General features: G+C 40.0%; 42 protein-coding genes, 2 tRNA genes, 3 rRNA genes and 1 pseudogene (1 of these 48 running past the window's edge). 33 read left to right on the top strand and 15 right to left on the bottom strand.

Annotation, left to right across the window (positions count from 1 at the left end; all coding sequences use genetic code 11):
• The 7 genes from dnaA to erpA all read left to right on the top strand — a co-directional run bounded on the left by dnaA (nt 1) and on the right by erpA (nt 9,363).
• Nucleotides 1-1,386, top strand: a complete 1,386-nt coding sequence (gene dnaA, locus AC1M9E_RS00005) for a chromosomal replication initiator protein DnaA (protein ID WP_035268607.1) — start codon at nt 1-3, stop codon at nt 1,384-1,386.
• Nucleotides 1,387-1,492: 106 nt separating this feature from the next.
• Complete coding sequence (gene dnaN / locus AC1M9E_RS00010; RefSeq protein ID WP_180028822.1) at nt 1,493-2,641, top strand: DNA polymerase III subunit beta; 1,149 nt, start codon at nt 1,493-1,495, stop codon at nt 2,639-2,641.
• Between the two features lie 29 nt (nt 2,642-2,670).
• Nucleotides 2,671-3,753 carry a DNA replication/repair protein RecF gene (gene recF / locus AC1M9E_RS00015; RefSeq protein WP_035268612.1) on the top strand — a complete coding sequence of 361 codons (1,083 nt, stop codon included), beginning with the start codon at nt 2,671-2,673 and terminating at the stop codon, nt 3,751-3,753.
• 55 nt (nt 3,754-3,808) lie between these two features.
• On the top strand, nt 3,809-6,277 hold the full coding sequence (gene gyrB, locus AC1M9E_RS00020; RefSeq protein ID WP_035268615.1) for a DNA topoisomerase (ATP-hydrolyzing) subunit B: 2,469 nt from the start codon (nt 3,809-3,811) through the stop codon (nt 6,275-6,277).
• Between the two features lie 307 nt (nt 6,278-6,584).
• Nucleotides 6,585-7,592, top strand: coding sequence for a putative solute-binding protein (locus AC1M9E_RS00025; protein WP_481589590.1), 1,008 nt, complete (start codon nt 6,585-6,587; stop codon nt 7,590-7,592).
• A gap of 287 nt (nt 7,593-7,879) precedes the next feature.
• Nucleotides 7,880-8,884: a putative solute-binding protein gene (locus tag AC1M9E_RS00030; protein ID WP_035268621.1), complete on the top strand. Its 1,005-nt coding sequence runs from the start codon at nt 7,880-7,882 to the stop codon at nt 8,882-8,884.
• A 143-nt stretch (nt 8,885-9,027) separates the two neighbouring features.
• Nucleotides 9,028-9,363 carry an iron-sulfur cluster insertion protein ErpA gene (erpA, locus tag AC1M9E_RS00035; RefSeq protein WP_035268624.1) on the top strand — a complete coding sequence of 112 codons (336 nt, stop codon included), beginning with the start codon at nt 9,028-9,030 and terminating at the stop codon, nt 9,361-9,363.
• A 35-nt stretch (nt 9,364-9,398) separates the two neighbouring features.
• Here the strand turns inward: erpA and AC1M9E_RS00040 are convergent, their stop codons facing one another.
• Nucleotides 9,399-10,244 carry an alpha/beta fold hydrolase gene (locus AC1M9E_RS00040; protein WP_488224874.1) on the bottom strand — a complete coding sequence of 282 codons (846 nt, stop codon included), beginning with the start codon at nt 10,242-10,244 and terminating at the stop codon, nt 9,399-9,401.
• Nucleotides 10,245-10,351: 107 nt separating this feature from the next.
• A complete protein-coding gene (locus AC1M9E_RS00045; protein ID WP_488224875.1) occupies nt 10,352-11,266 on the bottom strand; it encodes a LysR family transcriptional regulator in 915 nt (304 codons plus the stop codon).
• Between the two features lie 117 nt (nt 11,267-11,383).
• On the opposite strand from AC1M9E_RS00045, the gene AC1M9E_RS00050 reads away from it, so the two are divergent.
• Both AC1M9E_RS00050 and AC1M9E_RS00055 read left to right on the top strand, forming a co-directional pair.
• Nucleotides 11,384-12,118, top strand: a complete 735-nt coding sequence (locus tag AC1M9E_RS00050; RefSeq protein WP_488224876.1) for a DsbA family protein — start codon at nt 11,384-11,386, stop codon at nt 12,116-12,118.
• 11 nt (nt 12,119-12,129) lie between these two features.
• Entirely contained in the window at nt 12,130-12,432 is a 303-nt protein-coding gene (locus AC1M9E_RS00055) for a monooxygenase (protein ID WP_481612125.1), read from the top strand.
• Between the two features lie 47 nt (nt 12,433-12,479).
• Here AC1M9E_RS00055 and AC1M9E_RS00060 read toward each other — a convergent pair whose 3' ends face one another.
• Entirely contained in the window at nt 12,480-13,607 is a 1,128-nt protein-coding gene (locus AC1M9E_RS00060) for an anhydro-N-acetylmuramic acid kinase (protein WP_035269457.1), read from the bottom strand.
• Nucleotides 13,608-13,670: 63 nt separating this feature from the next.
• On the opposite strand from AC1M9E_RS00060, the gene tyrS reads away from it, so the two are divergent.
• The 3 genes from tyrS (at nt 13,671) to AC1M9E_RS00075 (ending at nt 17,899) form a co-directional block, all read left to right on the top strand.
• Complete coding sequence (tyrS, locus tag AC1M9E_RS00065) at nt 13,671-14,903, top strand: tyrosine--tRNA ligase (RefSeq protein ID WP_171076798.1); 1,233 nt, start codon at nt 13,671-13,673, stop codon at nt 14,901-14,903.
• Between the two features lie 151 nt (nt 14,904-15,054).
• Nucleotides 15,055-16,992, top strand: coding sequence for an ATP-binding cassette domain-containing protein (locus AC1M9E_RS00070; protein WP_488224877.1), 1,938 nt, complete (start codon nt 15,055-15,057; stop codon nt 16,990-16,992).
• 184 nt (nt 16,993-17,176) lie between these two features.
• Nucleotides 17,177-17,899, top strand: a complete 723-nt coding sequence (locus AC1M9E_RS00075) for an SDR family oxidoreductase (protein ID WP_488224878.1) — start codon at nt 17,177-17,179, stop codon at nt 17,897-17,899.
• Nucleotides 17,900-17,972: 73 nt separating this feature from the next.
• On the opposite strand, the gene dnaK is transcribed toward AC1M9E_RS00075, so the two are convergent.
• Nucleotides 17,973-19,919: a molecular chaperone DnaK gene (dnaK, locus tag AC1M9E_RS00080; protein WP_488224879.1), complete on the bottom strand. Its 1,947-nt coding sequence runs from the start codon at nt 19,917-19,919 to the stop codon at nt 17,973-17,975.
• 118 nt (nt 19,920-20,037) lie between these two features.
• On the bottom strand, nt 20,038-20,577 hold the full coding sequence (gene grpE / locus AC1M9E_RS00085; protein ID WP_488224880.1) for a nucleotide exchange factor GrpE: 540 nt from the start codon (nt 20,575-20,577) through the stop codon (nt 20,038-20,040).
• A gap of 740 nt (nt 20,578-21,317) precedes the next feature.
• Here grpE and AC1M9E_RS00090 point away from each other — a divergent pair.
• On the top strand, nt 21,318-21,569 hold the full coding sequence (locus tag AC1M9E_RS00090; protein WP_035269475.1) for a hypothetical protein: 252 nt from the start codon (nt 21,318-21,320) through the stop codon (nt 21,567-21,569).
• 194 nt (nt 21,570-21,763) lie between these two features.
• On the opposite strand, the gene AC1M9E_RS00095 is transcribed toward AC1M9E_RS00090, so the two are convergent.
• A complete protein-coding gene (locus AC1M9E_RS00095; protein WP_488224881.1) occupies nt 21,764-22,216 on the bottom strand; it encodes a hypothetical protein in 453 nt (150 codons plus the stop codon).
• Between the two features lie 199 nt (nt 22,217-22,415).
• Here AC1M9E_RS00095 and AC1M9E_RS00100 point away from each other — a divergent pair, with 199 nt between their 5' ends.
• The 10 genes from AC1M9E_RS00100 to AC1M9E_RS00145 all read left to right on the top strand — a co-directional run bounded on the left by AC1M9E_RS00100 (nt 22,416) and on the right by AC1M9E_RS00145 (nt 33,836).
• Nucleotides 22,416-23,486, top strand: a complete 1,071-nt coding sequence (locus AC1M9E_RS00100; protein ID WP_488225219.1) for an alpha/beta hydrolase — start codon at nt 22,416-22,418, stop codon at nt 23,484-23,486.
• A gap of 165 nt (nt 23,487-23,651) precedes the next feature.
• A complete protein-coding gene (locus AC1M9E_RS00105; protein ID WP_481589581.1) occupies nt 23,652-24,218 on the top strand; it encodes a peptidylprolyl isomerase in 567 nt (188 codons plus the stop codon).
• A 431-nt stretch (nt 24,219-24,649) separates the two neighbouring features.
• Nucleotides 24,650-26,187: ribosomal RNA gene (locus AC1M9E_RS00110) — 16S ribosomal RNA — on the top strand.
• Nucleotides 26,188-26,248: 61 nt separating this feature from the next.
• Nucleotides 26,249-26,325: transfer RNA gene (locus AC1M9E_RS00115), tRNA-Ile, on the top strand.
• 55 nt (nt 26,326-26,380) lie between these two features.
• A tRNA-Ala gene (locus AC1M9E_RS00120) sits at nt 26,381-26,456 on the top strand.
• 379 nt (nt 26,457-26,835) lie between these two features.
• Nucleotides 26,836-29,727 (top strand): 23S ribosomal RNA (locus AC1M9E_RS00125).
• A 180-nt stretch (nt 29,728-29,907) separates the two neighbouring features.
• Nucleotides 29,908-30,022: ribosomal RNA gene (gene rrf / locus AC1M9E_RS00130) — 5S ribosomal RNA — on the top strand.
• The 16S, 23S and 5S rRNA genes sit together here with 2 tRNA genes alongside, the layout of an rRNA operon.
• Nucleotides 30,023-30,416: 394 nt before the next feature.
• Entirely contained in the window at nt 30,417-31,868 is a 1,452-nt protein-coding gene (locus AC1M9E_RS00135) for an aldehyde dehydrogenase family protein (protein ID WP_481587761.1), read from the top strand.
• A 371-nt stretch (nt 31,869-32,239) separates the two neighbouring features.
• Complete coding sequence (locus tag AC1M9E_RS00140) at nt 32,240-33,724, top strand: sodium-dependent transporter (protein ID WP_481587760.1); 1,485 nt, start codon at nt 32,240-32,242, stop codon at nt 33,722-33,724.
• A gap of 1 nt (nt 33,725) precedes the next feature.
• Complete coding sequence (locus AC1M9E_RS00145) at nt 33,726-33,836, top strand: methionine/alanine import family NSS transporter small subunit (RefSeq protein ID WP_081403317.1); 111 nt, start codon at nt 33,726-33,728, stop codon at nt 33,834-33,836.
• A 93-nt stretch (nt 33,837-33,929) separates the two neighbouring features.
• Here AC1M9E_RS00145 and rsmB read toward each other — a convergent pair whose 3' ends face one another.
• The gene (gene rsmB, locus AC1M9E_RS00150) at nt 33,930-35,225 is read right to left on the bottom strand and encodes a 16S rRNA (cytosine(967)-C(5))-methyltransferase RsmB (protein ID WP_481587759.1); all 1,296 of its coding nucleotides are present in this window, start codon (nt 35,223-35,225) and stop codon (nt 33,930-33,932) included.
• On the bottom strand, nt 35,222-36,184 hold the full coding sequence (fmt, locus tag AC1M9E_RS00155; protein WP_488224882.1) for a methionyl-tRNA formyltransferase: 963 nt from the start codon (nt 36,182-36,184) through the stop codon (nt 35,222-35,224). The genes rsmB and fmt overlap by 4 nt, the downstream gene beginning before the upstream one ends.
• A gap of 381 nt (nt 36,185-36,565) precedes the next feature.
• Between fmt and ilvD the strand changes: the two genes are divergently transcribed.
• The 4 genes from ilvD (at nt 36,566) to AC1M9E_RS00175 (ending at nt 42,119) form a co-directional block, all read left to right on the top strand.
• Entirely contained in the window at nt 36,566-38,395 is a 1,830-nt protein-coding gene (gene ilvD / locus AC1M9E_RS00160) for a dihydroxy-acid dehydratase (protein WP_488224883.1), read from the top strand.
• Between the two features lie 258 nt (nt 38,396-38,653).
• Nucleotides 38,654-39,976, top strand: coding sequence for a hypothetical protein (locus AC1M9E_RS00165; protein ID WP_481587757.1), 1,323 nt, complete (start codon nt 38,654-38,656; stop codon nt 39,974-39,976).
• On the top strand, nt 39,969-40,256 hold the full coding sequence (locus tag AC1M9E_RS00170; RefSeq protein ID WP_035270424.1) for a chorismate mutase: 288 nt from the start codon (nt 39,969-39,971) through the stop codon (nt 40,254-40,256). Before AC1M9E_RS00165 ends, AC1M9E_RS00170 begins: the two co-directional genes overlap by 8 nt.
• 171 nt (nt 40,257-40,427) lie before the next feature.
• A complete protein-coding gene (locus AC1M9E_RS00175; protein ID WP_488224884.1) occupies nt 40,428-42,119 on the top strand; it encodes a putative bifunctional diguanylate cyclase/phosphodiesterase in 1,692 nt (563 codons plus the stop codon).
• A gap of 69 nt (nt 42,120-42,188) precedes the next feature.
• On the opposite strand, the gene AC1M9E_RS00180 is transcribed toward AC1M9E_RS00175, so the two are convergent.
• From AC1M9E_RS00180 to AC1M9E_RS00190, 3 genes are all read right to left on the bottom strand, one after another.
• Entirely contained in the window at nt 42,189-43,484 is a 1,296-nt protein-coding gene (locus tag AC1M9E_RS00180; RefSeq protein WP_488224885.1) for a solute carrier family 23 protein, read from the bottom strand.
• Nucleotides 43,485-43,787: 303 nt separating this feature from the next.
• Nucleotides 43,788-46,478, bottom strand: a complete 2,691-nt coding sequence (ppc, locus tag AC1M9E_RS00185; RefSeq protein WP_481587754.1) for a phosphoenolpyruvate carboxylase — start codon at nt 46,476-46,478, stop codon at nt 43,788-43,790.
• A gap of 116 nt (nt 46,479-46,594) precedes the next feature.
• Nucleotides 46,595-47,212: a TetR/AcrR family transcriptional regulator gene (locus tag AC1M9E_RS00190; protein WP_035268797.1), complete on the bottom strand. Its 618-nt coding sequence runs from the start codon at nt 47,210-47,212 to the stop codon at nt 46,595-46,597.
• A 142-nt stretch (nt 47,213-47,354) separates the two neighbouring features.
• On the opposite strand from AC1M9E_RS00190, the gene AC1M9E_RS00195 reads away from it, so the two are divergent.
• The 4 genes and pseudogenes from AC1M9E_RS00195 (at nt 47,355) to dnaJ (ending at nt 53,323) form a co-directional block, all read left to right on the top strand.
• On the top strand, nt 47,355-48,470 hold the full coding sequence (locus AC1M9E_RS00195) for an efflux RND transporter periplasmic adaptor subunit (protein WP_481587753.1): 1,116 nt from the start codon (nt 47,355-47,357) through the stop codon (nt 48,468-48,470).
• Nucleotides 48,467-51,600: pseudogene (locus tag AC1M9E_RS00200) on the top strand (efflux RND transporter permease subunit). Before AC1M9E_RS00195 ends, AC1M9E_RS00200 begins: the two are co-directional and overlap by 4 nt.
• Before the next feature lie 135 nt (nt 51,601-51,735).
• Nucleotides 51,736-52,113, top strand: a complete 378-nt coding sequence (locus tag AC1M9E_RS00205; RefSeq protein WP_481596485.1) for a hypothetical protein — start codon at nt 51,736-51,738, stop codon at nt 52,111-52,113.
• A 94-nt stretch (nt 52,114-52,207) separates the two neighbouring features.
• Nucleotides 52,208-53,323, top strand: a complete 1,116-nt coding sequence (gene dnaJ, locus AC1M9E_RS00210; RefSeq protein ID WP_035268804.1) for a molecular chaperone DnaJ — start codon at nt 52,208-52,210, stop codon at nt 53,321-53,323.
• A 247-nt stretch (nt 53,324-53,570) separates the two neighbouring features.
• On the opposite strand, the gene AC1M9E_RS00215 is transcribed toward dnaJ, so the two are convergent.
• Genes AC1M9E_RS00215 through ubiG form a run of 3 tightly spaced genes read right to left on the bottom strand, consistent with a single transcriptional unit; the run spans nt 53,571 to nt 55,741 of the window.
• Nucleotides 53,571-54,317 carry a YciK family oxidoreductase gene (locus tag AC1M9E_RS00215; RefSeq protein ID WP_035268812.1) on the bottom strand — a complete coding sequence of 249 codons (747 nt, stop codon included), beginning with the start codon at nt 54,315-54,317 and terminating at the stop codon, nt 53,571-53,573.
• Nucleotides 54,318-54,341: 24 nt separating this feature from the next.
• The gene (locus tag AC1M9E_RS00220; RefSeq protein WP_035268813.1) at nt 54,342-55,028 is read right to left on the bottom strand and encodes an HAD family hydrolase; all 687 of its coding nucleotides are present in this window, start codon (nt 55,026-55,028) and stop codon (nt 54,342-54,344) included.
• On the bottom strand, nt 55,025-55,741 hold the full coding sequence (gene ubiG / locus AC1M9E_RS00225) for a bifunctional 2-polyprenyl-6-hydroxyphenol methylase/3-demethylubiquinol 3-O-methyltransferase UbiG (protein ID WP_035268814.1): 717 nt from the start codon (nt 55,739-55,741) through the stop codon (nt 55,025-55,027). The genes AC1M9E_RS00220 and ubiG overlap by 4 nt, the downstream gene beginning before the upstream one ends.
• A gap of 182 nt (nt 55,742-55,923) precedes the next feature.
• Between ubiG and AC1M9E_RS00230 the strand changes: the two genes are divergently transcribed.
• Nucleotides 55,924-56,541 carry a thiol:disulfide interchange protein DsbA/DsbL gene (locus tag AC1M9E_RS00230; protein WP_488224886.1) on the top strand — a complete coding sequence of 206 codons (618 nt, stop codon included), beginning with the start codon at nt 55,924-55,926 and terminating at the stop codon, nt 56,539-56,541.
• Between the two features lie 27 nt (nt 56,542-56,568).
• On the opposite strand, the gene AC1M9E_RS00235 is transcribed toward AC1M9E_RS00230, so the two are convergent.
• On the bottom strand, nt 56,569-57,213 hold the full coding sequence (locus tag AC1M9E_RS00235) for a TetR family transcriptional regulator (protein WP_180000353.1): 645 nt from the start codon (nt 57,211-57,213) through the stop codon (nt 56,569-56,571).
• A 176-nt stretch (nt 57,214-57,389) separates the two neighbouring features.
• Here AC1M9E_RS00235 and AC1M9E_RS00240 point away from each other — a divergent pair, with 176 nt between their 5' ends.
• Nucleotides 57,390-57,671, top strand: partial view of a flavin reductase family protein gene (locus tag AC1M9E_RS00240; RefSeq protein WP_481587750.1) — the 5' portion only. Its footprint extends 741 nt past the window's final position; the window shows 282 of its 1,023 coding nt (coding positions 1-282); its start codon is at nt 57,390-57,392; its stop codon lies off the right edge, out of view.

The raw sequence follows: 57,671 nt of genomic DNA on the forward strand, positions 1-57,671 counted from the left end.
ATGCTGTGGACAGACTGCTTAAATCGCTTGCGACAAGAGCTCTCAGATAATGTCTTTGCAATGTGGATACGTCCATTGGTTGCCGAAGAGGTAGATGGTGTTTTAAAGCTTTATGCACCTAATCCTTACTGGACACGCTATATTCAAGAACATCATTTAGAATTAATTAGCATTCTTGCAGAACAAATGTCTGAAGGACGTGTTTGTAAAGTTGAAATTTTAGTCGACTCACGACCAGGCGCGATTTTATCTGCTTCAGAGCAACCTGCGACAACAACTGCAGCGCTTGAGTCTTCAGCAGCAGCACCTGTAGTCAGAGCAAAAAAAGAAAGCAATGAGCAGCAAAATACAAAAACATCAAAAAAACGATTATTAAATCCGCTGTTTAATTTTGCATTGTTCGTCGAAGGGCGTTCAAATCAGATGGCGGCAGAAACCTGCCGTAAAGTGTTAACTCAGTTAGGCGAACCTCAACATAACCCGTTATTTTTATACGGTCCGACTGGTTTAGGTAAGACACACTTGATGCAAGCAGTGGGTAATGCTTTATTACAAGCTAAACCAAATGCTCGTGTGATGTACATGACTGCTGAAAGTTTTGTTCAGGATTTTGTGAGTTCACTTCAACAAGGTAAAGTCGAAGAATTTAAAAAAAATTGCCGTTCACTGGACTTACTTTTAGTGGATGATATCCATTTACTTGCAGGTAAAGAAGCCAGCTTAGTTGAGTTTTTTTACACGTTTAATGCCTTATTAGATGAATCTAAACAAATTATTTTGACCTCAGATCGCTATCCTAAAGAGTTGACCGAGTTAGATCCTCGTTTGGTATCTCGCTTTTCATGGGGATTATCGGTAGGGGTAGAACCGCCTGATATTGAAACTCGAATTGAGATTTTACTTAAAAAAGCTGAAAGTAATGGTATCGATTTGCCTCGTAACTGTGCGCTCTTTATTGCACAGCAAGTTGTGGCAAACGTACGTGAACTTGAGGGTGCATTAAATAAAGTCGTCGCGATTTCTCGTTTTAAAGGGACACCAATCGACTTAGATGTGGTGCGAGAATCACTGAAAGATGTTCTTGCGATTCGTGCTCGTACTATTAGCACCGAAAATATTCAGCGTGTAGTCAGTGAATATTTTCGTATCCCATTGAAAGAGTTGGTTGGACCTAAACGAACTCGTATCTATGCTCGACCACGTCAATTAGCAATGGGGCTTGCGAGAGAATTAACGGGCGACAGTTTTCCTGAAATTGGCATGGCATTTGGTGGTCGTGATCACAGTACAGTCATGCATGCCTGTGAAAAAGTGCAGAGTTTGTGTGCTGAAGATCCCATCTTTAATGAAGATTACAAAAATTTAATGCGCTTATTACAAAGCTAAATCTGTTTAAATTCTATTCTTGCAATGCGGCATATTCTGCCGCATAGTACATGATTAAAAGTGTTTTAGTCTGTCGTCGATATACTGTTTTTAGAGGAAATCCATCGTGCGTTTGAAGATCGCGAAAGAAAGCTTACTCAATGTTTTGTCTCATGTTGTAGGTGCTGTAGAACGTCGCCATACGTTAAATATTCTTTCAAACGTCAAAGTTCAGGTTACTCAAGATGCACTGACGATTACAGGTTCCGATCTTGAAGTTGAACTTGTTGCGAGTACAACGCTTTTAGAGGGAGCATGTTTACAAGCAGGTCAAACTACAGTACCCGCACGTAAATTGATGGATATCTGTAAATCTTTACCGACAGCAGCACTGATTGATTTACAAATCACAGAAGACCAGCGTTGTATTTTGAAATCTGGTAATAGCCGCTTTGTATTAGGAACATTATCTGCTGAGGATTACCCTTTATTAACGACTGAAAATAGTCAAGGGACTCAAGTTCAGGTCACTGAACGTGAACTAAAACGTTTATTTGAAAAAACCTCTTTTGCGATGGCTGTTCAGGATGTCCGTTTTTATCTTACAGGTACTTTACTTGAAATTGATGAAAATCAGCTTCGTGCAGTGACGACAGATGGACATCGTCTTGCTCTTTGTGAAACATTGGCCAGTTCAAATGCTTCGCAGTTAGTGCAAGCAATTGTGCCTCGTAAAGCGGTCGGTGAATTACAGCGTCTATTGAGTATCGAAGATAATCAACTCTCGCTGTTAATTGGTCGTGAGCTCCTGAATGTTACTTTGACAATTCCAAGCCGTGATAAAGAGCAGGGTGATATTACTGTTCGTATTACTACAAAATTAATTGATGGTAAATTCCCTGATTATCGACGTGTTATTCCTCGTGGCGGTGATAAAACAGTTACGATTGCACATGATATTTTCAAACAATCATTACAGCGAGTTGCTATCCTGAGTAATGAAAAATTACGTGGAGTATTTTTAAACTTCAATCCAGATTCACTGCAACTTCGTGCCAATAATCCAGAGCAAGATGAGGCAGTTGAAGATCTTGCGATTCAATACAATAATGCACCTATGGAAATGTCATTCAACGCACAATACATTTTGGATGTATTGAATGTGCTGGATGGTGATGATGTATTAATGACAATGACTGAGGCAAACCAATCTGTATTGGTTCAAGATCCTGCTCATCAAGATCAAACTTATGTCGTCATGCCGATGCGTGTTTAATGTTGTTTTTGATTTAGTTTAATCTGGTCATGTTCATTACGCGTTTAAATATCCAGCGTGTGAGAAATTTAAAAGCGGTTGCACTCCAAGAGTTGCAACCGTTTAATGTTTTTTATGGACAAAATGGTTCAGGAAAAACGTCTATATTAGAAGCAATTCACTTATTGGCCACTGGTCGATCTTTTCGTACACATATTCCTAAACATTACATTCAAAATCAAATGCAGGATGCGATTGTATTTGCACAGTCTGCTACTGAAAAGATTGGTATGCAAAAGCTAATTACAGGTGAGCAAAATATTAAAGTGAATGGGGATAGTATTGCCACGCAAGGACAGCTAGCCAAAATTTTACCATTACAGCTTATTGACCCTCTGAGTACAGATATTATTGATCACGGAGCTAAACCAAGACGACAATTGCTTGATTGGTTAATGTTTCACGTGGAACCAGATTTTTACTATGCATGGCAATTTTATTCTAGAGCATTAAAACAACGAAATAGCTTATTAAAATCAAAACGTAATCTGACGGTGCAAGATTTAGAAGCATGGAACAAAATGCTTAGTGAGTACGGTGAAATATTACATTTACAACGTCAGGCTATTGTTGAACAGTGGCAGATATTTTTTCAGCAAGATCTTAAAACACTATTACCAGATATCGAGATCCATATGGAGTATGCAGCAGGCTTTCATGTGGAACATGGCTTGGCTGAAGACTTGATTTTGTATCATCAAAAAGACTGCGAAAGACGCTATACAGAATATGGTCCACACCGTGCAGATTTAAAGTTAAAAACCCCAACAGGAGATGCAGATGCCGTACTGTCACGGGGGCAAAAAAAATTATTAATCATGGCTTTAAAATTGTCACAGATCGCAATGTTGCATGCGTCTAATAAGGAAACTGTGGTATTATTAGATGATGTGACAGCAGAATTAGATATAACCGCACAACAACGTTTAATTGAGCGATTGAGCCAACTTGGTAGTCAAGTTTTCATTACCACTTTAGACCATGAATCTGTACAAAAGCATTTACATGATTTGTCTATTTCCTATCAATTATTCAATGTTGAAAACGGTTCTGTTCAAGTTGTTGTGCAATAATTTTTTGAAGTTTTCTCCATCTTTGGATAGACCTTTTTTTCACTAGGGAGTAACCATGAGTTCAGAAGATCAAGCTGCTTCTCAAACAGAACAAACCATTGAAAAGGCTTATGATTCCTCTAGCATCAAGGTATTACGTGGTTTAGATGCAGTACGTAAGCGTCCAGGCATGTATATTGGTGATACGGATGATGGTACTGGTTTACACCATATGGTGTTTGAAGTGGTGGACAACTCGATTGATGAAGCCCTTGCTGGTCACTGTGATGAAATTCTAGTTACCATTCACGAAGACGAATCTGTTTCTGTCGCAGATAATGGTCGTGGAATTCCCACAGATATTCACCCTGAAGAAGGTGTATCTGCTGCTGAAGTCATCTTAACGATTCTTCATGCGGGTGGTAAGTTTGATGACAACAGCTATAAAGTTTCTGGTGGCTTACATGGTGTGGGTGTTTCAGTTGTAAATGCTTTGTCTAGTAAACTGGAACTCACAATTCATCGTGCTGGTAAAATTCATGAACAAGAATACCGCCATGGTGACCCTCAATACCCTTTAAAGGTGGTGGGCGATACAGATCGCTCAGGTACTCGTGTACGTTTTTATCCAAGTGCTGAAACATTCAGTCAGACCATTTTCAATGTCGATATTTTAGCTCGTCGTTTACGTGAACTGTCATTTTTAAATGCGGGCGTCCGAATTGTTCTACGTGACGAACGTGTTGGTTTAGAACATGTATTTGATTATGAGGGTGGTTTATCAGAATTCGTTAAATACATTAACGAAGGAAAAACGCATCTTAACGATATTTTTCACTTTACCACGCAAGCTGATAATGGCATTGGTGTTGAAGTTGCATTGCAATGGAATGATACGTACCAAGAAAACGTACGTTGCTTTACCAATAACATTCCTCAAAAAGATGGTGGTACTCACTTAGCTGGTTTCCGAGCTGCTTTAACTCGTGGCCTTAATAACTACATGGAAAACGAAAACTTACTCAAAAAAGAGAAGGTTGCAGTTTCTGGTGATGATGCACGTGAAGGTTTAACAGCAATTGTTTCAGTGAAAGTTCCTGATCCAAAATTCTCTTCTCAAACCAAAGAAAAACTGGTATCGAGCGAGGTAAAACCTGCTGTTGAACAAGCAATGAATAAAGCTTTTTCAGAGTATCTTCTTGAAAATCCAGCTGCAGCTAAATCAATTGCGGGTAAAATTATTGATGCCGCACGTGCACGCGATGCGGCGCGTAAAGCACGTGAAATGACTCGCCGTAAGAGTGCGCTTGATATAGCAGGTCTTCCTGGTAAATTGGCGGACTGTCAAGAAAAAGATCCAGCTTTATCTGAACTATATCTTGTCGAGGGTGATTCAGCAGGTGGTTCAGCGAAACAAGGTCGTAACCGTAAAATGCAAGCGATTTTACCGCTCAAAGGTAAAATCTTAAACGTGGAACGTGCTCGTTTTGACAAGATGATTTCTTCTGCTGAGGTCGGAACACTGATTACAGCATTAGGTTGTGGTATCGGTCGTGAAGAATATAATCCAGACAAATTACGTTACCACAAAATTATTATTATGACCGATGCGGACGTGGATGGTTCACATATTCGTACGCTGTTATTAACGTTCTTCTTCCGTCAAATGCCGGAATTAGTGGAACGTGGTCATATTTATATTGCTCAGCCACCACTTTATAAATTAAAGAAAGGTAAGCAAGAGCAGTATATTAAAGATAATGATGCGCTTGAAACATATTTAATTTCTAATGCAATTGATGAGTTGGCATTACATATCAGTGCTGACGCACCTGCGATTCGTGGTGAAGCGCTTGCAAAAGTCATTGCTGATTATCAGACATCACAAAAAAGCTTACAGCGATTAACGATTCGTTATCCTGCAACTTTGTTAGATGCTTTACTTGGTTTAGATGCATTTAAATTAGATCAAAATCAAGATGAAGCTTATGTGACGTCTTGGGCTGAGCAATTGCGTCAAGCAATTGAAACACAACAGCCAAGCTTAAGACCTGAATTCACGCTCGAAGCATTCGAAAAAGAACTCGCAGATGGTTCACGTGAAACACATTATTGGCCACGTTTAACAGTGTATGTACACAACCTTCCTCATCACTATTTATTAGATGCTGGTTTATTGGGTTCAGGTGAATATAAACGTTTACTTCAAAACTCAAAGAGTTGGTTTACGTTACTTGAAGACGGGGCTTATTTGCAAAAAGGTGAGCGTAAAGTCAATGTTGCTAACTTCCATCAAGTATGGCAACAAGTATTGGCAGATTCACGCCGTGGCATGATGATCCAACGCTATAAAGGCTTGGGCGAGATGAATGCAGAGCAGCTTTGGGAAACCACGATGGATCCTGAAAATCGTAATATGCTTCAAGTGACGATTGATGATGCAATTGAAGCAGATCGCATGTTCTCTTGTCTCATGGGTGATGATGTTGAACCACGTCGTGCATTTATTGAAGAGAATGCATTGAATGCAGATATTGATGCTTAATGCTATAAGTTAAAAAAAGCACTCTTAGGAGTGCTTTTTTTGTATCAATCTAAAATCTTAAGTCATTTTTTGGGAATTAATTTCAATAAAATGATGTGCTTGAAGTCACATATTTTATTTATTATATGAAATATAAAGATAATTAAATAAGCATTTACGAAATTAATAAATAATTAAAAATATAAAATTCAATAACTTATAATTAGATAATAAAAAATAGAGCAATAGCTCTATTTTTTTAAATAGAGAGTGATTAAAATTTTTGTCATGGAAAAGAATCCATTTAAATGCTTAAAAGGAACTAAGAATGAAAAAAACAACTCTGGCTTTATTGGCGGCTTCAACCATGGGTATGGTTTCAACTGCTCAAGCAAAGGTTGATGTGTGTGTATTTGATTTACTCGGTAAGTCTGGTGAATCGTTTCAAATGGCTCAAGAATGGGCATTGGCAGCAAAGGGCTGGGGTGCAGATATCAATCTGATTCCACGTCAAGATGAGGCTGTAGCCGATAATGATTTTAAAGCAGGTAAGTGTGATGCTGTTTTCTTAACAGCGATGCGTGCTCGTCAATATAACAAGTTTGTGGGTTCGATTGACTCTTTAGGTGGCGCACCATCAAATGCAATTGCACAACGTGCGATTACTTTTGCTTTAGACAAACGTAATGCTGCAAAGATGGTCACAAATCTCGGTGGGAAAAAATATGAAGTGGCTGGTATTGCACCACTAGGGGCAGCATATATTTTCGTGCGTGATAAAAAAATTGATTCAATCGAAAAAGCTGCAGGTAAGAAATTCGCAGTATTAAGCTATGACCCCGCACAAAAAATTATGGTGCAACGTGTCGGTGCTCAAGCAGTCGGATCTGATGTTTCAAACTTTGTTGCGAAGTTCAATAATGGTCAGGTAGATATGGTGGGTGCACCAGCATATGCCTATAAGCCTCTTGAAATTTATAAAGGTTTAGGTAGTACAGGGGCAATGTTTGATTTCCCTGTGGTACACATTACAGCAAACTTTGTGATGAAGCCTGAAAAATTCCCTGAAGGGTTTGGTCAAAAATCACGTGATTGGTTTGTTAAAAACTTGCCGAAAAGCTACGCAATGATCAAGCGTTTAGAGGGTGAAATTCCTGCTAAGTACAAAATGCAATTCTCAGCTGAAGAAAAGCTGAAATATCAAAAACTACTTCGTGATGGTCGTATGGATCTCACTAAACAAGGTATTTATGACAAAGAGATGATGTCTGTTCTTAAGAAAGCACGTTGCTCTGTCGATAAATCCAACTTCGAATGTTCACTTGGTGGTGAATAGTTCTGATTTTTAAAGAAAAAATCCTAGACCTGGTCTAGGATTTTTTTTATTCATTTTATGTCATTTTCGCCAATGCACATTTATAAGAAAAAAGTATGCTTTAATCACAATAAGTAGTATTTAAATGATCTGTATCTAAAAACCATATACATACAGCATCTCAGGATCAGTATCTACACAATTGGATCGTGTAATCTCATTTTAGTTCAACACACTGACACTGAAGTTTAAGGTGTTCGATATGGGATATTCGAGACTATAAGAAAGAAGGAATAGGAAACAATAAAATGAATTTAACCAAAACATTATTATTATCAGCAGGTTTAATGACTGCTGCAACGGCTTCACAAGCAAAGCAAGTCGTCTGCGTGTTTGATCTCGTCGGGAAAAACGGCGATGTCTATGCGTTAATGAAAGATTATCAACTTGCTGCTAAGCAGTGGGGAGCTGATATTGAGCTTAAAGTCGGACAAAATGAAGGCGTAATTGCTGAAGATTTCAAAGCAGGTAAATGTGACGGTGTCAGTATCACAGGGATGCGCGGTCGTCAGTTTAATAATTTCACTGGCTCTTTAGATGCCATTGGTGCGATTACTAATCTCAATTTAGCTGTCAAAGTTATGCAAGGTTTAGCAAGTCCAACCTTTGCAAAGCATATGAAAAATGGCAACTATGAAGTTGCAGGAGTGATTCCTGTTGGCGATGCTTATTTAATGGTGCGTGATCGTAGTATTAATACGGTTGCTAAAGCTGCGGGTAAAAAGATCGCCGTACTTGATTATGATCAGGCACAAAAAATTATGGTACAGCAAATTGGTGCGCAAGCAGTGAGTTCTGATGTCACTAATTTTGGGAGTAAATTCAATAATGGCCAAGTTGATATTATTGGTGCACCAGCAGCGGTATTCCGTCCTTTAGAACTTCATAAAGGGCTAGGAACGAAAGGTGCAATTGTGAATTATCCAATTCTTCAAGTGACCGGTAATATCATCATTCGTCATGATAAATTCCCTGAAGGTTTCGGACAGAAATCGCGTGATTGGGTGAAAACACAATTACCACGTGCGAATCAAATTTTAGGCAAAATGAAAGCGGATATTCCGGCTAAATATTGGATGAATGTTCCAGCTGGAGATAAACCTGGTTATCAAAAATTAATGCGTGAATCTCGTATTGCACTTACTAAACAAGGTGTTTACAACAAACAAATGATGAAACTACTTTGGCAGTTCCGTTGTAAGAATGAACCGACAAACTTCGAATGTAGCTTGCAGGATGAGAACTACAAATAAGTTCATAGGACGTTACATTTAAATCCGATAAATTTACTCTGAATAAACTTTAAAGTTCGAGTTATGACCATATATTGAGTATGTTATACTTGATATATGGTCTTTTAATTTCAAAGCCTATTTAATTTTTTGAGGAATCCATCATGACTGCCCAAGCACTTGAGCTGACTGACAATGCTGCGAATAAAGTTCGTCAACTTCGTGAGAGCGAAGGAAATCAAGATTTGATGTTACGTGTATATGTGACAGGTGGTGGTTGCTCTGGTTTTTCTTACGGATTCAATTTCGCTGAATCTCAAAATGAAGACGATGCTGAATTTGTGAATGGTGATGTGAAGATGCTTGTTGACTCACTGAGTTATCAATATCTCGTTGGTTCAGTTGTTGATTATGTCGAAGGTTTGGAAGGATCTCGCTTTATCGTGCAAAATCCTAATGCGACAACGACATGTGGTTGTGGATCTTCATTCTCAATTTAATATGCAGCAAAAAAAGCCCGCTAAGCGGGCTTTTTTTATGATAATTTTTGCTGTTCTTTCAGAATTAAATCAGTCAGCTCATGATAATTTTGAACTGGAATCCAATGATTCGCCTCTAAATGAATTTCCGTATATGGACCTTCAACATAATTTTGATTGAACTGAACCCCTTTAGCATCAATTGCAACGTCATCTTTGCCCCAAATAAATAAAGTGGGAACTTTGACTTTATTGAATAGCGTTTTATTAGAGCTAAAAGGTAAACCTCGATACCAATTGAGTGATGGGCTGAGCCGTTTTTCTATAATCATTTCTTGTTTAAAGTCATTTAATTGTTCAACTGTCATTCCAGAATTTTTTAATAAAGCCTCGCCAATTTGAGGTGTTTTATTAAAGAGCAACTCAGGTATCCATGGAAGCTGAAATAGTCCCATATAATAGGATTTAAAAAGTTGTGTACTGCTGTAAAAAGCCCGCATAAATGCTGCTTTGTGAGGGACGGAGATCGCGGTCAAATGTTTAATTTTATTAGGATAACGTAGAGCAACTTCCCAAGCAACGACTGCGCCCCAGTCGTGTCCTACGATATATGAAGGCTCTCCAATTAAGTCGAGTAAAACATTTACATCATCTGCTAAATGTTGAATGGCATAATCTGCACGTTTCTTTGGTTGAGCCCTTAAGCTATATCCACGTTGGTTTAACGCATAGGTGCGAAAACCATGTTGGTTTAGTATTTCGGCACTATGCTGCCAAATTTTTGATGTTTCAGGAAAACCATGTAATAGCACAATTGGAGTGCCATCGATTGGACCGCTATCTATTACATCAAAAATAAGATTACCTTTTGGAAACTCAGTGATTCGTTGTTGTTTTTCCATAATCAATATCCTCTTTCCTTTACATATCTTTATCAAATTTGGATGATAGAACTAGGGCTGAACGGGTCAGTTCTAGGTGAAAGAAGGTCGTTCATTGTCTGACAATATTATGGGTTGATTAAACGGTGTATTTGTATTGGGATTTGTTTTTGTAAGAACGTTAAGCAAAGTCTCAAAGCTAAGGTCCGATAGCTTAAGCTCGGAGTAACCAAGTGGACATCTTCAGGGATTAGAGACCATTCAGGTAAAATATGAATTAACGTTGAGTTGACTAATTGATGGGCCACTTGGATTTCTGCAACGGCGGCAATACCTAAATGTGCTTCTACAGCAGCAAGTGCATGTTCGGATGGTGTCACCATCAAATGGGTATAAATTTTAAATTTTTTTATCGTACCGTTTTTGAAAAGTGTGATTTTGGACAGCTCGCGGTTATGCGAGATAAAATGATGATCACACAGTTGCTCTGGGTGTTCAGGAATGCCACAATGCATTTGATAGGTCGGACTGGCACATAAAATTCTTCGAACTTGTCCAACCTTTTGAGCATGGAGTGTAGAGTCTGCTAAATCACCAAGTCTGATGGCTAAGTCATATCCTTCAGAAATTAAATCAACTTTGCTGTCATTCAAATCAATTTCAATATCAATGTGTGGGTATTCAATTAAAAATTGAGAGATTAAAGGCAATACCACCATTTTTCCAAAAGTTCCCGAAGCAGCTATTCGAATTCGACCTTTGGGTTGTATTTCTAATTGTGTGAGATCGTTCGTCAGTGATTCAATTTGATGAAATAGGGGGGAGATTTCTTTTAAGAAAATCTTACCAGCATCAGTTAGTGAGCTTGAATTGGTATTTCGATTTAATAATCTAATATTTAAGGATTCTTCAAGTCTTGAAAGTCGATTAGATAACGTGGATTTAGCAATATCATAACGTCTTGCTGCCGCGGATAAACTTCCAGCATCTGCAATCAGTACGAACCAATATAGGTCATCGATTGAGTAGGGTAAGCTGTTCATAAAATCGAACACCACCTTTCATTTTTATTGTCTATTCACATCATTATAGAACCGCTAAGTTAAGTCAATCGATCAGATGTAGCAAATGATCTGATTTAGCAAATTGAGGACATAGCAATGACAATGAATTGTGATTTAGAAACCGGTACTTGTTCAGTAGCTGAATTGGAAAAAGGCCAAAATGCAGTGGTCAATGTAGCATCTGACCTCAGCCTGATTTATGTAGGTGACCCAATGTGCTCATGGTGTTGGGGAAGTTCAAATGTCATTAAACAAGCGCGTGAATATGCAATTCAGCATGGTATTGGCTTTCAAGTGATTAGCGGTGGTTTAAGACCTGGTGGAGGTGATGCTTGGACCGATACTTTCAAGAATTTTTTACGCAACGAATGGAAAAATATTCAGAGACTGACTCAACAACCTTTCACTGAAAAATTGTTAGAAAGAGAACATTTTAATTATGATACCGAGCCTTCAGCACGCGCTGTCTACGTTGCTCGACAACTTTGGCAAGGTCATGATCATCATGATGAAAAACTTTTTGCATTTTTTTCAGCAATCCAATATAAATTTTATGTGGATGGTGAAGATCCGAACGAGCTTGAATATTATCGAAGTATATGTGAAACGTTTGAGCTGGATTTCGACGTATTCTCAACGTTGTTTGAATTACCTGAGACCCAAACAGCGACCTATGAAGAGTTCAAGCTTAACCGAAGTTGGGGCATAAAAGGGTTCCCAAGTTTTGTGATACGTCATGGGGACAATGTCAAAATCATAGGCTCTGGTCATGTGGCATTGGAAAAATTAACACAAGCTATTGATGACTTAATCAAAGATGCGCGTATATAAGGAAAAGTTGAGTGGCAATTATTCTACAAATTGATTTTCCCTATGATGGACCTTGGGGTCATGAAATGTTTGAAAGTTTCAAAACACTCGCGGATTCAATAGCAAATGAGAAAGGCTTGATTTGGAAAATTTGGACTGAAAATGAAGTATCCAAAGAAGCAGGTGGAATTTACTTATTTAAAAGCCAAGCAGATGCAGAGGACTATCTAAATATGCATCTTCAGCGTTTAAGGGAAAATGGCTTTACTGAATGTAGACATCGGATCTTTGCTGTTAACTCGGCACTTTCAAAATTGAATTTTGCACCTATTTAAGTTAATCGATGTATCAACTCAGGATAGTGGATACATCGATTCTTCATTTAAACCGCAGTGATCGTTCCTAAAACTCGATCTCCTTGAGCTCCTGTCACTTCAGGTAAATTACCAGCAAGTTGGTTTACAAATCGCATAGCCAACCACGCAAAAGCGGTCGCCTCCACCCAAGTCGGTGCTAATCCCAAATCTGCTGTGGTTTGAACACTCCACTCATGTTTACGTAAACGCCAACGTAATTGTTCTAATAATTGTGAGTTGTATGCACCACCTCCACAGACATAAACTTCACCTGTGTCCATAGGGGAACGATAAATGGCTTTTTTAATGGCACGTGTCGTGAGTTTCATCAGCGTTGCTTGAACATTTTCAGGCGTATCTTCAAGTTCATCGTATTCAACATCGCTACGCCAATCGGCAATTTGTTCATCTAACCATTCCAAGTTAAAGTCTTCACGACCGGTACTTTTTGGCGGCTCTTTCGAGAAAAAGTCATGTGATTGCAAACGATCAAGCAAAGCACGAATAGGCGTACCATAAGCAGCCCAATTGCCATTTTCATCATAAGGCTGCCCTGTGTAACGTTCACACCAAGCATCCATCAAAATATTGGCTGGTCCAGTATCAAAACCATATACGCCTTTAGGATCACCCGCAGGTAACATACTGACATTGGCAATTCCACCGAGATTTAAGATCACACGGTGTATCGTCGGATGCTGAAATAAGGCTTGATGGAATGCTGGCACTAGAGGTGCACCTTGACCACCAGCAGCCATATCACGGCGTCTAAAATCTGATACCACAGGAATTTGAGTGATTTCAGTAATAATGTTGGGATCACCAATTTGAAGGGTAAATCCATGTTCGGGACGATGACGAATCGTTTGACCATGAGATCCAATGGCTTTTATTTGAGTTCTATCGAGATTATTTTCTTGTATAAGTTGATTGATTCCATGACCGATCATCTGTGCTAAAGCGACATCAGCTTTACCCATGCGGTCAATTTCATTATCGTCTGGCAAAGTAAGTGCCATCAGTTCATCACGTAAATCTGGATCAAAGGCTAATGTCAGCGTTGCATGGATCTGTAATGGATCAAAAGAAGCGGCTACAAAATCGACGCCGTCCATACTCGTGCCAGTCATTACACCAATGTAGATTGTGGTCATGATTATTCTTAAGCCTGCATTGTGCTGAAAAAGTGTTAGTATATCGCACAAATTGAACAACAGATGTATTTGGGTTTTGTGATGTCAAATTTCCTGCCTGCTGAAGAACAACTTGCCCTCATTCAACGAGGCACACATGAAATTATTTCAGAAGAAGATCTTCTGAAGAAATTAAAATTGAATCGTCCTTTGAAAATTAAGGCGGGTTTTGATCCTACAGCACCAGACTTACACTTAGGTCATACGGTATTAATTAACAAGCTTAAAGTGTTTCAAGACTTAGGTCATGAAGTATTCTTCTTGATTGGTGATTACACTGCGATGATTGGTGACCCAACAGGTAAAAGTGCAACTCGTCCACCATTGTCACGTGAGCAAGTCTTAGAAAACGCGAAAACCTATCAGGAACAAGTGTTCAAAATTCTTGATCCAAATAAAACTAAGGTGGTGTTTAACTCAGAATGGTTTGCTCAAAAAACTGCTGCTGACCTGATTCAATTGGCTTCACAGCAAACGGTTGCACGTATGCTTGAACGTGATGACTTTACTAAACGCTATAACAACCAACAGCCGATTGCGATTCACGAGTTTTTATATCCATTGGTGCAAGGCTATGACTCTATCGCGCTCGAGGCAGATGTTGAGTTAGGTGGTACGGATCAGACCTTTAACTTGTTGATGGGGCGTACTTTACAAGGTCGTTATAATCAAGAGCCACAAGTGTGTATCACTGTACCAATTCTTGAAGGTTTAGATGGCGTCAACAAAATGTCTAAATCTTTAGGTAACTACATTGGTGTATTTGATGCACCTGGTGCGATGTACCAAAAAGTACTTTCAATGCCAGACAGCTTAATTGAGCGATATTTCGAACTGCTGAGCTTCAAGTCAATGGAAGAGATCGAAGGCTTATTGAAAGAAATGGCTGAAGGTCGTAACCCTCAAGAAATTAAACGTATCTTAGCGCTCGAGTTAGTGGAGCGTTTCCATGGAAGCGAAGCTGCTGCGAATGCACATAAAGGTGCAGGGAATATCATCACAGAAGGTGAGCTTCCTGAAGGAACGCCAGAAGTGACGATTTCACGTGGTGAATTCGGTGGTGAAATGTTTATTGCTTCTATTGTTCGTGCAGCGGGCTTAACCAAAAATGCAGCGCAAGCCAAAGATGCTGTTTCACGTGGAGCCGTTAAAGTCGATTGGGAGGTGGTGGATGCATCATTCTCAATTAACGAAAATAAAACAGTGATTGTTCAAGCAGGTAAAAAGGCCATTGCTAAAGTAACTTTTACTGACTAAATCATAAAGTTTTGAATGATTCAAAAGCCATCCTAAGTGATGGCTTTTTTATGTCAAGAATGAAATGAAGATGAAAGATGGATTAATTTTTGGTTGTTCTGGTTGAAATCCATTAAAATGCGCCATCCAATACTTATTTGTTTGAATATCTATGATTCAGTTAGACCAACTTACCATTCGCCGCGGCGGTCGCATTTTATTTGAAAAAGCGTCTATGCAACTTCACCCTGGTTGGAAGATTGGTTTAACAGGTGTCAATGGTGCAGGAAAATCGACGTTGTTTTCAGCATTACTTGGAGGCATGGAATCAGATGGTGGCTCATTAACACGACCATCGGTTTGGACAGTGGCGCATATGGCGCAAGAGATTAAAGCGCTGGATATGAAAGCGATTGATTTCGTTCTATCCGGTGATGAAGAGTATTGGGATATCCAACACAAACTTGAGCATCCTGAGGGATTATCTGATCAAGATTTGGCAAATCTATATGGTCGTTTTGATGAAATTAGTGGCTACTCAGCGCCGTCTAAAGCATCACAACTGATGGCTGGGCTAGGCTTCTTTGAACATCAGTCAGAACTTAGTGTAAAAAGTTTCTCTGGTGGATGGCGTATGCGTTTAAATCTTGCACGTACTTTGATGAGTCGTTCAGATTTACTCTTACTTGATGAACCGACGAACCATTTAGATTTAGACGCTATTTTATGGTTAGAAGATTGGTTAAAAGCATATGAAGGCACATTGGTACTGATTTCGCATGACCGTGATTTCTTGGATGCCATTACCGACCATATTTTGCATATCGAAAACCAAGAATTAACGCTTTATACCGGCAACTATTCAACATTTGAACGTACCCGAAGTGAACGTTTAGCTCAGCAACAACAAGCCTATGAGAAACAGCTCGAGCTACGTGCACATCTGCAAAAATATATTGATCGTTTTAAAGCTAAGGCAACCAAAGCGAAACAGGCACAAAGTCGTATTAAACAGCTCGAACGAATGCAAGAGCTTTCTGCTGCGCATGTCGATACGCCTTTTACCTTTAGCTTCCGTGAACCCACCAAAATGAGTTCTCCGTTGTTACAACTGGATAGTGCTGATATTGGTTATGGTGACAAACTGATTGTGACCAATGTGAAACTACAAATCACGCCAACCAGCCGTATCGGTTTACTGGGAATGAATGGTGCAGGTAAGTCCACATTAATTAAATCATTGGTGGGTGATTTACCTTTAATTCAAGGTCAACGCAAAGCATCCGAATTACTTAATATTGGTTATTTCGCCCAACATCAAATGGATGCATTAGATGGTAATGCGAGTCCAATGTTGCAGTTGTCTCGTATTGCAGATAAAAAGATTAGTGAAGCGACTTTACGCGCATTCCTAGGAAGTTTTGGCTTTTCTGGTGAGCGTATGGATACGCCGTGTGAAAGCTTCTCTGGGGGTGAGCGTGCACGTTTAGCATTGGCTTTGATTGTCTGGCAGCGTCCAAATGTTTTAATTTTAGATGAACCGACCAACCATTTAGACTTGGATATGCGTCATGCATTAACTATGGCACTACAAGACTTTGAAGGGGCAGTGGTGTTGGTCTCACATGAACGCCAATTAATTGCAAGTGTCTGTGATGAATTACTCCTAGTGCATAACGGTAAATGTCGTGAGTTTGAAGGTGATCTGGTCGCTTATGCAGACTGGTTACGTCAAGCACGTGCAGAGTTGATGAAGCAAGGGCAGCAAGCACCTGAGCCAGTAAAATCTCAAGTGATCGATAAGCCTGTAGTTTCTAAAGTAGATAAAGAAGCACAGCGTAAAGAAGCTGCGCGTCGCCGTGAAATGAGCCGCCCAATTCGTAAAAATATCGAAAAATTGGAAGCTGAGATTGCAAAGATTCAACCACGTTTAGTTCAAATTGAGGATGTTTTAGGGGAGGCATCACTTTATGATGCGTCTCGGAAAGATGATCTTTTAAAATTGATGAATGAACAAACTGAGCTTAAAGGAAAATTAGCACAAGCAGAAGAAAAAATGCTTGAACTGATGATGGAACTTGAAGAGTTAGAAAGTTCGTTTGATGAGTAATTCGTGATAAAGAGCCCAATGTAGATTGGGCTTTTTTATTAAAATAGGCAGGTTATTTTGGTCATCGTCATAAAAACTGTCATTTTAATTTTTCTATTTTATTTGTGTTTTTAATTCAACTTGACCTCAAGCTAACTTGAGATTTGATCATAAGAAATCTAATAACAAAATTGGAAAAACGACAGTGCCATCATCAATCAATAAAACTTTTTTAATTCATGGCATCAGTTATGGTCTAGGAAAAGCGTTAGCTACTTTAGTTCCAAATGATGATGATTTAATCTATGGAATATCACGCTCAACCCCACAACTACCACGCCAGATTGAGTGGATTCAAACTGATTTAGCTTATCCTGTCCAAGCATGCAAGAAAATTAAAGACGTAATTGGAGATAAAGCATTAGATGTATTTATTTATAATGTAGGTGTTTGGGAGCAAGATGCTTTTACGCATGACTATGATTTTTCATCAATCTCAGCATTAGAAATTCAAACGATCATCAATACAAATATCACCAGTTGTATTTTATCTATACAATCCATTTTGGAAAATTTAAAGAAATCAGATTATGCCAAAGTGATCCTCATTGGTTCAACATGGGGTTTAGACAATCACAATGGAAAAGAAATAGTGTTTTCAGCTACCAAATTTGCATTACATGGAATTTCCCATGCCTTAAGAGAGTTGATACGAAAGGATCGAATAGGCGTTACGGTGTTAAATCTTGGATATTTAGCACCTGATTTTGATCTAGATACAACAATAGAATCTGTCCTAGAAGAAACAGACGAATCTTTAATTCCTGTGTCTGATGTAGTTGCTGCCGTTCATTTTGTGCTTAATACGTCTAGAGCATCTTGTGTGAAAGAAATTATGATGCCTGCAATGCAAGATACAAATATCTGATAATCATTTAAAAATTCAAAGATGTAAATAAAAAAACCGCGCTTTCGCGCGGTCTTTTATTTAAAGTGACAAATTATTTTTTGTCATCTTTAACTTCAGTGAACTCAGCATCTACAACACCGTCGTCCGCTTTTTGTTGTTGACCAGCAGCATCACCTTGGAATGCATTTGGATCAAAACCTTGCGCACCACCTTGAGCACCCTGCGCAGCTTCATAAGCACGTTGAGTGATCGGCATGATGATGTTTTGAAGTGCTTCAGTTTTCGATTTGATCGCGTCAACATCATTTTCTTTTGTTGCAGCTTCAAGTTCTGAAACAGCAGTTTCAACCGCAGTTTTTTCATCAGCAGTTACTTGTTCGCCAAGGTCTTTTACTGCTTTTTGAGCAGAAGAAACTAATGCATCAGCTTCGTTACGCGCTTTTGCTAATTCTTCAAACTTACGGTCTTCTTCCGCATTCGCTTCAGCATCTTTGATCATCGCTTCAATTTCAGCATCGCTCAAACCTGAGTTTGCTTTAATTTGAATTGATTGCTCTTTACCAGTGCTCTTGTCTTTCGCAGATACTTTCAAGATACCATCAGCGTTGATGTCGAACGATACTTCAATTTGCGGCACACCACGTGGAGCAGGTGGGATATCGCCCAATTGGAAGTTACCCAACAATTTGTTTTGTTGAGCCATTTTACGTTCACCTTGATAAACCGAAATGTCTACTGCAGGCTGGTTATCAGCAGCTGTAGAGAACACTTGTGATTTTTTCGCAGGGATTGTTGTGTTTTTCTCGATGATTGGAGTTAACACGCCACCCATTGTTTCAATACCAAGTGTCAACGGTGTTACGTCAAGTAATAGAACGTCGTTCTTATCACCTGAAAGTACAGCACCTTGGATCGCAGCACCCATTGCCACAGCTTCGTCAGGGTTCACGTCTTTACGTGGCTCTTTACCGAAGAACTCTTGTACTTTTTGTTGTACAAGTGGCATACGAGACTGACCACCAACCAAGATCACGTCAGAGATATCAGAAGTTGATAAACCAGCATCTTTAAGTGCAATCTTACATGGCTCGATTGTACGAGCAACTAAGTCAGCAACAAGACCTTCTAATTTCGCACGTGTTACGTTGATCACTAAGTGTTTAGGACCAGTCGCATCAGCAGTGATATATGGAAGGTTGATTTCAGTTGCATTCGAAGAAGAAAGTTCAATCTTCGCTTTCTCAGCAGCTTCTTTCAAACGTTGAAGTGCAAGAGGATCGTTCTTCAAGTTTACGTTTTGTTCTTTCTTGAACTCTTCAACCAAGAAGTCGATTAACGCGTTATCAAAGTCTTCACCACCAAGGAATGTGTCACCATTAGTAGACAACACTTCGATTTGTTGGTCGCCATCAAGGTCAGCGATTTCAATGATTGATACGTCGAAAGTACCACCACCTAAGTCGTAAACCGCGATTTTACGGTCGCCTTCTTTCTTGTCCATACCGAACGCAAGCGCTGCAGCTGTTGGTTCGTTGATGATACGTTTAACATCTAAACCAGCAATTTTACCAGCATCTTTCGTTGCTTGACGTTGAGCATCGTTGAAGTATGCAGGAACAGTAACTACCGCTTCAGTAACTGTTTCACCTAAGTAATCTTCCGCAGTTTTCTTCATTTTCTTAAGAACTTCTGCAGAGATTTGTTGTGGTGCTAGTTTCTTGTCGTTTACATCAACCCAAGCATCGCCATTGTCAGCTTTGATGATTTTGTAAGGTACAAGACCAATATCTTTTTGAACTGCTTGATCTTCGTAACGACGACCGATCAAACGTTTGATCGCAAATAATGTATTTTTCGGGTTTGTTACCGCTTGACGTTTAGCTGATTGACCAACAAGGATCTCGCCATCTTTATACGCAATAATAGACGGAGTTGTACGAGCGCCTTCAGCGTTGTCGATTACTTTAACTTTATCGCCTTCAAGTACTGCAACACATGAGTTTGTAGTACCTAAGTCAATACCAATAATTTTAGCCATTGATGTGTTCCTCGAAAATTTTGTTGTGATCTTTCACTTGTTATCCGATATGAGAGCCATTCATTATTTTTCAAGTTAAAAACTTAAAAAATTTTTACAAACTCCCGTATTTCTTGACTTATTGGCCTACCATGACCATTGCAGGACGAAGTAAACGGCCAGAAAGGGTGTAACCTTTTTGAAGTACCGTACCAATCTCACCCGCTTTTGCATCTGGGGCAATACCAACTGCTTGATGCAAATCAGCATTAAAACCATTTTCAGTGTCAACTGCCACAACACCAAATTTTTCTAATGTTGCTAATAATGACTTCAGTGTGAGTTCTACACCTTCTGATAAAGGAGTTTTTTTATCACCTGCAGCAGCAATTGCACGTTCAAGGTTGTCAACTGAATCCAATAATTCTTTTGCAAATTTCTCTAAAGCAAATTTTTTCGCAGTATCCGCCTCACGCTCTAAACGTTCTTTAGTTTTTTCTGCTTCATACTTCGCATTTGCAGCAACTGCTTTTTCATATTTTAAGTTTTCAGTCAGCGTTGCGATTTGCGCTTGAAGGTCTTCTACAGAAACTTCGACTTCAGCTTGTTGATTTTCAACTTGCTGTTCAGTTTGTTCCGTTTGAACGTCCTGAGTTTGTTCGTTTTGCTCATTTGCCATGGAAGATCTCCGCTTAAATGGGTTTTTAAACATGTACAGTCCTTTGGCATCAGTGTTAACTGCGTTAATCTGAACTGCCATGCGTGTGTAATTCATCAATACTAAGGTAATGTGGGCGACTATAAATAATTCAAGCTTAAACGATGTTTATTTCTACTAAATTCATCTTTAGAACAAGGAATGAAAATTTTTCGATTCATTTAGAGAAATCTAAAGTCTAGAATAAGACGAGGAGATGAACTGGAGAAAGATTATAAAAATATGATTTAGTGTATATTTTATATATAAAAAATATAGATTCAGATAAAACAAGTCTTTCCTTTTAAAGAATCAAATCTGTATTATCTTTAACCAGATACTAACGCTGTAGTTTCTATTTATTTTGTTTTTGCTTTTTAATAGCTCATCCAACCTCCTTGGATGAGTTTTTTTTTGCTTGTCGAGATCTGAGTAACAATGTTAAGCAACCGATATACCGTGTAGCCACACTGTGATTCAGTCACCTTCAAAAAGGGTTTATATCGCACCACATATTCACTAAAAAATAAATTAAATAAATGGCTTAGGAGATATATTCAACTATAAAAGTTGAATTGCATTTTCTTTACACTTTTTTCATAAGTTCAACCTGAAGTCATCGAAACTTGAACCAAGAACTGACGCATGAAATAAAAAAGTCAGGAATGATAAGCCTTCAAAGTTAACTCTGACTTTGAATGTTTCAAGTAAGGAATTAAACAATGAAAAAATTAGGTCTCATTTCCCTGGCATTTGCAGCTATTGGTTTTGCTACTGTAGGTTGTACTTCAAACCAATCTGCTGAAACTGCTCAAGCGACCACACAAACAGATGCTTCAATAGCGCAAGCGGCAACTACTGAAATGGATACCCAAAATGGTGTGGCTGTACAAGCTGACCCAAGTGTAGAGTCTGCTGAACCGATTCAAGCTGTCCCAGCTGAAGGTGCAGAAGCCCCTCAAGTTGTTGAGTAAAATGCAATGAAATTTAATTCATTTAAACTGCTTATAATGGATTAAATTTTATGAAAAAGCAGAGAATAGAGAGTAAATAGGATGCCTTTACTGTCTATTTTTAGAATCACAGCACTTAAAAAAACCTAACATTCAAATGTGAATGTTAGGTTTGTGAGGTAACTTTAAATCAATTGTCTTGAGTCCAAGAAAGCTTAACGATCTCGGCGATCGTGTTGACGTTCCTGTTCTCGCTTCTTGCGGTCCTGTTCTAAGCGCTTACGTTGTTCTTCAATCGATTTTTTACGATTATCTTGATTCCAACGATTACGTTCAGCTTGACGTTGTTTTAGAATTTCCTTTTGACGTTGTTCAATCTGTTTACGACGATCATGCTCAGCACGTTCTTTATTACGTCGATCTGCTAATTCACGTTGTTGGCGTTGACGTTCATATTCACGTTTGCGCTTTTCTTGTTCAAGGCGCTGTTGATGTAAACGTTGTGCGCGTTCTCTCTCCCAACGTTGACGGTCATAGTTGCGATCATAATCACGATCATAACGATGGTCATAATTACCATTATAATAAGGGCCATCGTCAGGGAAGGCCACACAACCGACTGCAAGAACTGCTGTGGCCAATGACATTATCATTACTTTTATTGCCATAGCTTTCACCTTTATATGTTGAATCAGGACAACCAAAAAATTCCTGATGTTGGATTAAATAGTCAATGACAAGACTGCTATAGTCAGATTAGCGTAAATGGAATTGAAGTTTGTATATTGATCAGTAGACTTAGTTAACAAAATAGTCATGAAATGGCTGATCGTGTAGAAATTATGAAGAATACAGATTTTTAAAAGGATCGGAATCGTGAATCAAAAAATACAACAATTACTTGAAAATGGTCAGGGTTCTGCAGGACGTGCATTAGATCGACTCCCGAAGATCGTTCAAGAATCTCTAGTGAAGTTACTTGGCTATCCCTATGACTATCCTCAACTCGATAGCTTTACAAAATGCTTGATGGCTGCACAGTTGAAACAAGGAAAATCAGGCTTTATTGGCGCTGATATTGATAAATCAAGAAAAGAATTTGAAAATCAAATCCAATCCATCACACATAAATCATCTCATGTTCAATATGTAGAAGATATTCGTCTTCCTTTACAAAGTGGTACTGTATTTGCCAGACATTATCATCCTGCTCCGAATAAAAAACTACCAATGATTGTATTTTATCATGGTGGTGGGTTTGTTGTCGGAAGTGTGAATACACATGATGAAGCGTGCCGAATCATTGCGAATTATGCAAAAGCACAAGTAATCAGTATTGATTATCCTTTAGCACCAGAAGTTTCTCCACAATCATTGATTCAATCATGTGAAGATGCATTGGCATGGGTATATCAAAATCGCCGTCACTTTAAAATCTTAAAAAACCGTATTGCTATAGCAGGAGATAGTGCTGGCGGTAATATTAGTGCTGTCGTTGCTCAACGTGCATTAAATGCCAGTTATGCGCCTCAAGCTCAATTTTTAATATATCCTGCGGTAGATTTCAAAAGTCGTCATCCATCATTCTTTGCGTATAAAGATGGTTTAGTATTAACCAACAGCGATATTGACTATGTGACAGAATACTACGCGACAAGACATAAAGTTGCTTTGGATAATCCACTAATCTCCCCAACATACGGCAATCTAAAAAAATTGGCACCAGCTTATGTTGTTACAGCGGGACATGATGTATTGCATGATGAAGGCAAAATTTACGCCCACAAATTACGTCAAAATGGCACTAAAGTGTTGTATCAAGATTTTGAAGATCAAACACACGGATTTATTAATCTAACGCTAATCTCAGGGCGTTCTAAAAAATTGTTGATTGAAATGAGTAAAGAGTTTAGAAGATTTTGGGATAAAAATAGTTAATAGATCCTTACTTTCAAATCCTGAGATTTAAACGAAACTCAGGATTTTTTCTTTATATAGAGTAATCGAATAAAAATACTTTGATGCTTAACAAAAAACTGAATCTTTTCTGGCGATTGATTCATGAATAATAGATAAGATAAAACATCAATAAGAGGATAGCGTATGTTAAAAAAAATGATGTTAGGTGCTTCTGTTGCGGCGATGAGTACTTTGTCTTTGGCAGCAAATACGCATATGCAAATCAAAACATCAGCAGGAGATATCGAAATCGAGTTGTTTAATGATAAAGCTCCGATTTCAGTAAAGAACTTTGAAACTTATGCGAAAGCTAATTTTTATAACGGCACAATCTTCCATCGGGTTATTCCAGGGTTCATGATCCAAGGTGGAGGATTAGATGTATCGATGAAAGAAAAAGCGAATCGACCTCCAATCAAGAACGAGTCTTATAATGGCTTAAAGAATAACCGTGGCACTTTAGCCATGGCACGTACAAACCAGCCTGATTCAGCAACAAGCCAATTTTTTATCAATATTGCGGATAATGATTTTCTAAATAAAGCGCCAATGAATCCTGGTTATGCTGTGTTTGGTCAGGTAACTAAAGGCATGGATGTTGTCGATAAAATTGCAAAAGTGCCTACTGGTAGATTTGGTATGCATCAAGATGTGCCAAAAAATCCTATTAAAATTTTAAGTGTGAATATAAAACCTTCAAAAGCGAAATAGTGATTAAAAAAAGAAGCAGAAATATTAAATTAATATTTCTGCTTCAATATTATAGGGTTAAGTGTAAATGTGATTATTAATGAATCATAATGGTGCATAAAAATAGAACACTCAATAAAACATGGGGTTAAAAGCACTTGCAATGATTTCGAAATGCTCTAGAATGCACCCCATACCGACGAGATACACGGAGACGAACGAAGCAGGTTGCTGAGTTGTTAAGTGTTTCGAGTCCAGCTTCTAGCATTGACGAGATGTTAGAAAGATCATTAAGAGATTATGAAGAACAACTTGTGTGGATTTTTACTGGTTGATTGATCGATATATATTATCATTGATAATTGGTAGAAATTTCTCGAAGTTTATTTGAGCAAATTTTTTGTCAGTAATTGATGAGCCAAGATTGGTACCCTTTAGGTACTATTGATTTTAAACTGAAGAGTTTGATCATGGCTCAGATTGAACGCTGGCGGCAGGCTTAACACATGCAAGTCGAGCGGGGGAAGGTAGCTTGCTACTGGACCTAGCGGCGGACGGGTGAGTAATGCTTAGGAATCTGCCTATTAGTGGGGGACAACATCTCGAAAGGGATGCTAATACCGCATACGTCCTACGGGAGAAAGCAGGGGACCTTCGGGCCTTGCGCTAATAGATGAGCCTAAGTCGGATTAGCTAGTTGGTGGGGTAAAGGCCTACCAAGGCGACGATCTGTAGCGGGTCTGAGAGGATGATCCGCCACACTGGGACTGAGACACGGCCCAGACTCCTACGGGAGGCAGCAGTGGGGAATATTGGACAATGGGCGGAAGCCTGATCCAGCCATGCCGCGTGTGTGAAGAAGGCCTTTTGGTTGTAAAGCACTTTAAGCGAGGAGGAGGCTACTAAGATTAATACTCTTGGATAGTGGACGTTACTCGCAGAATAAGCACCGGCTAACTCTGTGCCAGCAGCCGCGGTAATACAGAGGGTGCGAGCGTTAATCGGATTTACTGGGCGTAAAGCGTGCGTAGGCGGCTTTTTAAGTCGGATGTGAAATCCCCGAGCTTAACTTGGGAATTGCATTCGATACTGGGAAGCTAGAGTATGGGAGAGGATGGTAGAATTCCAGGTGTAGCGGTGAAATGCGTAGAGATCTGGAGGAATACCGATGGCGAAGGCAGCCATCTGGCCTAATACTGACGCTGAGGTACGAAAGCATGGGGAGCAAACAGGATTAGATACCCTGGTAGTCCATGCCGTAAACGATGTCTACTAGCCGTTGGGGCCTTTGAGGCTTTAGTGGCGCAGCTAACGCGATAAGTAGACCGCCTGGGGAGTACGGTCGCAAGACTAAAACTCAAATGAATTGACGGGGGCCCGCACAAGCGGTGGAGCATGTGGTTTAATTCGATGCAACGCGAAGAACCTTACCTGGTCTTGACATAGTAAGAACTTTCCAGAGATGGATTGGTGCCTTCGGGAACTTACATACAGGTGCTGCATGGCTGTCGTCAGCTCGTGTCGTGAGATGTTGGGTTAAGTCCCGCAACGAGCGCAACCCTTTTCCTTATTTGCCAGCGGGTTAAGCCGGGAACTTTAAGGATACTGCCAGTGACAAACTGGAGGAAGGCGGGGACGACGTCAAGTCATCATGGCCCTTACGACCAGGGCTACACACGTGCTACAATGGTCGGTACAAAGGGTTGCTACCTAGCGATAGGATGCTAATCTCAAAAAGCCGATCGTAGTCCGGATTGGAGTCTGCAACTCGACTCCATGAAGTCGGAATCGCTAGTAATCGCGGATCAGAATGCCGCGGTGAATACGTTCCCGGGCCTTGTACACACCGCCCGTCACACCATGGGAGTTTGTTGCACCAGAAGTAGGTAGTCTAACCGTAAGGAGGACGCTTACCACGGTGTGGCCGATGACTGGGGTGAAGTCGTAACAAGGTAGCCGTAGGGGAACCTGCGGCTGGATCACCTCCTTAACGAAAGATTGACGATTGGTAAGAATCCACAACAAGTTGTTCTTCATGACGATGTATCTGAGGGTCTGTAGCTCAGTTGGTTAGAGCACACGCTTGATAAGCGTGGGGTCACAAGTTCAAGTCTTGTCAGACCCACCACTACTGACGAAGCAATTCATACAGAAGAAAGATACATTGATCTAAATGATAAGCTGGGGACTTAGCTTAGTTGGTAGAGCGCCTGCTTTGCACGCAGGAGGTCAGGAGTTCGACTCTCCTAGTCTCCACCACGTATTCATTCGAATACGTAGTAAGCAAACGAGTTGATAGCTTATAGAGCTTAGTAATAAAGCTGTGTATACTGCACGCCTTGATTATTAAGCTCTGTGATTTATCACAGTTGACTGCGATCTGACGAAGACGTAGTGAATCATTAACAGCATATATTTGAGTTGAAATAATTTGTTCATACTCATAGAAAGAGCGGAAACGAGATAACGTAAGTTATTGAGTTGAAGTGATTGAAATGAGAACTAGCGAAATTAACTGAATCAAGCGTTTTGGTATATGAATTTGAATTGAAGCTGTACAGTGTTTAGATACACAGTACTTCAAACTGTAATGTTGAACGATCTACTTGTAGGATCGAACGACTGTTTGGGGTTGTATAGTCAAGTAATTAAGTGCATGTGGTGGATGCCTTGGCAGTCAGAGGCGATGAAAGACGTGATAGCCTGCGAAAAGCTCCGGGGAGGCGGCAAATATCCTGTGATCCGGAGATATCTGAATGGGGGAACCCACCTATCATAAGATAGGTATTGCAACATGAATACATAGTGTTGCAAGGCAAACGCGGGGAAGTGAAACATCTCAGTACCCGTAGGAAAAGAAATCAATTGAGATTCCCTCAGTAGCGGCGAGCGAAAGGGGAAAAGCCCATTAAGTTATGTAAGCTTTAGTGGAATGCTCTGGGAAGTGCAACCATAGTAGGTGATAGTCCTGTACACGAAAGGGCTTACATGATGATGTCGAGTAGGGCGGGGCACGTGAAACCTTGTCTGAATATGGGGGGACCATCCTCCAAGGCTAAATACTCCTGACTGACCGATAGTGAACCAGTACCGTGAGGGAAAGGCGAAAAGAACCCCTGTGAGGGGAGTGAAATAGATCCTGAAACCGCATGCATACAAGCAGTGGGAGCATCTTCGTGATGTGACTGCGTACCTTTTGTATAATGGGTCAGCGACTTACATTCAGTAGCAAGGTTAACCGAATAGGGGAGCCGTAGAGAAATCGAGTCTTAATAGGGCGTTTAGTTGCTGGGTGTAGACCCGAAACCAGGCGATCTATCCATGAGCAGGTTGAAGGTGAGGTAACACTTACTGGAGGACCGAACCCACTGTCGTTGAAAAGCCAGGGGATGACTTGTGGATAGGGGTGAAAGGCTAATCAAGCCTGGTGATAGCTGGTTCTCCCCGAAAGCTATTTAGGTAGCGCCTCGGACGAATACCATTGGGGGTAGAGCACTGTTTCGGCTAGGGGGTCATCCCGACTTACCAAACCGATGCAAACTCCGAATACCAATGAGTACTATCCGGGAGACAGACTGCGGGTGCTAACGTCCGTAGTCAAGAGGAAAACAATCCAGACCGCCAGCTAAGGTCCCTAAATCATAGTTAAGTGGGAAACGATGTGGGAAGGCATAGACAGCTAGGAGGTTGGCTTAGAAGCAGCCACCCTTTAAAGAAAGCGTAATAGCTCACTAGTCGAGTCGGCCTGCGCGGAAGATGTAACGGGGCTAAAACTATGTACCGAAGCTGCGGATTTGCAATTTATTGCAAGTGGTAGGGGAGCGTTCTGTAAGCCGATGAAGGTGGATTGAGAAGTCTGCTGGAGGTATCAGAAGTGCGAATGCTGACGTGAGTAACGATAAAACGGGTGAAAAACCCGTTCGCTGAAAGACCAAGGGTTCCAGTCCAACGTTAATCGGGGCTGGGTGAGTCGACCCCTAAGGCGAGGCCGAGAGGCGTAGTCGATGGGAAATTGGTTAATATTCCAATACTTCTGTGTAATGCGATGAGAGGACGGAGAAGGTTAAGTCAGCCTGGCGTTGGTTGTCCAGGTGGAAGATTGTAGGCATGTATCTTAGGCAAATCCGGGGTACTCTATGCTGAGAATCGATAGCAAGCTAGTTTACTAGCGAAGTGGCTGATACCATACTTCCAGGAAAAGTCTCTAAGCTTCAGTTACACAGGAATCGTACCCGAAACCGACACAGGTGGTCAGGTCGAGTAGACCAAAGCGCTTGAGAGAACTCTGCTGAAGGAACTAGGCAAAATGGTACCGTAACTTCGGGAGAAGGTACGCTGCCGGCGGTGATAGGACTTGCTCCTTGAGCTACTGGCAGCCTCAGAAACCAGGCCGCTGCAACTGTTTATTAAAAACATAGCACTCTGCAAACACGAAAGTGGACGTATAGGGTGTGATGCCTGCCCGGTGCTGGAAGGTTAATTGATGGGGTTAGCGTAAGCGAAGCTCTTGATCGAAGCCCCAGTAAACGGCGGCCGTAACTATAACGGTCCTAAGGTAGCGAAATTCCTTGTCGGGTAAGTTCCGACCTGCACGAATGGCATAATGATGGCGGCGCTGTCTCCAGCAGAGGCTCAGTGAAATCGAATTCGCCGTGAAGATGCGGTGTACCCGCGGCTAGACGGAAAGACCCCGTGAACCTTTACTGCAGCTTGACATTGAACTTTGATCTTACTTGTGTAGGATAGGTGGGAGGCTTTGAAGTAGAAACGCCAGTTTCTATGGAGCCGTCCTTGAAATACCACCCTGGTAATATTGAGGTTCTAACTCTGCTCCATTATCTGGAGCGAGGACCATGTCTGGTGGGTAGTTTGACTGGGGCGGTCTCCTCCTAAAGAGTAACGGAGGAGTACGAAGGTGCGCTCAGCGTGGTCGGAAATCACGCGTAGAGTATAAAGGCAAAAGCGCGCTTAACTGCGAGACCCACAAGTCGAGCAGGTACGAAAGTAGGTCTTAGTGATCCGGTGGTTCTGTATGGAAGGGCCATCGCTCAACGGATAAAAGGTACTCTGGGGATAACAGGCTGATACCGCCCAAGAGTTCATATCGACGGCGGTGTTTGGCACCTCGATGTCGGCTCATCTCATCCTGGGGCTGAAGCAGGTCCCAAGGGTATGGCTGTTCGCCATTTAAAGAGGTACGCGAGCTGGGTTTAGAACGTCGTGAGACAGTTCGGTCCCTATCTACCGTGGGCGTTGGAAATTTGAGAGGATCTGCTCCTAGTACGAGAGGACCAGAGTGGACGAACCTCTGGTGTACCGGTTGTGACGCCAGTCGCATCGCCGGGTAGCTATGTTCGGAAGGGATAACCGCTGAAAGCATCTAAGCGGGAAGCCTACCTCAAGATTAGATTTCCCAAGGACTTTATGTCCTCTAAAGAGCCGTTGAAGACTACAACGTTGATAGGTTGGATGTGGAAGTACGGTGACGTATGAAGCTGACCAATACTAATTACTCGTGAGGCTTGACTATACAACACCCAAACAGTTGGTGTTGTGGTTCAAATCATGACAAATAACTTGATTTAGTTAGATAAAACGCTAAACTGCACAAACTAAAGCAACTCAAATAGCTGTTAATAACTTCTTTGACCAAGCAAAGGCACGCAAACAATATATGCGAATAAGACCCAAGCAAAGTCACAACAGTTGTGCTGGCGACAATAGCAAGAGTGAACCACCTGATCCCTTCCCGAACTCAGAAGTGAAACCTCTTAGCGCTGATGGTAGTGTGGGGTTACCCATGTGAGAGTAAGTCATCGCCAGCTCATTATTCTAAACACCCCCTTCAATACAAGGGGGTGTTTTTTTATATATATAAATTGAAATAAATAATCATATAGACGATAAATTTTATGTCTTGAACAGTTATAGCAACCTCTCTTATCCATCTGATGCTCAAATTCATAAAGTATGATTAATTTCTATTGGTACACCTGTGTACATAGAAAAATGATCGCCTAATCAATTGGTCGTGGTTGTCTTTTAATGCTTTAAATAATGAGTGACTAAAATGCATGCGAGATGCAATAGAGGCATTTACATAATAAAAAGTAAGAGTGAAAAATATATTACTTAATTACTCATGAACAGAAGTTGCTTGAGAGGTCATGATATAGTGAATTTAAAAGTTTTAAATCCGAATATATTTAAGGATACGTGATGACCAATTCAGAAAAAAAAATTGAGTGTGATTATTCTCTTTATGTTGCCTCTAAAGCATCCCAAACAGGTCAATGGCTTGAAGTAAAAGATAAATTTAGCCAAAAAATATTTGCCCGAGTAGCCTTAGCAGATGCAAATACTTTAGAAAAAGCAATCCAATCTGCAATTGATGCAGAACAGGCGATGGCAAAATTAGAACCATTTCAAAAGCAAAAGATTTTATTACATTGTGTCAAACGCTTTAGCGAAATGAGAGAGGAATTAACTGCAATTTTGATTGCAGAGGGTGGAAAGCCATTAAAAGCAGCTCAGGCTGAAGTTGAGCGTCTTATAAATACCTTTCAAATCGCTGCTGATGCTGTTACACAAATGGACGATGGGCGTTTAATGCCATTGGCTGTAACAGCTGCTGCACAGGGTTATACAGGTATGATTAAACATGTTCCGATTGGTGCTATATCATTAATTAGTCCTTTTAATTTTCCACTTAATTTAACTGCTCATAAAATTGCACCTGCAATTGCAGCAGGGTGTCCTTTCGTACTGAAACCTGCGTCACTTACACCAGTTTCTGCTCTAAAAATTGCAGAAGTGTTGGCTGAAACTGATTTACCTCAAGGTGCATTTTCAGTTTTACCTTGTCCTCGCGAACAGGCAGATATCTTGGTAACCGATGACCGATTCAAATTACTCAGTTTTACTGGATCGGATGAAGTCGGTTGGGATATGAAAGCACGTGCTGGTCGAAAAAAAGTCACCTTAGAGCTTGGTGGAAATGCTGCTGTTTTAATTGAACCTGATACTGAAATATCTGATGTGTTAATTGATCGTCTTATTGGGGGAGCTTATAACCATGCAGGTCAAGTTTGTATTAGTGTCCAAAGAATTTTAGTCCATGAAAATATTTATACTGATTTAAAGAAGAAATTAATTTCCAAAATTAAAAAAATCAAAGCGAGCGATCCAAATTCAGACTTGACCTTATGTGGCCCTATGATCAAGGAGGGAGAAGCTAAAAGGCTTAAAAAATGGGTCGATAAAGCGGTAAAGAAAGGCGCCAAAGTTTTAGTCGAAGGTCAGGTAAAAGGGGCTTTATTTGATCCAATATTGCTAGAAAATGTTGATACGTCTTTAGAAATTTATAAAGATGAAGCTTTTGGGCCAGTAGCTATTCTAGAGAAGTATAAAGATTTTGAAAAAGGCATTGCTACAATTAATCAAAGTCGATTTGGTCTGCAAGCTGGCGTTTATACACAAAGTCTGAATAAAATGATGTATGCGTGGAATCATTTACATGTAGGTGGTGTCATCATTAATGATATTCCATCATTCCGTGTGGATAACATGCCTTATGGTGGTGTTAAAGATTCAGGTCTAGGTCGAGAAGGGATTCAATCAGCAATTCGAGATATGCAAGAAGAGCGATTGCTTGTGATTAAACAAGGATAAATTATTATTTATGTTAAAAGGAGCATAACGCTCCTTTTAAATTATTTAGTTTAGATTAACGCTGTGATTTAAAAATAAACATATTGAGTTAAAAATTAATCAATAAGAATAAAAAAATGATGAAACACAGTTTTTTCCTGAATTAATTACAGAAAAATCTGATTAAAAGCGCTATTGTTGATTCATTAAACATCCTTTATTTCATCTTTCTTTAACCAAGAATATTAAATAAGGGGTGGTTTGTAATTCGAAAAAAATGCTCAAAAGGCCGTTTCTGATTCAAACAACAAAATTTTAATGGTATGCAATTACTTGCGAGATAACATCAACAATAGCAGTAAGCGTGTACCCATTTACGGATTAGGTACTATATGACAGCTTCACGTGAAAATTGGAGCGCCAGATCAGGTTTTATTATTGCAGCTATTGGTTCTGCAGTAGGTTTAGGCAATATTTGGCGTTTTCCCTATGTCGCATATGAAAATGGTGGCGGGGCATTTTTAATCCCTTATCTGGTTGCAATTTTTGCTGCCGGTCTTCCACTTTTATTTTTAGATTATGCAGTTGGACATAAATACCGTAAGGCCCCACCTACAGCTTACAAGAAGTTGATGAATGGTGAATCATTGGGTTGGTGGCAAGTCGCTGTGACATTAATTATTGGTATTTACTATGCCAGTGTATTGTCATGGGCGGGTAGTTATATGTTCTACTCATTTGGTCAACAGTGGGGAAGTGATACAGAAAAATTCTTTTTCACCACCTATCTTCAGAATGGCGAAGGCTTAGCATTTGGATTTGTTCCGACCTTATTTATAGGTTTGGTTGTCGTTTGGGCGATCGTTATGTTCATCCTGTATGGTGGGGTGAAGAAAGGCGTGGAATTGTCGAATAAGATCTTTATGCCATTATTGGTGGTTTTATTTACGATTCTCGTGATTCAAGCTATTCGTTTACCAGGTGCTGTCCAAGGTTTAAATGCATTCTTTACACCAAACTGGGAAGCAATGGGCAACTATAAAGTGTGGTTAGCTGCATTTGGCCATATCTTTTTCTCGTTATCCGTTGGTTTCGGGATTATGTTGACCTACGCTTCGTATTTGAAGAAAAAAACGAATTTAACTGGTTCTGGACTAGTCGTTGCTCTTGCAAATTCATCTTTTGAAATTTTAGCTGGTATTGGGGTATTTGCAGCATTAGGTTTCATGGCCTACAGTGCGGGTGCTTCAGTTGACGATGTTGTATCTGGTGGTATTGGTTTAGCTTTTATCGCTTTCCCTAAAATCATTTCAAGCATGGGGGCTGGCGGAGACTTATTTGGCTTCTTGTTCTTTGCATCTTTAACAGTTGCAGGGATTACATCCATGGTCAGTATTCTTCAAGTTCCAATCGCAGGTTTCCAAGACAAGTTAGGATGGTCTCGTAAGAAGGCTGTGACAATTATTGCAGGTGGTTCAGCAATTGTTTCAACTTTATTGTTCTCAACTCACAGCGCGATTACGTTTGTCGATATTATCGATTACTTTGCCAATAATATTGGTATTGTCGCGGGTGGCTTATTATCAATCGTATTGGTGTCGTGGTTCCGTCGACCGTTGTTAAAGCAACTTCAAGAGCATGTAAATCAATATGCTAGTATTAAGCTAGGTGCTGGTTGGAACTTCATGTTGACTGTAGTTACGCCAATCTCATTGTTAGCTGCGCTATTGATGACCTTGAAGTCAATATTTACTGAAGGTTATGGCGGTTATCCAATTGAGATTCTATTGCCAATTGGTGGCGGTGTAGTTGCAATCTTTGTATTCTGTGCGGTTGTTTTTAGTCGTCTAAAAGACAATGGACCTGAGGAGAAATAAGATGAATACTTCTGCTTTAATGATGCTTATTATCTCAACAGTGCTGTTATGGGGTGGTCTTATTTTAGCCATGATTCATTTGGCAAAAAACCCAGATGAGCTTGAAGATTAAACTACTTCAGATCAATATTAAAAAAGCCATGACACGAGTCATGGCTTTTTTATATGTCGGTAAATTAGAAATAAACTATCTTAAAAAATAGCATTAAATCTTTTGAATTAAACAATAATAGAATCCATCACCATGACCTTGTTGTGGCAATAACTGACGGCCGTGGATTTGTTCAATTCCCCAATTTACATTTAATTTGATTTCTTGAGCATCTGCATGCGTGTTGAAGAAATCAATCATTTGGTGTTCATTTTCAGCTTTCAAAATCGAGCAGGTAATATAAAGCATTGATCCGCCAACTTTGAGTTGTAGCCACATGTGATTCAGAATTTGTTTTTGAAGTTCAACCGTTTGTTGAATATCGGTAGATTGGCGAAGTAAACGAATATCTGGATGACGTCGTACAACTCCAATAGCAGAACACGGTGCATCAAGAATAATACAGTCAGCCTGTTCAGGTGCAGACCATACCGTAGCATCAGCAGTGAGTATTTCCACTGGAGCATACTGATTAAGTGCAAGACGCTCTAAGTTTTCACTTACGCGGCTTAAACGCTTTGTGTCGTGATCGATCGCATACAGCTTTTTAGGACGATAACACTCTAAAATATGTGCTGTTTTTCCACCTGGAGCCGCACATGCATCAATTACGATCTTATCATCAAGATTCGGCAACAAGGTCGCGCAAAGTTGAGCATGTTCATCCTGAACAGAAAAACCACCTTCTTCAAAGCCAGGGAGGTGAGGAATATGCACGGATTGATCTAAGATAATGCCTACATCGGACCATTCACATGGATGAGCATCAATCCCTTCTTCATCAAGAATATCTAAATATTCCTCACGGCTTACTTGTCGTTCATTTACACGTAGTGTCAAAGGCGCAGCCAGTTTAAGCTCAGCTGAAAGCATTTGAAGATGCTCTGGCCAATCTTTTTTCAAGCGTTTAAATAGCCAACTAGGTAAACCATGGGCTTGGTCTAATGCTTCGCCGAATTCTTCAGTTTCACGTGAAACACGACGTAGAATCGCATTCACGACGCCACTTAAAGCTTCAAAACCAAGTTGTTTGGTGGCTGTTACCGTTTCTGAGATAGCCGCATGTGCTGGAATACGCGTGCAAAGCAGTTGATATAAACCTAAATATAGGCAGCTTTCAACGGTTTCATTGTTGAGCGGTTTAGTCAGAAGAGGGAGAGTAATTGCTTTAAGTGCATGCCATTGGCGTAAAGTGCCTAAAGTCAATTCATGAAATAAGGCCCGATCACGCTCACCAACCAATGAAAGATGTTGGGAAAGAACAGAGGTGAGGGATTGCCCATTCTGAACGGCCAGTAATGTTTTAATCACATGTCCGCGTAAATTTAAATGAGAAGATTGTTGGCTCATGCGAAGATCTGTCCTGGCTGCAATTTTTGACTTTGTAGAATTTGTGCAGCATTGAGCGCTTTACCGCCTGGCCACTGAAGTTGAGTGAGGCAAATCACTTGATGATCACCACACACAACGTGAACACCATCCTGATCGACAGCGATGATTTCACCGATTTGTTGAGTTGATGGAGTGAGTGGAGAAAGTTTCGAATTCCAAATGCGTAAATTGTTGGATTCATCAATAGGTGTGAAAGCTACGGGCCAAGGATTGAAAGCACGGATATTACGATCAATCGTCACAGCATCATTTGCCCAGTTAATTTGAGCTTCAGCCTTCGACAGTTTATGAGCATACACTGTAAGTGATTCATCTTGAACTTCACGTGTATCTAAATAATGCTTTAAAGTGTCTTCACTTTCTAAAACAGCGAGAGTGGCTTCAGCCCCTTGTTGAGCCAGTTTATCATGTAAGGTTGCGGAAGTATCTTCAGCCGTAATAGGACAGATCGTTTTAAACATCATGTCACCAGTGTCTAGACCAGCTGCCATTTTCATGATCGTAATACCTGTTTCAGTATCACCTGTCGCGATAGCACGTTGAATAGGGGCTGCACCTCGCCAGCGAGGCAATAAGGAACCATGAATATTCAAGCAGCCGTATTTAGGTGTATCCAAAACGACTTGAGGCAAGATTAAACCGTATGCTGCGACCACCATCACATCAGCATTGAAAGACTTGAGTTCAGCTTGAGCAGCCAAACCTTCCTCAGTCGACGATTTAAAATGTAAAGGTTGGTAAACAGGAATATTGTGCTCAAGCGCCAATTGCTTTACCGCTGACGCTGTCAGTTTTTGTCCACGTCCTGCTTTACGGTCTGGCTGCGTATACACAGCAACAATTTCATGAGAAGTCTTTAACAAAGCTGCTAATGCACTCGCTGCAAATTCAGGGGTTCCCGCAAAGATGATTTTCACTCAGACACTTCCAAAACAATATAAAGAACATTATATGCCAAAAGCGATTTTCGCCCAAATAAGGTCGTAATTTGAAACGTTTTCATGTGCATTTTGTGCTTAAGGTGTGATTAATAAAATTTATGTATTTTTAAAAAAAGATTCATGAAAGTTTTGTATTACGATTTCAGATAAGGGTTTATAGTAGATCACATCTCTTACATCGATTTAGATCGTTGAGGGCAAATCAGACCTATACGAACAATTGCAAGCAATGGTTAACTGTTAATCAGAAAGCTGTCATAATAGAAGTAAGGTTCAACTGATTTAGCCTTATATTTCAGTATCATTTAGCCAGATTGAATACATATTCATCGAGCTCAGCTTAAGTTGGAAATAAAAATGCCTGACTATCGTTCGAAAACATCAACACACGGAAGAAATATGGCGGGTGCACGTGGCTTATGGCGTGCAACTGGAATGAAAGACGAAGATTTTGGCAAACCAATTATTGCAGTAGTCAACTCATTCACACAATTCGTACCGGGTCATGTGCATCTTAAAGACTTAGGTCAGCTTGTTGCACGTCAGATCGAACAAGCGGGTGGTGTAGCTAAAGAATTTAATACAATCGCAGTAGACGACGGTATTGCAATGGGTCACGACGGAATGTTGTATTCATTACCATCGCGTGACTTGATTGCTGACTCAGTCGAATACATGGTCAATGCTCACTGTGCAGATGCAATGGTTTGTATCTCGAACTGTGACAAAATCACACCAGGGATGTTGATGGCGGCAATGCGCTTAAACATTCCTGTGGTGTTTGTTTCAGGCGGCCCGATGGAAGCTGGTAAAGTCCAAATTCGTGGTGGTGAACAAGCGATTGACCTTGTGGATGCCATGATTGTTGCTGCAGACGACAACTACACAGATGAAGAAGTAAAAGCATACGAACGTTCTGCATGTCCAACTTGTGGTTCATGTTCAGGGATGTTTACTGCAAACTCAATGAACTGTTTAACAGAAGCATTAGGTTTATCTTTACCGGGTAATGGTTCAACACTTGCAACGCATGCCAACCGTAAAAAATTATTTGAGCGTGCGGGTCAGTTGATTGTTGAAATCACAAAACGCCATTACGAACAAAACGATTACAGCGTATTACCTCGCAACATTGCCCCTAAAGCTGCTTATGAAAATGCCATGACTTTAGATATCGCGATGGGTGGTTCTACCAATACAGTACTTCACTTATTAGCGGCTGCGCATGAAGCAGAAGTTGATTTTACAATGGACGATATCGATCGTTTATCACGTAAAGTGCCTGTACTGTGTAAAGTTGCACCTGCGGTTAAAAATGTTCACATGGAAGATGTCCATCGTGCAGGCGGGATCATGTCGATCCTTGGCGAATTAGACCGTGCAGGTTTGTTAGATACTTCTGTACCAACCGTACATGAAAAAACATTGAAAGATGCTTTAGATAAGTGGGACATTATTCGTACTGAAAATGAAGAGGTATATAACTTCTTTAAATCAGCACCGGGCGGTGTATCAACACAAACAGCATTCTCACAAGACCGTTACTACACACGTCTTGATGGCGACCGTGAAAATGGCGTGATTCGTAATGCAGAACATGCTTTCTCTAAAGACGGCGGTTTAGCAGTCCTTTACGGTAACATCGCACTTGATGGTTGTATCGTAAAAACGGCTGGTGTAGATGACTCGATTTTGAAATTTAACGGTACAGCACGCGTATTTGAAAGCCAAGATGATGCAGTAGAAGCAATCTTAGGCGGCAAAATCGTAGCAGGTGACGTGGTTCTGATTCGTTACGAAGGTCCACAAGGTGGTCCGGGTATGCAAGAAATGCTGTATCCAACAAGCTACTTAAAATCAAAAGGTTTAGGTAAAGACTGTGCACTTGTGACTGATGGTCGTTTCTCGGGTGGTTCATCAGGTCTTTCAATTGGTCACGTGTCTCCAGAAGCGGCTGAAGGCGGTGCAATTGCTTTAGTTGAAGATGGCGACCGTATCGAAATTGATATTCCAAACCGTACGATTCACTTAGCAGTTGCTGATGATGTATTGGCAGCGCGCCGTGAAGTGCAAGAAGCTAAAGGTTGGAAGCCTGCGAAAGAGCGTCCACGTAAAGTATCTAAAGCACTGAAAGCGTATGCAATGCATGCAACAAGTGCTGCAAAAGGTGCGGTACGTGACATCTAATCTGCTTATAAACTAGATCAATCATGATTAAAAAGCATCCTTTGGGATGCTTTTTTAATCACTAAAAGTTTGAATTTCATCTGAAAGCGTCAATTACATTAATGACAATATTTGATAGAAAGGTCATAAATATTGATCAATTCTCTTTGTCTTGATATAAGTTTTGCTCGCGTTCAAACTTTTTTAGTTTTAAAAAAAGCGATGAATTCGATACTTTGAGCACATAATTTACCAGTAAAATCATCTGAGGCACATCTCATGTCATTGTTACGCCGTTGGTTTGATCCGCTACGATCGAGTTGGTTTTATCAGAAACCAAATCGTCAAGAGGTCTTGTCAACTGAGCAGGGTTTAACGATCTATCTTCGTTTAGATGATGTGTATAGTTATCTTGCAGTCCAGCAATTGGCACAATTAAATGACATTTTAAAAGATGAAATTAAGCCTTTAAAAATTGTTATCTCAGATACTGCTGCTGAAGCTCCAAATGATATGAGTCCTGAAGAGTGGCAAGATTACAGTCTACGTGATGCCCAAATTTTAGCGTACCAGCATCGTTTCGGATTCGATAATGAAAAGCCTGAAATACCAAGTGCTGAAGCGATTCAACAGGCAGAAACGATTTTACGAAATACCCCATTAACAGGTGAAAATTTTCTCTATTTATTGGAAGATGTCTTCCATATGTTGTGGCAACAGCAATATGGAAAATTACGTACTTTGTATGTCATGGCCAGTCGACATCGAAAAGAACAACAAATCGCTGAGCGAACTTTTGATCACACGCCAGTTTTAGCAAGCTTTTTTGAGCTCGGTGATCGTCGGTATCATGCGGTAGATGATTTATTAAGATTGACCCGCCGTTTAAAACAACAAAAACTCTTGACTGGTAATCCTATTTTTCTCATCAATCATATTGAGTGGCGGGAACACCTAATGAATGATGCTGAGGAATTATCTGAGATTCAGGCGATGAATCCTGAGTTGGACCTCTATATTGCATTAGAAGATCCGATCTCTTGGTTATTGTTAGCTTATATTAAAGAAGAACTTGCCGATTATTACGATATCCAACTTACCGTTTATCCATTGCAATATCAGGGACGAGATTTATTTGATTGGAGTTTGGCAACGCGTTTATCTAAACGAACAGAAGTAAAATTCACGCCGTTTTGCCGACCGACTCAGCAGGCGACATATGAAATAGCACGATTGTTTTACAGTGTGCCTGAGGATCAACGTCTTGATGCAATGTATGAAATCTTGCAGGCTGTTTGGAGTAAAGGTAAAGATCTATCGTATCGACCTCATATTCAAGCCTTAAAACAGAGCTTGAATATCACGACGCTCACTGAAGAGTCGATCAGTCAAAAGCTAGAAGAAAATCAATTACTCTGTGAGATGAAATCACAACCTGATTTACCAGTGCTTGAGCTTCGTATCGATGGAAAGAGTTATGTGTTTAATAGCTTATATCGTGTATGGATGATTGAAAGTATTTTCAGTAATGTGTTAGAACAAAAGTACAAAAGTGAAAATGAATCTGAACACAGGGATACCGAATCAATTGAAAATCAATAAAGAAAAATGCGAAACCCTTCAGCAAGCTCGAGCACAAATAGATTCAATTGATCAAGCTATAACAGAATTAATTGGTTTACGCCAATATTACGTAGATCAGGCAGTTCGTTTTAAAAGAACTATACAAGATGTACAGTCACCTGAACGTGTTGAAATAGTGATTGAAAAAATACGTGAATTGGCTACAAAGAATGGTGTGGATCCATTACTGATGGAAAAAATATATCGAGAGATGATTCAACACTTTATTCAAAGAGAGTTAAAAGAAATACGACCATAACAGTCGGAATTCTTAATAAGAATGAGGAACTTAGTTTCCTCTTTTATTCATTGAAATTTACAAAATATATAGCCGATTTGTGAACTGGTTCAACAAAGCTTAGTGTTACAAAAAATAATATTAAGTTAACATTTGTATACATCACTTTTTAGACTGACGGTCGAAGGCGCTATGGATACCCAGTTACAATTAGAAAAAATAGTCAAGGATCTTGAAAACTATAAAGTAGCCATTGATGCACATTCAATTGTAGCCATAACAGATGCACGTGGCGTCATTACTCATGTCAATGAGAAGTTTTGTAATATCTCACAGTATTCTTATGAAGAGCTGGTCGGATCAACACATAAAATTATTAATTCAGGCTATCACCCGAGAAGTTTTTTTAAATATATGTGGAAAGCCATTTCGAGTGGAGAAATTTGGAAAGGCGAAATTTGTAACCGAGCTAAAAATGGTTCTTTATATTGGGTTGAAACCACGATTGTACCGCTTAAAGATAATAATGGCGTTTTACAAAACTATATCTCCATTCGAACTGATATCACACAGCTAAAAAATTCCGAAGACCATGCACGTTATATGGCATTACATGATGAATTAACGGGATTGCCTAACCGCCGTTTTATGCAAGAACGCATGTTGGAGGTGATTGAATCATGTAAACAAAATGGTACACATAGTGCACTCATGATGTTGGATTTGGATAACTTCAAAAATATTAATGACACGTTAGGACACGATCGTGGAGATGACCTACTCAAAATGGTCTCGGTGCGCCTTATGGAGTGTGTGGCACAGCAGAATGCAATTGTCCGTCTTGGTGGAGACGAGTTTTTAATTATTCTTTCAGATTTAGATCCAGATGAAACGATTGCTAATCAAGCAGTGATGCAAATCGCTGATAAAGTTCGTGCTGCATTAAATGAGCCTTTCGTATTAAAGGATAATAAAATCCATACTAGCTCTAGTATCGGAATTTTTATTTTCCGTAATTCAAAATTGCCAAAAAATGAGTTACTTAAGTACGCCGACATGGCGCTGTATCAAGCTAAAGAAAATGGTAAAAACTGCATATGTGTTTTTGATCCTGAAATGGAACAAAGTGTAATTGCTAAAGCTGCTTTATTAAATGATTTAAGATTAGCTTTATTGCGAGATGAGTTCCAACTTTATTATCAGATTTTAGTAAATCGTGAAGAGGAAGTGATTGGGTATGAGGCCTTGCTACGTTGGAGTCATCCTGAACACGGTTTGATTTTACCAGGTCGATTTATTGAAGAAGTGGAGAAAACTGATCTCATACATGATGTTGGTAATCGTGTATTAGTATTAGCATGCCAACAGTTAAAAGATTGGAGCCAATACCCAGAATCTTCAAACTGGACGATTTCAGTCAATATTAGTGTCGAACAATTCCGTAAGACTGACTTTGATAAAAATGTGCTTCGGATTATTGATGAAGCAGGAATTGATCCAACATTATTACGTTTAGAACTCACTGAAAGCATGTTCTATACCGATATGCATAACTCAATTGAGAAAATGAAAAAGCTCATCGAGCGTGGATTAAGATTCTCTATGGATGATTTTGGAACAGGATATTCTTCATTGAATTACCTCAAAATGCTTCCACTGGATCAACTCAAAATTGATCGTTCATTTGTAGAAAATATTGTCGGTAATCCACGTGATATTGCTATTGTGAAAACGATTATTGATTTAGCACAAATTCTTGATCTGAATGTGGTGGCAGAGGGTGTAGAAACTGAAGAGCAGTTCCAAGTTCTAAAAGAAAATGGTTGTAATACGTTTCAAGGCTATTATTTTGGTCGACCTAAACCCATTGAAAAAAAATCTTAAAATACTTAATTAGAATAAAAAATTAAAAAAGAGAGCATTAAGCTCTCTTTTTTTATATGCGATAGATTTTTAGTTAGACTTTCCATTTAAGCTAAAGAACCAATTCAGGAATAATGCAGCAAAGGTAGCCGTTCCAATACCACCTAAATTGAAGCTACCAAATTGAAGCGCAAAGTCACCAGTACCTAAGATCAGCGTGATCGCAGCAATCATGAGGTTTTTATTTTTAGAGAAATCGACACGATGTTCGATCCAAATTTTAGCACCAGCTATGGTAATTAAACCAAACACCACAATTGATGCACCTGCAAGAATCGCAGTTGGAATGGTTTGAATAATTGCACCAAATTTTGGTGATAAGCCAAGGAAAATTGCGAATACACCTGCGATGGCGAAAATAATCGTGGAATAGACACGTGTCACAGCCATCACGCCAATATTTTCCCCATAAGTGGTCATGCCTGGAGCACCTACACCACCGGCTAATGATGTTGCAACACCATCGGCTACAAACGCTTTACCAATATGTGGGTCTAGATTTTCACCAGTCATGGCAGAGACTGCTTTGATGTGACCTAAGTTTTCAGCCACTAAAATTAAAGCTACAGGAGCAATGATGAGCATCGCGTTCGTACTGAACTCAGGAGCATGAAAGTTAGGCAGACCAAACCATGCAGCTTGTGTAATCGGCGTGAAGTTAATTGGAGTACCGTAACCCATGATATTCGTAATAACAAAGTATACGATATAAGACAGCACCAAACCCACAAGTAAAAGTAGGCGTTGTAGCATCCCTTTGGTGAATACTGCAATTGAAGCCATACACATGACAGTAATCAATGCCATCCACATATTAAATGGATTACCCGCGACACTTTTTACCGTTACCGGTGCAAGATGCAGACCGATGATCATGACCACAGAACCTGTTACTACAGGAGGCATGAGCTTTTCAATCCATCGAGTACCTGTTGCCATCACCAGAAAACCAATTAAGGCATAAAGTACACCACAGGCAATAATTCCCCCAGCAGCTAATGCAATATTGGCATTTGCTCCAGCACCGGCATAGCCCGTTGCCGCGATGACTACACCAATAAAAGCAAAGCTTGAGCCTAAATAACTGGGCACTCGACCGCCAGTGATGAGGAAAAATAACAGGGTACAAATACCTGACATTAATATGGCAAGATTAGGATCAAAACCCATTAATAATGGTGCTAAAACTGTCGCACCAAACATGGCAAAAGCATGTTGAATGCCAAGAACTACACTTTGCGCAGGAGGTAAATATTCGGTCGTGCCAACAGGACGCGTATCAATATCATCCGTGAAGGGACGCCATTTAGGAAACCAACTGGTCATAAAGTGAGCACTCAATAGTTAAATTGTGCACATCATACGCCTGTTTTATGAGAAATCATCTGTTTCTTGAAAAATTATTAAAACTAATGGTCTGACTTTTATTGAATTTTTACCCATTGGTAAAAAAAATATGTTTTAAAATTAAAGTAAAATCAGCCTATTGCAATTCAGCTATATCAAAAAAATCTATATCCATATTGAGTAAAAAATTTATAGGTGCTTTGTTGTCATTACTGAAAATTAGAATAAAGTCTCTAAATTGCTCAAGCCCATAAAGGTACTTAAGCATAGGCAGTCGTGAAATCAACCCGTATTACGTAACCCAGCAGCAATACCTGCAATACTTACCATTAATGCATGGTCAACTTCAGTTTGTTCGACAGTTCGTTCAGCTAAATATTCGCGACGTCTTTTCATGAGTTCTGCTTGTAACAGGTGTAATGGAAGGAGATAGGGTTTACGGATCTTCATGGCTTGATCAAGAACTTCATTAGAACTGAGTAATTTAGATTCACCTTTCATCGCCAATAAAGTTTGTACGGCATCATGTAAGCGTTGGCGTAGTTCCGCACCCAATACTTTAAGATTTTCATCTTGGGTGAGATGAGATTCATAATACAATGCGACATTGCTATCTGATTTAGATAGCACCATCTCCAACATATCAATTAAAGTTTGGAAATAAGGCCATTGTTCTAACATTTCATCTAGCTCAGCTTTGTGACCTTCTGAAATGACTTGATTGATGGCTGCACCAGTACCTAACCATGCTGGAAGCATTAATCGAATTTGAGTCCATGCAAATACCCATGGAATTGCACGTAAGGATTCAATACCACCGCTGATTTTTCGTTTCGCTGGTCTTGAACCCAAAGGTAGCATCTGTAATTCAAGCTCTGGCGTCACGGTTCTTAAATATTGGACAAAATGAGGGTTTTCGCGGACTGTTTGACGGTAAACATTCACAGAGAGTTCCGTCATCTTGTGCATCAACTCGCGCCATGCTGCCTTGGGTTCTGGTGGTGGCAGTAAAGTCGCTTCAAGGGTAGCTGCGGTATAAATCTCTAAATTTTGCAGTGCGATTTCTTCTAATCCAAATTTGAATCGGATCATTTCGCCTTGTTCAGTCACACGGATTGCACCTGAGATTGAGCCAGGTGGTTGTGAAAATAGTGCTTGTTGGGTTGGAGCACCACCACGACTAATTGAGCCACCACGACCATGGAACAAAGTGAGTTGTATACCATGTTGTTTGGCAATAGCTGTTAACTCTTCTTGTGCACGGTACTGAGCCCAATTTGCAGACATGAAACCTGCATCTTTTGCTGAGTCAGAGTAACCAATCATGACCTCGTGCTTGTTTTGAATATGTTGTTTGTACCAATGCATACTGAATAAAGTATTCATGGTCGAAGCTGCGCCATCTAAATCTTTTAACGTTTCAAATAATGGAACTACACGCAGAGGTTGCTTAATACCTGCTTCTTTTTGGAGTAATAGAACCGCCAAAACGTCACTTGGATATTCCGCCATTGAAATAATATAAGCACCTAGACTTTCAGCAGGTTGTTCTGCCAAAGTTCGCATGGTAGCGAATACTTCTTGAACATCAGGATGCTCAATAAGACTTTGAGCAGATTCATTAAGATGCTTAGGAAGTAAAGGGCGTTTGCTTTGCAGTTCTTGTAATAAGAAGTTTTGACGGGCTTGTTCAGTCCATGTCTCAAAATTGCCAAGTCCAAGATATTCAGTAATCGCTGAAATTGCTTGACGATGACGACCTGACTCTTGGCGAATATCTAGTTTTAATAACTCAATACCGAAACAATTCACGCGATAAATAAAATCGAGTAACTTTCCTTGAGCAATACCGGAAAGGTTTGAATCGACTAATGAGCGATAACATAACAATAATGGCTGCAACAACTCATCTTTGTGATGAATAATCTGGCTACGATCCACATCAGAATGTTGACCTTGTAATTTTGCAGTGAGCCATTCTCTTGTAATTTTTAAGCGTTCACGTGTTGTTCTTAAATATTCACGATAAGGCTCTGGATGAGGCTGACCTAAGGCAGCCTTTAGTTCATCACTGCACGCCTGAACAGAAAGCTCCCAACGTAAATCTTCAATATCTCGGAGGTAGAGATCCGCGGCTTTCCATCGAGATAACCATAAAACTTCTTGAGTCACTTTGTGTGTAACATTTGGGTTTCCATCTCGGTCACCACCCATCCAAGATGCAAACCGCACAGGTGCAATATCTAAAGGTAAAGCTTGAGAACAATGCTCTTGAACCAATTGATTCAATTCACGGACAAACTTAGGAATAGCGTTCCATAAAGTTTGCTCAATGGTAGTAAAACCCCATTTTGCTTCATCAATTGGGGTTGGACGATGTTGGCGAATTTCATCGGTTTGCCATGCTGAACAAACCAATTGTTTTAATTCAGAAAGAACTTGAGCGCGCTGTTTGGGGGTCAGCTTTTGCTGATCAAACTTAGATAAACACTCGTTGATCCCATCATATTTTTGGATCAAGGTGCGACGACTAACTTCCGTAGGATGTGCGGTGAGTACAAGCTCAATATTTAGCTCACAAATTTGTTGATAAAGGGTTTCCGCTGAAATCAGCTGTTGTTGAAATTTTTCAAAAAGGGGAATAAGGACATTCGCTGCAGCGCCGTTTTTATCAAACTCATTTTGGCGACGGCTACGTACCACATGATATTGTTCTGCAATATTGGCAAAGTTCAGAAAATGTGAAAAAGCGCGTGTCAGTGGAAGAATCTCATCATCTTTTAAACTTAAAAATAAACTTTCTAATTGTTTTTCAGCTTCACTATCACCATCACGTGCACCTTTCGCGAGTGCACGAATTTGTTCAACTTGATTAAACAAATCTTGTCCAGCTTGTTCTTTTAAAGTCTCTCCTAAAAGATTACCGAGTAAGCGTACGTCTTCACGTAATGGAGCATCAATTTGTTGAATCATTTTTTTCTCCTTTTCTTGTTCTTTTGACTATACCGCTTATTCATGACATGCCAAGCGATTGCAAAATAATTTAAAGAAAATTAGGTGAAAAATACGCCATTTAAGAATGGAGAGAGCTATTTTTTGTATTTCAGCATAAATAATTCGATGGCTTGATGAATAATTTCATCACATTCTGCTTCACTGGGAACCTGACGAACACCTAACAATACTTCATGATGTCGATGCCCTAAGAGTAAAGAAAGGAGCAAATGTGTTTGCTTTTCAGCATCATCTTTCTGGATAAATCCGTGCTCAATCGCTTGAGCAAAAAAATCAGTCCAAACCACAAATAACCGCTTATGAGATGCATTATAAAAAGGTTCAGCCAAAGGATTTTGCTCTGCTGCCAATTCTAATAATAAATGCTCAAGCTTAATGGCTTCAGGAAGATTGACAATTTGCAGCGCTAAACTACACACCTGATAGAAGTCTTCTAAAAAATTGGATTCAGGGTGTAATTGGATTCGCCGAGCATTGATTGATTCTTCGCACGTTTCTGCAATTGCATAGGTAAATAACGATTCTTTATCTTGAAAATGGTTATACACCGTCAGTTTAGTCACGCCAGCTTCTTTGGCAATTTGATTCATGCTTGAACCATGAAAGCCCTGTTTTAGAAACAAACGTTTAGCTGCCTCTAATATTTGTTTCTTTTTAACTAAATCCTTAGGACGTCCAATATTCATTTGCACAAAAAAATCCAAAAAAAACAGTTTAGGTCATACCTTGAAAAATGATTTTTAATTACTGTACCATGCGGTATATTAATTAAAAAATAATCAAATTAATATCCCTAATTTGATTTGCCTAAAAATTGACATAAGAGCAGTGCACATGAGTCTTCAAAAATTTGCCACATACAGTCTAATGCTCATTTGTAGCGTGATACTCACCGCGTGTAGTAAGGATAAACCCACAGAGGAACAAATTCCATTTGTGATGGTTGCCCAGCCGAATACTTCCCAAGATGAACTGAAAAGTTATGCAGGAGAAGTTCAGGCGAGACAGCAAACGGCATTGGCTTTCCGTGTTGGAGGACAAATTACTGAACGCTATGTTGATGTAGGGGATCGAGTCAAAGTCGGGCAAGTCTTAGCAAAATTAGATGTGAAAGATGCTCAACTGCAGTTAAATGCTTCAAAAGCTCAGTTAGAAAGCGCGCAATCTGCAGCCAAAATTGCCGAAGAAGAATACAAACGCTTTAAGCAGTTATTACCTATTAATGCGGTGAGTCGTTCGCAATATGATGCCGTAGAAAATCAATATAAATCGGCCATGTCAAATTTAAAACAAGCACAATCAAATTATGCAGTGAGTAGTAATCAGACGGGATATAACCAACTCATTGCCAATAAAAATGGCGTCATCACTGAGCGTAGTATTGAAGTTGGTCAAGTGATCGCAGCAGGGCAGGCAGCATATCAACTGGCGATAGATGGTGATCGTGAAGTGGTGATTGGTGTGCCAGAACAAGCAGTATCAGAAATTAAAACAGGTCAACAAGCTTGGGTTACGCTATGGTCAAAACCAGAGGAGCGTTTCGCCGCATATGTGCGTGAAATTTCACCTGCTGCCGACCAATCTAGAACATTTAGTGTCAAAGTTGCTTTGACTGAAGGGCGTTCAGCAATTCAACTTGGACAAAGTGCGCGAGTATTTTTTTCAAATACCAGTTCAAATGTGATTAATGTTCCTTTGACCAGTGTATCTGCAACAGAAGATCAGCCTTATGTTTGGGTTGTGAATCCAGATCACAGTATCCGTAAGGTGAATGTTCAAATAGGTGCTTATGGTCGTGATACAGTACCTGTGACCCAAGGTTTAAAAGCTTCTGATTGGATCGTGGTTGGCGGTGTACACTTACTGCGAGATAAACAAAAAATTAATCCGATTGACCGTCAAAACCGTGCAGTAAATGTGAAAGCAGGACAAGTTGGAGCGAAAATATGAACTTTAACTTGTCAGAATGGGCGTTAAAAAATAAGGGACTGATCCTTTATTTCATGATTTTGATGGGAATATTGGGTGTTTATTCCTACTCAAAACTATCACAAAGTGAAGACCCTCCATTTAGTTTCAAAGTAATGGTCGTTCAAACCTATTGGCCAGGTGCGACAGCGGAAGAAGTCTCTTTACAGGTGACTGATCGTATTGAAAAAGAATTAATGAGTACGGGGCTCTATGATCGTATTGCAGCCTATTCTCGTCCTGGTGAATCAATGGTGACCTTTGTTGCCAAAGACTCGCTGCGTTCCCATGAATTACCAAATGTTTGGTATCAGGTTAGAAAAAAATTGGAGATATCAAACACCAACTTCCTAGCGGTGTTCAAGGTCCATTCTTTAACGATGAATTTGGTGACACCTTTGGGAATATTTATGTCTTAACGGGTGATGATTTTGATTATGCCGTGATGAAGGAATATGCCGATCGCTTACAGCTGCAACTACAACGTGTGCAAGATGTCGGGAAAGTTGATTTAGTCGGCTTGCAAGATCAAAAAATTTGGATAGAAATTTCAAATACGAAAACCGCTCAATTGGGTATTCCAGTTTCTGAAATTCAAGAAGCACTACAAAAACAAAATACCATGGCGAGCGCAGGTTTCTTTGAAACAAGCTCAGATCGTATTCAAGTGCGTGTCAGCGGACAATTGAAATCAGTCGAAGATCTCAAGAACATGCCATTACTGGTTGGTGATAAGACCATTCAATTGGGCGATGTGGCTGAAGTTTACCGTGGCTTTAGTGAGCCAGCTCAACCACGTATGCGCTTTATGGGCAAAAATGGTATTGGTATTGCGGTGTCTATGCGTAAGGGTGGTGACATCATTGCGCTAGGGAAAAATCTAGAAAAGACCTTTAATGATCTACAACAAACTTTACCTTTAGGGATGGAACTTAAAAAAGTTTCAGATCAGCCTGTAGCGGTGCAACGCAGTATTCACGAATTTATCAAAGTGCTCGCAGAGGCCGTGATTATTGTCTTATTGGTCAGCTTCTTCTCTTTAGGTTTCCGTACAGGATTAGTGGTCGCTTTCTCTATTCCCTTGGTCTTGGCAATGACGTTCGCAGGCATGAATTTCTTTGATGTTGGACTGCACAAGATTTCTTTAGGCGCGTTAATTTTAGCACTTGGACTTTTGGTTGATGACGCCATCATTGCAGTTGAAATGATGGCCATTAAAATGGAACAAGGATATAGCAGATTAAAAGCCGCAGGTTTTGCTTGGAAGTCGACCGCATTTCCAATGTTAACGGGGACGCTGATCACTGCAGCTGGATTCTTGCCGATTGCCACTGCTGCGTCGAGCACAGGTGAATATACTCGCTCAATCTTCCAAGTTGTAACCATTGCTTTAGTGGTGTCATGGTTTGCAGCGGTACTGTTTGTTCCTTATTTAGGTGACAAATTACTGCCTGATTTTAATCAAATGAATCAGAAAGCCCCGTGGTATCAACGCTTATGGGCAAGATTACGTCAACAACCAGAGCCACAACCCGTCGTTCAACACCATGGTGAGCATCACGATCCATATCAAACCAAGACGTATCAAAAATTTAGATCTTGGGTTGAGTTATGTATTACTTATCGTAAAACCGTCATTGCTGCGACGTTTGCAATATTTGTCTTGTCAATTTTGATGTTCAAACTTGTTCCACAACAATTTTTCCCACCATCAAACCGTGCTGAAATTTTAGTGGATCTAAAACTAGAGGAAGGTGCTTCTCTAACAGCGACAGAAAATGCGGTTAAAAAAGTAGAAAAATTCTTGTCGACTCAAAAAGGGATCGATAATTACGTCGCTTATGTTGGTACAGGTTCTCCACGTTTCTATTTGCCGCTTGATCAACAATTGCCTCAGGCGAGTTTTGCACAATTTGTGGTTTTGGCTTCCTCATTAGATGAGCGAGATGAGATTCGCAAGAATCTGAGTGAAGAAATTAGCAAGTTATTGCCTGAAGTACGGTCACGTGTATCGCTATTGGAAAATGGACCACCAGTCGGTTATCCAATTCAATACCGTGTTTCTGGTGAAGATTTAAATACTGTCCGCCAACGAGCACAATTAGTGTCACAAGCAATCAGTGAAAATCCAAATACCACCAATGTTCATTTAGATTGGGGTGAGCCGAGTAAAATTATTTCACTTGAAATTGATCAAGATCGAGCGCGTCAGTTAGGCGTATCTAGCTTAGATTTGGCGAATTTCTTAAATAGTTCAATTACGGGTGCTGCAATTAATCAGTATCGTGAGAAACGGGAGTTGATTGATATTCGTTTACGTGGCGATCAAGCGGAACGTGTTGATGTGGCATCGTTACAAAGTCTCGCTGTACCGACGAGTCAAGGTACAACAGTTCCATTGGCACAGATTGCGAATATCCAATATAAGTTTGAAGATGGTCTGATTTGGCATCGTAACCGTTTGCCGACGATTACTGTACGCGCAGATATTCGGACTAAACTCCAACCAGCTACTGTGGTTGGTGAATTAACTGAATCTATTGAGAAAATTCGTGCCGAACTTCCAAGTGGTTATCTGGTAGAAGTGGGAGGCACTGTGGAGGAATCTGCACGTGGGCAAACTTCAGTAAATGCTGGCATGCCGTTATTTTTGGCTGTGGTCTTTACCTTGCTCATGATTCAGCTCAAGAGTATTTCACGTTCGTTTATTGTTTTCTTGACCGCGCCTTTGGGTTTAATTGGCGTGGTATTGTTCCTGTTAATATTCAATAAGCCTTTCGGGTTTGTGGCGATGCTAGGTACCATTGCTTTATCTGGAATGATTATGCGTAATTCGCTTATCTTGATTGATCAGATCGAGCAAGATATCAAAGCGGGTCATTCTCAGTGGGAAGCGATTTTAGAAGCGACAGTACGCCGTGCCCGTCCAATTATTTTGACTGCATTGGCTGCTGTGTTGGCGATGATTCCGCTTTCACGCAGTATCTTCTTTGGTCCAATGGCGGTAGCAATTATGGGTGGACTCATTATCGCAACATTATTAACGCTGTTCTTCTTGCCAGCACTCTATGCGGCATGGTTTAAAGTAAAAAAAGAGTCAAAAACCGCGTAGTTTTATGTGAATACTAGGTGCGAAGCATTGAAAAATTCAATATAGTAGTCCCTAGTTTTTAACACAAAATAACACAGTGGGCTGAGTACATAAAAAAACTGAATGTGCACTCGGTTGAGGTATAAAAAAGCATCCATGGGGCGAGACAATTTAACAAGACATCGTCGATTAATTACGATGTCTTATGTATTCATGTTTCTTGCATTGTTCACTGGTATCAGTGCTGCAATCGCCTATTTTTTAGCGCAAAAAGTGGCTCAAGCGCAAGACGCTGAAGTCTGGATCCATGCTCAAGCATTATGGATTGCACGAAATGTTGTGCTATTCATGATGATGGTCGCATTTGCTGCTCTTTGGTTTATTCCTGCCTGCTTTATCTATTGGGATAGTGTGTTATGGGTGAAGGGGTGTACGGTGATTGGTGTCATTTTTACCACAATTGCATGGCTATTTCTCCTAAATGCATGGCTTAAAGGCTTAGTGAAATATCTCCAGAAAAAAGCCGCTTTTTAAAATAATGATTTAATTTACTTGTAATCTCGGAATATGACCCCAACATATTCCGCAGAGAAGTCATATCAAATTTTTTTGTGGAGCATCGCCAGACATGGCTAAACGTGATTATTATGAGGTTTTAGGGGTTTCTAAAACAGCTAGTGATGATGAAATTAAAAAAGCCTACCGTAAGTTGGCGATGAAATATCATCCAGACCGTAACCCTGATAATGCTGAAGCAGAAGAAAAATTCAAAGAAGCTGCTGAAGCGTATGAAGTTTTATCTGATAGTGAAAAACGCAGCATGTATGACCGCATGGGACATAATGCGTTTGAAGGCGGCTTCGGTGGCGGCGGCGGTGGTTTCGGTGGCGGTTTTAGCGCTGAAGACATTTTTAGTCAGTTTGGTGACATTTTCGGTGGCGCGTTTGGTGGCGGCGGTCGCCAACAGCGTCAAAGACGTGGTTCAGACTTACGTTATGTGCTTGAGCTCAGCTTAGAAGAAGCTGTACGTGGCGTAAAGAAAACAATCACTTTTACTGCGCCAGCACCATGTGAAGTGTGTGATGGTAAAGGTTCTAAAAACCCGAATGATGTTGAAACCTGTAAAACTTGTCACGGGGCTGGCCAGGTCCGTATGCAACAAGGTTTCTTCTCAGTTCAACAAACGTGTAGCACTTGTCGCGGACAAGGTAAGATTATTAAAAATCCTTGTGGCACTTGTCATGGTTCAGGTGTTAAAGATCGTCAACAGACACTTGAAGTTACCATTCCTGCAGGCGTAGATAATGGCGATCGCGTTCGTTTAACTGGAAAAGGTGAAGCGATTCGTGATGGTCAATCAGGTGATCTATACGTAGAAGTTAATGTTCGTGAACATGAAATCTTCCAACGTGATGGCGCGGACTTGTATATGGATGTGCCGATTAGTATCGCTGATGCTGCATTGGGTAAAGAAATTGAGATTCCAACCCTTGATGGTCGTGTGAACTTGAAAGTACCTGAGGGAACACAAACAGGTAAAATGTTCCGTCTACGTGGCAAGGGTGTAAAACCAGTACGCACAAGTATGCAAGGTGATTTACTTTGCCGTATCGTGATTGAAACACCAGTCAACTTAACTGCACGTCAACGTGAACTTTTAAAAGAGTTACAAGAATCTTTAGATGGTGCGGACAGTAAATCTTCACCTAAAAAGAAATCATTCTTCGATCGTTTATTTGACTGATAAGAATGAAATAAAAGCCCGACATTATTGTCGGGTTTTTATTAAGTTATAAATACTTAAGACGCTTAAAGCAAAGTAAGTGATACTACCATTAGATAATTTCTTAGTTTATGGGTGTATTCAAAAGTTGTTGAGACTTATTTGTTTAAGCTTTAAAATCTAAAGGTAAATTTTTTAATAGGTTTTGTTAGAACTATAATTTAAAAAAAGAGGATCTGAAGATCCTCATCATGTAATTTTGAAAAAACTAATCCTGAGCATCAATACTCTGACCATTCATACCTATACTGTCTTCGCCCATTAAATATAAATAAGCTGGCATGATTTGTTCAGGCGTTGCCAATACTTTCGGATCTTCATCAGGATATGCTTTAGCACGCATAGCTGTTCGTGTTGCACCAGGATTAATGCAGTTATAACGGATATTTGGATAGACATTTTCTTTTGCAAAAATTTGACTGACCGCTTCAATGGCAATTTTTGAGACTGAGTATGCGCCCCATTTCGCACGTGCTTCACGACCGACACCTGAGCTTGCAAAAACAACAGAGGCATTTTGAGATTTTTCTAATAATGGAAGTAAATGTTGAGTAAGAACAAAAGGTGCTCTTAAATTTACAGCCATTACATCATCCCACACTTCAGCAGGGTAGTGGGCCAATTCAACGCGCTCACCTAAAATCCCAGCATTGTGCAAAATACCATCTAAACGACCAAATTGTTGGTCAAGCGTTTCCACAAGACGTTCGTAATCATATGCTGTTGCAGTAGAAAGTTGCAGTGGCAAAATTGCAGGTTGAGGAGCACCTAAACTTTCAATTTCGTCATAGATCACTTCTAACTTGTTCAGCGTTCTACCATGAAGAACGACGGTCGCACCATGTAAAGCATAGCTCAACGCTGCTGCGCGTCCAATGCCATCACCTGCACCCGTAATTAAAATTACTTTATCTTTCAATAAGTCTGGGCGAGGTTGATATTCTGAATATTTCATGTGCGACCTCCTTCATTGTTCTAATTAAGCTGTTTTTTGGTGAGATTCGATCAATTCGATTAAGTGTTGATGTAATTCTTGTACATCATTCACTATACAATCTGCCTGCCAAGAATCTAAGTCATCTTTGTGTTCTAATGGTAAATATCCGTAAGCAGCCAAAATCGTGTACATATTTGCGCTTCGACCTGCATCAATATCACGTGGATGATCACCAACATAAATGCATTGTTCAGCTGGAACATTAATTTGTTGAGCAGCGAGATACATTGGTTCTGGGTCAGGTTTAGTGTGCTTAACATCTTCTGGGCATACGAGAACGGCACAACGTTCAGTTAAGTTTAAGGCTTGAAGTAGTGCCTCACTCAGCCAACGAGGCTTGTTTGTCACAATTCCCCATGGAATATCCCGTTGTTCCAAGTCCTCAATTAAAGGATACATTCCTGCAAAAAGGTCTGTATCCACAGCAATATCAGCACCATAGATATCTAGAAAGCGCTGACGATGTGCAAGGAAAATAGGATCATCAACCTGTAATTCAGGATAAACCAATTTCACCATCGCCCGAGCCCCCTCGGAGACCTGAGTTCGGATCAGGGCTGCATCTACGATCTCTCGACCTTCTTCACGACACATTGCTTGAATAATACGAATAAAATCCGCAGCAGTGTCAATTAAAGTCCCATCTAGGTCGAAAAGTACGGCCTTCATTCATTCACCTCATTATGGGTGTAAACCATATAGTTCACATCGACATTTGGGGCTAACCAATAATGTTTAGTTAATGGGTTGTAATGTAAGCCTGTCATATCTTTAAGTTTTAAACCTGCGTTACGAATATCATGCGCTAATTCAGAAGGTTTAATAAATTTATGATAGTCATGAGTTCCTTTTTTCAAAAGACGTAACACATACTCTGCACCGATAATCGCAAATAAATATGATTTTGGATTACGGTTAATTGTGGAGAAGAATACATGACCGTTTGGTTTCACCAGTTTTTGGCATGCTTGAATGATTGACGCTGGATCTGGTACATGTTCCAACATTTCCATACAAGTTACGACATCGTATTGACCAGCTTGTTCTTCAGCCAATTGCTCAACTGGAATTTGACGATATTCGATATTGGTTACGTTTTCTTGTTCTGCATGCAGACGTGCGACATTTAATGGTGCTGCGCCCATATCGATACCGAGGACATCGGCACCACGGCGTGCCATACTTTCAGCCAAAATACCGCCGCCACAGCCCACATCTAGTACTTTCTTGCCACTAAGACCACCTGCATGTTCATCAATCCAATTCAATCGTAGTGGATTGATTTGATGGAGAGGGCGAAACTCAGAGTGTTGATCCCACCATACCGCAGCAAGTGCTTCAAATTTAGCAATTTCTTGTGGGTCAACATTCAGTTGAGTCATTACAGCCACCTTAGCAAAGTTCGTTTTAATGGGTAGAATTTATATCAGATCTTAGTGTATCGCTAATTCCAAAAAAAGCGATAAATCTTGTAAAAAAGTTCACAGAATCAAAACGATTTTCTCATATTTGTTTTATAGTGAAACCATATGCTAATCAAAATGATTTAGAGGATAAAAACTTAATGAAAAAGGTTGTTTTTAGTGGCGTTGCCGCTGCGGTGCTGATGGCACTTTCAACTGGTGCAATGGCGAACTTTGTTGAAGGCAAAGATTATACGGTCGTGCAAAACCCTGGAAAGGTTGATTTCGCTGGTAAATTGGAAGTACGTGAATTCTTTTGGTATGGCTGTGGTCATTGCTTTACTTTAGAGCCTCATATGCAATCTTGGTTACGTAAAATTCCAAAAGATGTGAATTTTGTCCGTACACCTGCTGCAATGAACAAAGTATGGGAACAGAATGCACGTGGCTACTACGTTTCTGAAGCACTTGGTGTTCGTAAACGTACCCATTTGCCTTTATTCCACGCGATCCATGACAAAGGTCAGCAGATTTTTGACCAAAAATCACAAGCACAATTCTTTACGAAGTATGGTATCCCAGAAGCGAAATTCAATAGTTTATATAATTCTTTCGCAATTACTGCCAAAGTCTCTCAAGCGAATAAATTAGCACAACAATATCAATTGACGGGTGTGCCAGCTGTTGTAGTAAATGGGAAGTATGTCGTACAAGGTGATAATGGCCGCGTGTTACAAGTGGTTGATTATCTATTGGATAAAGAGCGCAAAGCTAAATAATAAAAAACCCGCATTGAGCGGGTTTTTTTATGCCTCAGTAGTATTCCAATTCAAAATCCCTTTAAAGATTAATCGTATTTGGGTAATGGACTGTTTTTTGAGTACTAATTTTTGTAATTCAAGCTCCATACCTGAATATTGACGACCCAAGCTAATCCAAGACATTGCCCATGTGAAACATAAATTAATTAAAATATTCGACAACATTTTTAGATCATCAGCTTGATGAAAATTTTGTACGATTTCGAATTTTTGTAGGTCATTGGCCAAATCAGAATTTAGAAACTCAATTTCACGAGCAATCGCACGTCTTACCACTTCAGAGCCACCCCAGCGCTCTGCGATCATAAAAATCCAAGGTTGGGTATTTAAATCGATGGCTTCAAAAAAAAGTTCCATGCTGGTTTCGGCTTTAGCATCAGGGTGGGCTAAACCTTGACCGAGCTGATGAAGTACGGTTTTCAAATATAACGCGACTTGATCCACTAACTCTTGGCCTAATTCATCCATATCTTGAAAATGTCGATAAAAGGCTGTTGGCACCAAACCAACCTCACGTGCAACTTCACGCAGACTAATACTGCTAAATGAACGGCCAGATGTGCTTAAGCGCAAAGCGGCATCCAGTAAAGCCTGACGACTTTGTTGTTTACGTTCATCGCGTATAGACATCTTAAAACCTGAGAAGTGAAGTCGAGATGAGTCTATCAAAAAAATATAAAAATTAAACGACGAATGTCAGTGAACATGTGTTGACTCAATTTTAAAATCAATATAGTGTACACATGTTCACTATTAGAACACTTGTTCACTCAATTAAATTGAAATACAAAAGTGGAACGTTTGAGATGAGTAGTTATCTGTCATATCGACCTGAATGGATTCGAGAAGATTTCGTCGATTTTATCGCTGAAAAAATACATCCCACTTTGGCTTGGAAAAAAGTCAAAGCATCGCTCGTGAGTCGTCAGGCACTTAGTCACGATTTCTATGAGATTCATTTATGTCCAAATCACAATTTCGATTTTCAACAAATTGAGGCAGGGCAAAGTGTTTTAGTCACAGTCGTAGTTGCAGGCGTGCGTCTACAACGTAGTTATTCGATTGTGGAAATTTCTGCGACAGGTAAT

It is taken from the genome of Acinetobacter sp. 24-47-47 (assembly GCF_057737035.1).

Coding starts and splice junctions, on each gene's coding strand:
- dnaA (WP_035268607.1), top strand. CDS start 1: ATGCTGTGGACAGACTGCTTAAATCGCTTGCGACAAGAGCTCTCAGAT.
- recF (WP_035268612.1), top strand. CDS start 2,671: ATGTTCATTACGCGTTTAAATATCCAGCGTGTGAGAAATTTAAAAGCG.
- gyrB (WP_035268615.1), top strand. CDS start 3,809: ATGAGTTCAGAAGATCAAGCTGCTTCTCAAACAGAACAAACCATTGAA.
- AC1M9E_RS00025 (WP_481589590.1), top strand. CDS start 6,585: ATGAAAAAAACAACTCTGGCTTTATTGGCGGCTTCAACCATGGGTATG.
- AC1M9E_RS00030 (WP_035268621.1), top strand. CDS start 7,880: ATGAATTTAACCAAAACATTATTATTATCAGCAGGTTTAATGACTGCT.
- erpA (WP_035268624.1), top strand. CDS start 9,028: ATGACTGCCCAAGCACTTGAGCTGACTGACAATGCTGCGAATAAAGTT.
- AC1M9E_RS00040 (WP_488224874.1), bottom strand. CDS start 10,244: ATGGAAAAACAACAACGAATCACTGAGTTTCCAAAAGGTAATCTTATT.
- AC1M9E_RS00045 (WP_488224875.1), bottom strand. CDS start 11,266: ATGAACAGCTTACCCTACTCAATCGATGACCTATATTGGTTCGTACTG.
- AC1M9E_RS00050 (WP_488224876.1), top strand. CDS start 11,384: ATGACAATGAATTGTGATTTAGAAACCGGTACTTGTTCAGTAGCTGAA.
- AC1M9E_RS00060 (WP_035269457.1), bottom strand. CDS start 13,607: ATGACCACAATCTACATTGGTGTAATGACTGGCACGAGTATGGACGGC.
- tyrS (WP_171076798.1), top strand. CDS start 13,671: ATGTATTTGGGTTTTGTGATGTCAAATTTCCTGCCTGCTGAAGAACAA.
- AC1M9E_RS00070 (WP_488224877.1), top strand. CDS start 15,055: ATGATTCAGTTAGACCAACTTACCATTCGCCGCGGCGGTCGCATTTTA.
- dnaK (WP_488224879.1), bottom strand. CDS start 19,919: ATGGCTAAAATTATTGGTATTGACTTAGGTACTACAAACTCATGTGTT.
- grpE (WP_488224880.1), bottom strand. CDS start 20,577: ATGGCAAATGAGCAAAACGAACAAACTCAGGACGTTCAAACGGAACAA.
- AC1M9E_RS00090 (WP_035269475.1), top strand. CDS start 21,318: ATGAAAAAATTAGGTCTCATTTCCCTGGCATTTGCAGCTATTGGTTTT.
- AC1M9E_RS00095 (WP_488224881.1), bottom strand. CDS start 22,216: ATGGCAATAAAAGTAATGATAATGTCATTGGCCACAGCAGTTCTTGCA.
- AC1M9E_RS00105 (WP_481589581.1), top strand. CDS start 23,652: ATGTTAAAAAAAATGATGTTAGGTGCTTCTGTTGCGGCGATGAGTACT.
- AC1M9E_RS00135 (WP_481587761.1), top strand. CDS start 30,417: ATGACCAATTCAGAAAAAAAAATTGAGTGTGATTATTCTCTTTATGTT.
- AC1M9E_RS00140 (WP_481587760.1), top strand. CDS start 32,240: ATGACAGCTTCACGTGAAAATTGGAGCGCCAGATCAGGTTTTATTATT.
- AC1M9E_RS00145 (WP_081403317.1), top strand. CDS start 33,726: ATGAATACTTCTGCTTTAATGATGCTTATTATCTCAACAGTGCTGTTA.
- rsmB (WP_481587759.1), bottom strand. CDS start 35,225: ATGAGCCAACAATCTTCTCATTTAAATTTACGCGGACATGTGATTAAA.
- ilvD (WP_488224883.1), top strand. CDS start 36,566: ATGCCTGACTATCGTTCGAAAACATCAACACACGGAAGAAATATGGCG.
- AC1M9E_RS00165 (WP_481587757.1), top strand. CDS start 38,654: ATGTCATTGTTACGCCGTTGGTTTGATCCGCTACGATCGAGTTGGTTT.
- AC1M9E_RS00175 (WP_488224884.1), top strand. CDS start 40,428: ATGGATACCCAGTTACAATTAGAAAAAATAGTCAAGGATCTTGAAAAC.
- AC1M9E_RS00180 (WP_488224885.1), bottom strand. CDS start 43,484: ATGACCAGTTGGTTTCCTAAATGGCGTCCCTTCACGGATGATATTGAT.
- ppc (WP_481587754.1), bottom strand. CDS start 46,478: ATGATTCAACAAATTGATGCTCCATTACGTGAAGACGTACGCTTACTC.
- AC1M9E_RS00195 (WP_481587753.1), top strand. CDS start 47,355: ATGAGTCTTCAAAAATTTGCCACATACAGTCTAATGCTCATTTGTAGC.
- AC1M9E_RS00205 (WP_481596485.1), top strand. CDS start 51,736: ATGGGGCGAGACAATTTAACAAGACATCGTCGATTAATTACGATGTCT.
- dnaJ (WP_035268804.1), top strand. CDS start 52,208: ATGGCTAAACGTGATTATTATGAGGTTTTAGGGGTTTCTAAAACAGCT.
- AC1M9E_RS00215 (WP_035268812.1), bottom strand. CDS start 54,317: ATGAAATATTCAGAATATCAACCTCGCCCAGACTTATTGAAAGATAAA.
- AC1M9E_RS00220 (WP_035268813.1), bottom strand. CDS start 55,028: ATGAAGGCCGTACTTTTCGACCTAGATGGGACTTTAATTGACACTGCT.
- ubiG (WP_035268814.1), bottom strand. CDS start 55,741: ATGACTCAACTGAATGTTGACCCACAAGAAATTGCTAAATTTGAAGCA.
- AC1M9E_RS00230 (WP_488224886.1), top strand. CDS start 55,924: ATGAAAAAGGTTGTTTTTAGTGGCGTTGCCGCTGCGGTGCTGATGGCA.
- AC1M9E_RS00235 (WP_180000353.1), bottom strand. CDS start 57,213: ATGTCTATACGCGATGAACGTAAACAACAAAGTCGTCAGGCTTTACTG.